54 protein-coding genes (2 of these 54 running past the window's edge) are annotated in these 56,040 nt (G+C 65.4%); 30 read left to right on the top strand and 24 right to left on the bottom strand.

All coding sequences use genetic code 11. From position 1 onward, the window contains the following. The 5 genes from ACNJYD_RS27135 to cnbZ form a co-directional block, all read left to right on the top strand. Nucleotides 1-354, top strand: partial view of a MexW/MexI family multidrug efflux RND transporter permease subunit gene (locus ACNJYD_RS27135; RefSeq protein ID WP_172784006.1) — the 3' portion only. The gene continues 2,742 nt to the left of window position 1, outside the view; the window shows 354 of its 3,096 coding nt (coding positions 2,743-3,096); the start codon falls outside the window, past its left edge; its stop codon occupies nt 352-354. A gap of 131 nt (nt 355-485) precedes the next feature. Continuing rightward, the gene (locus ACNJYD_RS27130) at nt 486-3,089 is read left to right on the top strand and encodes an ATP-binding protein (protein ID WP_212254827.1); all 2,604 of its coding nucleotides are present in this window, start codon (nt 486-488) and stop codon (nt 3,087-3,089) included. Next, entirely contained in the window at nt 3,086-3,475 is a 390-nt protein-coding gene (locus ACNJYD_RS27125) for a response regulator (RefSeq protein ID WP_025034870.1), read from the top strand. The genes ACNJYD_RS27130 and ACNJYD_RS27125 overlap by 4 nt, the downstream gene beginning before the upstream one ends. Further along, nucleotides 3,472-4,722 carry an adenylate/guanylate cyclase domain-containing protein gene (locus tag ACNJYD_RS27120; protein WP_172784008.1) on the top strand — a complete coding sequence of 417 codons (1,251 nt, stop codon included), beginning with the start codon at nt 3,472-3,474 and terminating at the stop codon, nt 4,720-4,722. Before ACNJYD_RS27125 ends, ACNJYD_RS27120 begins: the two co-directional genes overlap by 4 nt. A 9-nt stretch (nt 4,723-4,731) precedes the next feature. Next, entirely contained in the window at nt 4,732-5,478 is a 747-nt protein-coding gene (gene cnbZ / locus ACNJYD_RS27115; RefSeq protein ID WP_439363837.1) for a 2-amino-5-chloromuconate deaminase CnbZ, read from the top strand. Nucleotides 5,479-5,595: 117 nt separating this feature from the next. Here the strand turns inward: cnbZ and ACNJYD_RS27110 are convergent, their stop codons facing one another. From ACNJYD_RS27110 to ACNJYD_RS27055, 12 genes are all read right to left on the bottom strand, one after another. Beyond that, nucleotides 5,596-6,480, bottom strand: coding sequence for an ABC transporter permease (locus ACNJYD_RS27110; RefSeq protein WP_212254829.1), 885 nt, complete (start codon nt 6,478-6,480; stop codon nt 5,596-5,598). A gap of 3 nt (nt 6,481-6,483) precedes the next feature. Beyond that, on the bottom strand, nt 6,484-7,425 hold the full coding sequence (locus tag ACNJYD_RS27105) for an ABC transporter permease (protein ID WP_439363836.1): 942 nt from the start codon (nt 7,423-7,425) through the stop codon (nt 6,484-6,486). Nucleotides 7,426-7,582: 157 nt separating this feature from the next. Continuing rightward, nucleotides 7,583-9,091 carry an ABC transporter substrate-binding protein gene (locus ACNJYD_RS27100; protein WP_439363835.1) on the bottom strand — a complete coding sequence of 503 codons (1,509 nt, stop codon included), beginning with the start codon at nt 9,089-9,091 and terminating at the stop codon, nt 7,583-7,585. A gap of 22 nt (nt 9,092-9,113) precedes the next feature. Further along, a complete protein-coding gene (locus ACNJYD_RS27095) occupies nt 9,114-10,220 on the bottom strand; it encodes an ABC transporter ATP-binding protein (RefSeq protein WP_439363834.1) in 1,107 nt (368 codons plus the stop codon). After that, a complete protein-coding gene (locus ACNJYD_RS27090; RefSeq protein ID WP_439363833.1) occupies nt 10,220-11,209 on the bottom strand; it encodes an ABC transporter ATP-binding protein in 990 nt (329 codons plus the stop codon). The genes ACNJYD_RS27095 and ACNJYD_RS27090 overlap by 1 nt, the downstream gene beginning before the upstream one ends. After that, on the bottom strand, nt 11,206-11,916 hold the full coding sequence (locus ACNJYD_RS27085) for a DUF1028 domain-containing protein (RefSeq protein ID WP_439363832.1): 711 nt from the start codon (nt 11,914-11,916) through the stop codon (nt 11,206-11,208). The genes ACNJYD_RS27090 and ACNJYD_RS27085 overlap by 4 nt, the downstream gene beginning before the upstream one ends. A 9-nt stretch (nt 11,917-11,925) precedes the next feature. After that, complete coding sequence (locus ACNJYD_RS27080; RefSeq protein ID WP_439363831.1) at nt 11,926-13,728, bottom strand: gamma-glutamyltransferase family protein; 1,803 nt, start codon at nt 13,726-13,728, stop codon at nt 11,926-11,928. Nucleotides 13,729-13,815: 87 nt separating this feature from the next. Beyond that, complete coding sequence (locus ACNJYD_RS27075) at nt 13,816-14,805, bottom strand: ABC transporter ATP-binding protein (RefSeq protein WP_439363830.1); 990 nt, start codon at nt 14,803-14,805, stop codon at nt 13,816-13,818. Beyond that, nucleotides 14,802-15,788: an ABC transporter ATP-binding protein gene (locus ACNJYD_RS27070; RefSeq protein ID WP_172784018.1), complete on the bottom strand. Its 987-nt coding sequence runs from the start codon at nt 15,786-15,788 to the stop codon at nt 14,802-14,804. Before ACNJYD_RS27070 ends, ACNJYD_RS27075 begins: the two co-directional genes overlap by 4 nt. 13 nt (nt 15,789-15,801) lie before the next feature. Then, complete coding sequence (locus ACNJYD_RS27065) at nt 15,802-16,773, bottom strand: ABC transporter permease (protein ID WP_212254837.1); 972 nt, start codon at nt 16,771-16,773, stop codon at nt 15,802-15,804. A 10-nt stretch (nt 16,774-16,783) separates the two neighbouring features. Continuing rightward, complete coding sequence (locus ACNJYD_RS27060; protein WP_212254838.1) at nt 16,784-17,764, bottom strand: ABC transporter permease; 981 nt, start codon at nt 17,762-17,764, stop codon at nt 16,784-16,786. Nucleotides 17,765-17,868: 104 nt separating this feature from the next. Then, the gene (locus ACNJYD_RS27055) at nt 17,869-19,464 is read right to left on the bottom strand and encodes an ABC transporter substrate-binding protein (RefSeq protein ID WP_212254839.1); all 1,596 of its coding nucleotides are present in this window, start codon (nt 19,462-19,464) and stop codon (nt 17,869-17,871) included. Between the two features lie 323 nt (nt 19,465-19,787). Here ACNJYD_RS27055 and ACNJYD_RS27050 point away from each other — a divergent pair, with 323 nt between their 5' ends. The 6 genes from ACNJYD_RS27050 (at nt 19,788) to ACNJYD_RS27025 (ending at nt 27,521) form a co-directional block, all read left to right on the top strand. Then, nucleotides 19,788-20,045 carry a DUF6489 family protein gene (locus ACNJYD_RS27050; RefSeq protein WP_172784021.1) on the top strand — a complete coding sequence of 86 codons (258 nt, stop codon included), beginning with the start codon at nt 19,788-19,790 and terminating at the stop codon, nt 20,043-20,045. Continuing rightward, on the top strand, nt 20,045-20,845 hold the full coding sequence (locus tag ACNJYD_RS27045) for an esterase/lipase family protein (RefSeq protein ID WP_172784022.1): 801 nt from the start codon (nt 20,045-20,047) through the stop codon (nt 20,843-20,845). The genes ACNJYD_RS27050 and ACNJYD_RS27045 overlap by 1 nt, the downstream gene beginning before the upstream one ends. A gap of 45 nt (nt 20,846-20,890) precedes the next feature. Further along, nucleotides 20,891-22,441 carry a WS/DGAT/MGAT family O-acyltransferase gene (locus ACNJYD_RS27040; protein ID WP_439363829.1) on the top strand — a complete coding sequence of 517 codons (1,551 nt, stop codon included), beginning with the start codon at nt 20,891-20,893 and terminating at the stop codon, nt 22,439-22,441. 10 nt (nt 22,442-22,451) lie between these two features. Further along, a complete protein-coding gene (locus tag ACNJYD_RS27035; RefSeq protein WP_172784024.1) occupies nt 22,452-23,447 on the top strand; it encodes an alpha/beta fold hydrolase in 996 nt (331 codons plus the stop codon). 132 nt (nt 23,448-23,579) lie between these two features. After that, the gene (locus ACNJYD_RS27030; RefSeq protein ID WP_212254841.1) at nt 23,580-26,816 is read left to right on the top strand and encodes a bifunctional cytochrome P450/NADPH--P450 reductase; all 3,237 of its coding nucleotides are present in this window, start codon (nt 23,580-23,582) and stop codon (nt 26,814-26,816) included. A 30-nt stretch (nt 26,817-26,846) separates the two neighbouring features. Then, nucleotides 26,847-27,521: a spermidine synthase gene (locus ACNJYD_RS27025; protein WP_439363828.1), complete on the top strand. Its 675-nt coding sequence runs from the start codon at nt 26,847-26,849 to the stop codon at nt 27,519-27,521. Between the two features lie 14 nt (nt 27,522-27,535). On the opposite strand, the gene ACNJYD_RS27020 is transcribed toward ACNJYD_RS27025, so the two are convergent. Both ACNJYD_RS27020 and ACNJYD_RS27015 read right to left on the bottom strand, forming a co-directional pair. Next, on the bottom strand, nt 27,536-28,000 hold the full coding sequence (locus ACNJYD_RS27020) for a nuclear transport factor 2 family protein (RefSeq protein WP_172784027.1): 465 nt from the start codon (nt 27,998-28,000) through the stop codon (nt 27,536-27,538). A 122-nt stretch (nt 28,001-28,122) separates the two neighbouring features. Beyond that, nucleotides 28,123-29,037, bottom strand: coding sequence for an alpha/beta fold hydrolase (locus ACNJYD_RS27015; RefSeq protein ID WP_439363827.1), 915 nt, complete (start codon nt 29,035-29,037; stop codon nt 28,123-28,125). 162 nt (nt 29,038-29,199) lie between these two features. On the opposite strand from ACNJYD_RS27015, the gene ACNJYD_RS27010 reads away from it, so the two are divergent. The 16 genes from ACNJYD_RS27010 (at nt 29,200) to ACNJYD_RS26935 (ending at nt 43,426) form a co-directional block, all read left to right on the top strand. Beyond that, nucleotides 29,200-29,580: a hypothetical protein gene (locus tag ACNJYD_RS27010; RefSeq protein WP_439363826.1), complete on the top strand. Its 381-nt coding sequence runs from the start codon at nt 29,200-29,202 to the stop codon at nt 29,578-29,580. Then, complete coding sequence (locus tag ACNJYD_RS27005) at nt 29,577-30,659, top strand: PHA/PHB synthase family protein (RefSeq protein ID WP_260382797.1); 1,083 nt, start codon at nt 29,577-29,579, stop codon at nt 30,657-30,659. Before ACNJYD_RS27010 ends, ACNJYD_RS27005 begins: the two co-directional genes overlap by 4 nt. Beyond that, complete coding sequence (locus ACNJYD_RS27000; RefSeq protein ID WP_172784031.1) at nt 30,656-31,249, top strand: GNAT family N-acetyltransferase; 594 nt, start codon at nt 30,656-30,658, stop codon at nt 31,247-31,249. The genes ACNJYD_RS27005 and ACNJYD_RS27000 overlap by 4 nt, the downstream gene beginning before the upstream one ends. 219 nt (nt 31,250-31,468) lie before the next feature. Further along, nucleotides 31,469-31,924: a phasin gene (locus tag ACNJYD_RS26995; protein ID WP_212254845.1), complete on the top strand. Its 456-nt coding sequence runs from the start codon at nt 31,469-31,471 to the stop codon at nt 31,922-31,924. Between the two features lie 160 nt (nt 31,925-32,084). Then, complete coding sequence (locus ACNJYD_RS26990) at nt 32,085-33,371, top strand: DUF445 domain-containing protein (RefSeq protein WP_439363825.1); 1,287 nt, start codon at nt 32,085-32,087, stop codon at nt 33,369-33,371. Between the two features lie 201 nt (nt 33,372-33,572). Beyond that, nucleotides 33,573-34,343 carry an esterase/lipase family protein gene (locus tag ACNJYD_RS26985; RefSeq protein WP_439363824.1) on the top strand — a complete coding sequence of 257 codons (771 nt, stop codon included), beginning with the start codon at nt 33,573-33,575 and terminating at the stop codon, nt 34,341-34,343. 226 nt (nt 34,344-34,569) lie between these two features. Further along, nucleotides 34,570-35,436, top strand: a complete 867-nt coding sequence (paaX, locus tag ACNJYD_RS26980; RefSeq protein ID WP_271510713.1) for a phenylacetic acid degradation operon negative regulatory protein PaaX — start codon at nt 34,570-34,572, stop codon at nt 35,434-35,436. A 76-nt stretch (nt 35,437-35,512) separates the two neighbouring features. Beyond that, nucleotides 35,513-36,505: a 1,2-phenylacetyl-CoA epoxidase subunit PaaA gene (paaA, locus tag ACNJYD_RS26975; protein WP_172784035.1), complete on the top strand. Its 993-nt coding sequence runs from the start codon at nt 35,513-35,515 to the stop codon at nt 36,503-36,505. Between the two features lie 9 nt (nt 36,506-36,514). Further along, a complete protein-coding gene (gene paaB / locus ACNJYD_RS26970) occupies nt 36,515-36,802 on the top strand; it encodes a 1,2-phenylacetyl-CoA epoxidase subunit PaaB (RefSeq protein ID WP_439363823.1) in 288 nt (95 codons plus the stop codon). Next, nucleotides 36,802-37,578, top strand: a complete 777-nt coding sequence (gene paaC / locus ACNJYD_RS26965; RefSeq protein ID WP_439363822.1) for a 1,2-phenylacetyl-CoA epoxidase subunit PaaC — start codon at nt 36,802-36,804, stop codon at nt 37,576-37,578. Before paaB ends, paaC begins: the two co-directional genes overlap by 1 nt. Further along, nucleotides 37,572-38,075 (top strand): 1,2-phenylacetyl-CoA epoxidase subunit PaaD, encoded by a 504-nt coding sequence (paaD, locus tag ACNJYD_RS26960; protein ID WP_260382803.1) that lies wholly within the window; start codon nt 37,572-37,574, stop codon nt 38,073-38,075. Before paaC ends, paaD begins: the two co-directional genes overlap by 7 nt. 136 nt (nt 38,076-38,211) lie before the next feature. Further along, the gene (gene paaE, locus ACNJYD_RS26955) at nt 38,212-39,294 is read left to right on the top strand and encodes a 1,2-phenylacetyl-CoA epoxidase subunit PaaE (RefSeq protein WP_439363821.1); all 1,083 of its coding nucleotides are present in this window, start codon (nt 38,212-38,214) and stop codon (nt 39,292-39,294) included. 51 nt (nt 39,295-39,345) lie between these two features. After that, on the top strand, nt 39,346-39,795 hold the full coding sequence (gene paaI / locus ACNJYD_RS26950) for a hydroxyphenylacetyl-CoA thioesterase PaaI (RefSeq protein ID WP_172784039.1): 450 nt from the start codon (nt 39,346-39,348) through the stop codon (nt 39,793-39,795). Nucleotides 39,796-39,835: 40 nt separating this feature from the next. Further along, nucleotides 39,836-41,167, top strand: a complete 1,332-nt coding sequence (paaK, locus tag ACNJYD_RS26945) for a phenylacetate--CoA ligase PaaK (RefSeq protein ID WP_439363820.1) — start codon at nt 39,836-39,838, stop codon at nt 41,165-41,167. Nucleotides 41,168-41,231: 64 nt separating this feature from the next. Further along, on the top strand, nt 41,232-42,233 hold the full coding sequence (locus ACNJYD_RS26940; RefSeq protein WP_439363819.1) for a quinone oxidoreductase family protein: 1,002 nt from the start codon (nt 41,232-41,234) through the stop codon (nt 42,231-42,233). A gap of 116 nt (nt 42,234-42,349) precedes the next feature. Continuing rightward, complete coding sequence (locus ACNJYD_RS26935) at nt 42,350-43,426, top strand: YeeE/YedE family protein (RefSeq protein ID WP_439363818.1); 1,077 nt, start codon at nt 42,350-42,352, stop codon at nt 43,424-43,426. A 1-nt stretch (nt 43,427) separates the two neighbouring features. Here the strand turns inward: ACNJYD_RS26935 and ACNJYD_RS26930 are convergent, their stop codons facing one another. The 4 genes from ACNJYD_RS26930 to ACNJYD_RS26915 form a co-directional block, all read right to left on the bottom strand. Next, complete coding sequence (locus ACNJYD_RS26930) at nt 43,428-44,651, bottom strand: bifunctional alpha/beta hydrolase/OsmC family protein (protein WP_439363817.1); 1,224 nt, start codon at nt 44,649-44,651, stop codon at nt 43,428-43,430. A gap of 25 nt (nt 44,652-44,676) precedes the next feature. Then, nucleotides 44,677-45,336, bottom strand: coding sequence for a sulfite oxidase-like oxidoreductase (locus tag ACNJYD_RS26925; RefSeq protein WP_439367517.1), 660 nt, complete (start codon nt 45,334-45,336; stop codon nt 44,677-44,679). Nucleotides 45,337-45,424: 88 nt separating this feature from the next. After that, entirely contained in the window at nt 45,425-46,648 is a 1,224-nt protein-coding gene (locus ACNJYD_RS26920) for a cytochrome P450 (RefSeq protein WP_212254856.1), read from the bottom strand. 57 nt (nt 46,649-46,705) lie between these two features. Continuing rightward, nucleotides 46,706-46,915: a ferredoxin gene (locus tag ACNJYD_RS26915; RefSeq protein WP_018648108.1), complete on the bottom strand. Its 210-nt coding sequence runs from the start codon at nt 46,913-46,915 to the stop codon at nt 46,706-46,708. Between the two features lie 139 nt (nt 46,916-47,054). On the opposite strand from ACNJYD_RS26915, the gene ACNJYD_RS26910 reads away from it, so the two are divergent. Further along, on the top strand, nt 47,055-47,702 hold the full coding sequence (locus tag ACNJYD_RS26910; protein ID WP_439363816.1) for a TetR/AcrR family transcriptional regulator: 648 nt from the start codon (nt 47,055-47,057) through the stop codon (nt 47,700-47,702). Here the strand turns inward: ACNJYD_RS26910 and ACNJYD_RS26905 are convergent. From ACNJYD_RS26905 to ACNJYD_RS26890, 4 genes are all read right to left on the bottom strand, one after another. Further along, a complete protein-coding gene (locus ACNJYD_RS26905; protein WP_439363815.1) occupies nt 47,699-48,349 on the bottom strand; it encodes an aspartate/glutamate racemase family protein in 651 nt (216 codons plus the stop codon). The genes ACNJYD_RS26910 and ACNJYD_RS26905 overlap by 4 nt on opposite strands. A gap of 148 nt (nt 48,350-48,497) precedes the next feature. Then, on the bottom strand, nt 48,498-49,508 hold the full coding sequence (locus tag ACNJYD_RS26900) for an amino acid ABC transporter substrate-binding protein (RefSeq protein ID WP_212254859.1): 1,011 nt from the start codon (nt 49,506-49,508) through the stop codon (nt 48,498-48,500). A 12-nt stretch (nt 49,509-49,520) separates the two neighbouring features. After that, complete coding sequence (locus tag ACNJYD_RS26895; RefSeq protein ID WP_212254860.1) at nt 49,521-50,870, bottom strand: aspartate aminotransferase family protein; 1,350 nt, start codon at nt 50,868-50,870, stop codon at nt 49,521-49,523. A 3-nt stretch (nt 50,871-50,873) separates the two neighbouring features. Continuing rightward, on the bottom strand, nt 50,874-51,746 hold the full coding sequence (locus ACNJYD_RS26890) for a MurR/RpiR family transcriptional regulator (RefSeq protein ID WP_212254861.1): 873 nt from the start codon (nt 51,744-51,746) through the stop codon (nt 50,874-50,876). 88 nt (nt 51,747-51,834) lie between these two features. Between ACNJYD_RS26890 and ACNJYD_RS26885 the strand changes: the two genes are divergently transcribed. Then, nucleotides 51,835-53,016: an amino acid ABC transporter permease gene (locus ACNJYD_RS26885; RefSeq protein WP_212254921.1), complete on the top strand. Its 1,182-nt coding sequence runs from the start codon at nt 51,835-51,837 to the stop codon at nt 53,014-53,016. A gap of 2 nt (nt 53,017-53,018) precedes the next feature. Beyond that, nucleotides 53,019-54,125, top strand: a complete 1,107-nt coding sequence (locus tag ACNJYD_RS26880) for an amino acid ABC transporter permease (protein ID WP_439363814.1) — start codon at nt 53,019-53,021, stop codon at nt 54,123-54,125. 149 nt (nt 54,126-54,274) lie between these two features. Here ACNJYD_RS26880 and ACNJYD_RS26875 read toward each other — a convergent pair whose 3' ends face one another. Then, nucleotides 54,275-55,693, bottom strand: coding sequence for an amidase (locus ACNJYD_RS26875; RefSeq protein WP_439363813.1), 1,419 nt, complete (start codon nt 55,691-55,693; stop codon nt 54,275-54,277). Nucleotides 55,694-55,819: 126 nt separating this feature from the next. Continuing rightward, nucleotides 55,820-56,040, bottom strand: partial view of an SDR family oxidoreductase gene (locus tag ACNJYD_RS26870; RefSeq protein WP_439363812.1) — the end only. 556 nt of this gene lie beyond the right edge of the window; 221 of the gene's 777 nt are visible here — the last part of the coding sequence; its start codon lies beyond the right edge, outside the window; its stop codon occupies nt 55,820-55,822.

The following is a 56,040-nucleotide window of genomic DNA, read 5'->3' as shown; positions in this document are numbered from 1 at the left end:
GGCATCCTGATGGTGGAGTTCGCCAACGAGCTCCAGGTCAACGAGCGGCTCGACCGCCGCTCGGCCATCGAGATGTCGGCCCGCATCCGCCTGCGGCCGATCCTGATGACCACGGCGGCGATGGTGACCGGCCTGATCCCGCTGCTGACCGCGACGGGCGCGGGCGCGGCCAGCCGCTTCTCGATCGGCCTCGTGGTCGTCGCCGGCATGTCGATCGGCACGCTGTTCACGCTGTTCGTGCTGCCGGCGGTCTATGTGGTGCTGGCGACCGACCATCGCGCGGCGGCCGATTCCGAGCGGAACAAGCAGGTCAACGAGCTCGACCTCGATGCAAAGGTGCTGCGGCCGACCTGAGGCCGCTGGCAAGGCAAGTCCCGAGGGGCGGCAGCGGTCATCCGCTGCCGCCCTTTTCGTTGCGCCCCGGGTGAGCCCTTTTCCCGCGCTTGCGAGAGACAAGGTCCGGGCTTCTTGCTAGGTTCCGCGGGATGAGCCTGTCCCTTCACCCCGACACCCGCCAAGCCGGGACACTGCCGAGCGCGGCCCGCGGCGAGGCCGGCTCCGGTGAGACGGCGGGCCGCGGAATCCGGACCCGGCTCTTTGCCAAATACGTCGCGCTGTTCGTGGCCGTCGTCGCCATCGCGCTGCTCGCCAATGGCTTGTTCGAGGTCTACTTCTATTATCGCGAGCACAAGGCCTCGCTGATCCGGGTCCAGCACGAGCAGGCGGAGGCGGCTGCGGCCAAGATCGGCCAGTTCGTCAAGGAGATCGAGAGTCAGCTCGGCTGGACCACGCAGCTGCCCTGGTCGAGCGGTTCGATCGAGCAGCGCCGGTTCGACGCGCTGCGCCTGTTGCGCCAGGTGCCTGCGGTCACCGAACTGGCCCAGGTGGATTCGACCGGCAAGGAGCGGCTGCGGGTCTCGCGGCTGGCGATGGACGCGCTCGATAGCGGGATCGACCTGTCGAGCGACCCGAAGTTCACCGAGGCGGTCGCGCGCAAGGTCTATTACGGACCTGTCTATTTCCGCCGGGAGTCCGAGCCTTACATGACACTGGCGCTGGCGGGCGCGCGCAAGGACGCCGGCGTCAGCATCGCCGAGGTCAACCTCAAGCTGATCTGGGACGTCGTGTCCCAGATCAAGGTCGGCGAGCACGGCCATGCCTACGTGGTCGGCCCGGAGGGCCGCCTGATCGCGCATCCCGACATCAGTCTCGTGCTGCGCAACACCGACATGTCCGGCCTTGCCCAGGTGAGGGGTGCCCGAGCTGGTGGCGGCACCATGCCGGACTCGTTGCAAGAGGCGAACAACATCCAGGGACAGACGGTCCTGACAGCCTCAGCCCCGATCCCGCCGCTGGGCTGGACCATGTTCGTGGAGCTTCCGGTCGAGGAGGCCTATGCTTCGCTCTACGCCTCGTTGCAGCGGCTCGCCATCGTGCTGCTCGCGGCCTCGATTTTCGCGGTGCTCGCCGGGGTATTCCTGGCGCGCCGCATGGTCGGGCCGATCCAGGCGCTGCGCAGCGGCGCCGAGCGGATCGGCGGCGGCGACTTCTCCCAACGCATCTCGATCAAGTCCGGCGACGAGCTCGAAGGCCTCGCCGATCAGTTCAACGAGATGGGCGCGCGGCTGCAGGAATCCTATGCCGACTTGGAAAGGAAGGTCGAGCAGCGCACGGCGGAATTGAGCGAATCGCTGCAACAGCAGACCGCAACTTCCGAGGTGCTCCAGGTTATCTCCATTTCCCCCGGACAATTGGGGCCGGTATTTCGCATCATGTTGGAGAACGCCACTCGCATCTGCCAGGCTGAGTTCGGGTCTCTTTATCTGCGGGAGGGAGACACGTTCCGCGCCATCGCGATGCACGGTGTTCCGGCCGAGCTGAAGGACGAGATCTACCAGAAGCCGACACGGCCCGCTCCGAACACCGTCATCGGCCGCATCGTTCGGACCAGGGAAACCGTGCATGTTGTCGATACGAGGACGGAGCCGGACTTCTTCGAAACACCTCAAGGATATGACGGACCAATTCTGGCGCTACGCGCCGGGGCGCGGACACTGGTTGGTGTTCCCATGCTCAAGGACGGCGACCTGATCGGCGCGCTTCTGATCTACCGTCAGCGGCCTGTTGCCTTCTCCAGCAAGCAAATCGAGTTGGTGACGAATTTTGCGGCGCAGGCTGTGATCGCGATGGAAAATGCGCGCCTGCTCAACGAATTGCGGGACCGCACGGATGAGCTGTCGCGCTCACTCGAGGACCTGCGCGCCGCTCAGGACCGTCTGATTCAGACCGAGAAGCTCGCCTCGCTCGGCCAGCTCACCGCCGGCATAGCCCATGAGATCAAGAACCCGCTTAATTTCGTCAATAATTTCTCCGCGGTCTCGACCGAGCTGATCGACGAGCTCAACGAGACCCTGCAATCCGCCGCGCTCGACGGCAAGACGAAGCAGGAGGTTGACGAGCTGACCGGCATGCTCAGGGCAAACCTCGAGAAGGTGGTGCAGCACGGCAAGCGCGCCGATTCCATCGTCAGGAACATGCTGCTGCATTCGCGTCAGGGTTCCGGCGAACATCGCGCCGTCGACATCAATGCGGTGGTGGAGGAGAGTCTCAATCTCGCCTATCACGGTGCGCGCGCCGAAAGGCCTGCCTTCAACGTTACGCTCCAGCGCGATTTCGACTCGGCTGCCGGCATGATCGACATCTATCCCCAGGAGATCACGCGCGTCTTTCTCAACCTGATCTCGAACGGCTTCTATGCCGCGAACAAGCGCAAGGAGAGCGACGGCGAGGCATTCGAGCCCACCTTGCGCGCGGCAACGAAGAATCTCGGCGACAGGGTCGAGATCCGGATCCGCGACAACGGCATGGGGATTCCGCCTGAGGTGAAGGAGAAGATGTTCAATCCTTTCTTCACCACCAAGCCGGCCGGCGAAGGCACGGGCCTAGGCCTTTCAATGAGCCACGACATCGTGGTGAAACAACACGGCGGCACGATCGACGTGAACACCACACAAGGTGTATTCACCGAATTCATCATCACGCTGCCGCGGACGATGGCAGCGGCCGACACTTCCGGAGGAAAGTCTTGAACGTTTACATCCTGGTCGTCGATGACGAGCCCGACGTCGAGGCATTGTTTCGGCAGCAGTTCCGGCGCGACCTGCGCGCCGGCCGCTTCCAGATGGAGTTTGCGCTCTCGGCCCCCGAGGCGCTCGAGCGCGCTGCCGAAGTTCGTGATCCCTCGCTGATCCTGATCCTGTCCGACATCAACATGCCCGGCATGAGCGGGCTCGACATGCTGCCGAAAGTGCGTGCCGCGCATCCGGACGTTCCCGTCATCATGATCACGGCCTATGGCGATGCCGAGACGCGCCGCAAGGCGATCGAGCGTGGCGCCGTCGGGCTCCTCACCAAGCCGATCGACTTTGCGCTGCTGCGCCAGGAGATCGATACGAGGCTCGAGCAAGCCGCATGACTGCGACCATCCTCTTCGTCGACGACGAGCCGGACCTCGAGGCGTTGATCCTGCAGAAATTCCGCAGGCAAATCCGCGATGGGCAGCTCGCGCTCATCTTCGCGCGCGACGGCCTGGAGGCGCTGGAATCGCTGGAGCAGAATCCGCATGTCGACATGGTGGTTTCCGACATCAACATGCCACGGATGGACGGTCTGTCGCTGCTGGCAAAGCTCCAGGAGGCCGAGGAGAAGAAGTCGACCATCATCGTCTCGGCCTACGGCGACATGAGCAACATCCGCACCGCCATGAACCGCGGTGCGTTCGACTTCCTGACCAAGCCGATCGACTTCGCCGACCTCGAAGCTACGATCGAGAAGACCATCCGCCATGTGGAGATGCTGCGCGAGGTGCGGCGGCGCCAGATGGAAGCCGAGCGCGCCCATGCCTCGCTGTCGCGCTTCTTCTCGCCGGAGATCGCAAGGCGGCTGGCCGGCGACGTCGATGGCGACGGCATGGAGGTGCAGTGGCGCGATGTCGCCACCCTCTTCACCGATATCACCGGCTTCACCTCGCTGGTCGAGACCGCGCCTCCGCAGACGCTGGGCGAGCTCCTCAACGAATATGTCGGCGGCATGACCGAGATCGTGTTTGCCCATGAGGGGACGGTCGCCAAGATCATCGGCGATGCGATCCAGGTGCTGTTCAACGCCCCCGGCGACCAGCCGGACTATGCAACGCGTGCGGTCGCCTGTGCCCATGCTCTCGACGCCTGGGCAGAGGACTTCTCGGCGAGCTGGAAGGCAAGAGGTGTGAATTTCGGAGCCACCCGCATCGGTGCCCATGCCGGCCCGGCGCTGGTCGGCAATTTCGGCGGCAACCGCTTCTTCGACTACACGGCCTATGGCGACACCGTCAATACGGCGGCCCGGCTGGAGACAGCGAACAAGCATCTGGGAACGCGCATTTGCGTCAGTGCCAGCGTGGCAAAGGGGGCCGAAAATTTTCGTGGCCGTCCCGTGGGCGACCTGATGCTGCGCGGACGCAGCGAGCCGCTGCGCGCCTTCGAACCGCTGCTGCAGGCGAAATTCGAAGCGCCGGCGACGGCGCAATATGCCGAAGCCTTTGCCAAGATGGAGGCCGGCGATGCCGCCGCCATGCCGGCCTTTGCCGCGCTGGTCGGCATGCACGCCGACGATCCCTTGGCCGGGTTTCACCTCAAGCGCCTGCTCAACGGCGCCAAGGGCACCCGCATGCAACTGGAATAGGAGTCCGTCATGACGCGCGAATTCTCGGCCGGCAACTACCGTTTCATTCCATCCGTATTCCAATATTCCGCAGGTGCCGCCGCGGATGCGGGCTATGAGATCGAGCGGGCCCGGTTCGACCGCCTGGTGCCGCTCGCGGAAGGATTTGCGCTGGCTGCAAAATTCATCCAGCAGGCGGGGCGTCCGCTGACGGCTTTCTGTGCCTGCGAGCTGCGCTCGCCGGCGGCCTTCAGCGAGGAAGGTTTTCGCGCGTTCAACCTGCACTATGTGAAGACGCTGTCGGAATGGGGCATCTTCGACGGCACCACCAACCCGGTGGCGCGCAGCAATGTCTGTCCGGAGATCGATCCGCCGTCCGAGCCGTCGTTCTATGCGTTCTCCTTCACGCGTCCGACGCGGTCAAACTTGCCGAGCTTCGTCATCGCCGGCGGCGCCGAGGCGCGCGAGGGCAGCGGCACCTATGTCGAGCGCACGGTGCGCTACCGCGACCTCAGCCCGGAGGGGTTGCGCGAGAAGGTGCGCTTCACCACCACATCGCAGATGGAAAACCGGATGGCGGCCTTCGGCTTCGGCTGGAAGGATACGACCGGCGTGCAGGCCTATTCCGTGCACGATTTTCACCACGCGCTGGTGGACGAGCTGGTCCGCCGCGGCGCGCTCCGCTCCGGCCTGACCTGGCATTTCGCCCGTCCGCCGGTGGTCGATCTGGAATTCGAGATGGATTGCCGCCGCGTGCTGCGGGAGGTGGTGATCTGAGGTCCTCATGCTGAGGAGCGGCCGTGAGGCCGCGTCTCGAAGGATGGCCGCGGGTTGCAGCGGGGCCATCATGGTTCGAGACGCACGTAATAACGCGCTCGTCACCATGAGAAATAATCAACGCTGCCTTGGGTCCAGCGCGTCGCGCAGGCCGTCGCCGAGCAGGTTCAGCGACAGCACGACGAGGAAGATCGCAAGACCCGGCCAGATCGCCATCCAGGGCGCCTGGGTCAGGAAGCGCTGCGCGGCGTTGAGCATGCTGCCCCAGGACGGCGCCGGCGGCTGCTGGCCAAGACCGAGGAAGGAGAGGGCGGCCTCGGCGATGATGGCCGCTGCGATCGAGAGCGTCGCCTGCACCAGCAGCGCCGGCAGGATGTTCGGCAGGATGTGCGAGAACGCGATCCGCCACGGCGGATTGCCGAGCGCGCGCGCGGCCTCGACATAGTCTTCGGCCTTGACGACGAGCACCTGGCCGCGGGTCAGGCGGATGAAGATCGGCGTCGCCGAGATGCCGATCGCGATCATGGCGTTGCCGAGGCTCGGGCCAAGGAACGCGGCGAGCGCGATCGCCAGGATCAGGAACGGGCAGGCCAGCATCGCATCGGTGATGCGGCTGATCAGTGCGTCGGTGAAGCCGCCGCGATAGCCGGCGAGCAGGCCGAGCGGCACGCCGATGCCGAGCGCGATCGCGACCGAGATCAGACCCGCGAGCAGGGAGGCGCGCGCGCCGTAGACGATGCGGCTCAGGATGTCGCGGCCGAGCTCGTCGGTGCCGAACCAGTGTGCCAAGGTCGGCGGTTTGCGCACCAGGCTCCAGCTCGTCGCGATGGGATCATAGGGCACGATGAGCGGGGCGAGCACGGCAAGGATGATGAACATCGTGAGCACGACGAGCCCAAACACCGCCGCCTTGCGCTTGAACAGCCGCCGACGCGCGCGGCGGGCCGGGCTATCCAGCTCGTCGGCTCGCGTGACAGGGCTCGGCAGCGCGGCGTCGGTCATGAATCAGCCCCGAAGCCGCGGATTGACGAGGATATAGGCGATGTCGGCCACGAGATTCAGCGTGATGTAGACCGTGGCCGTCACCAGGACCACGCCTTGCACCACGGCATAGTCGCGGTTGAATACGGCATCCACGATCAGCTTGCCGAAGCCGGGAATGGAGAAGATCTGCTCAGTCAGGACCGCGCCGGAGAGCAGCGTGCCGAGTTCGAGTGCGCCGAGCGTGATGACGGGGGTCAGCGCATTGCGCATGGCGTGCTTGAGGATCACCGTGCGCTCCAACAGTCCTTTGGCGCGCGCGGTGCGCACGTAGTCGCTTTCCAGCACCTGAAGCATGGCGCTGCGGGTATGCCGCATGAGGATCGCGGCGATCGCATTGCCGAGCACGAAGGCTGGCATGATGGTGACGGCGAGGCTCGCGCGCCAGTTCTCGCTGAGCGGCACGTAGCCGGAAGCCGGCAGCCATCCAAGCTGGATAGAGAACAGGAAGATCAGCATGATCCCGAGCCAGAAGTTCGGCGTCGAGATGCCCCACAGCGCAAATAGGTTGGCGCCGTAGTCCCAGGCCGAACCTTTCTTGACGGCGGCGACGATGCCGGCGGGAATACCGATCAGGAACGCGATCAGGATTGCCATCGAGCCGAGCTGCAGCGTCACCGGCAGCTTCTGCGCGATCAGCTCGCGCACCGGCATCTTGTTGCGCAGCGACTCGCCGAAATCGCCCGCGAGCACGCCCTTGATCCAGTAGGCGTATTGCACCGGGACGGGCTGATCGAGCCGGTACTGGCGACGGATCTGCTCGATCACGGCCGGGTCGCGCTCTTCCCCCGCCATCACCAGCGCGGGATCGCCCGGCAGCAATTGCTGCAGCGAGAAGATTAGCACCGAGACGAAGAACAGCGTCGGCACGATCTGCACAAGTCGACGGGCGAGGAAGTTCAGCATGGTCCCACTCGTGTCCCGGGCGAAGCGCAACATGCAATGTTGCGCTGCTGAACCGGGACCCAGCTGCCACGGTTCGTTGTTGCCATGGGTCCCGGCTCTGCGGAGCAGCGCTTCCGCGCTGCGCCGCATCCGGGACACGGACTAAATGTCAGGCCGATCACTTCAGCTTGAGTCCGATGACCCGGACGAGGCCGTCGGGCATCTGCCTGTAGCCTTCCAGCTTGGTCGTATGCGCGATGATGATGCGGCGGTGATAGAGGTACAGCAGCGGCTCTTCGTCCTGGACCAGCTTGGCCAGGATTTCATAGCTCGCCTTGCGCTTGGTGGGATCGGTGACGAGCCGCGCCTCCTCCAGCGCCTTGTCGGCTTGCGGATTGTTCCACCCGCCATAGTTCTGCGGCGCGCCATTGTGCAGGAACACGAAGGTGTTGCCGTCAGGGTCGACGCGGCCGCTCCAGGCGAGCATGTAGGCCTGGTAGTCACCGGCCTCCGCTTGCTTGAGTCCGGTCGCGAACTCGGTGACTCGGATCTTCATGTCGAACCCGGCTTCCGCCGCCATCGATTGGATCACCTGCGCGGGCGTCTCGGTTTCCGCGCCCTTGGGCACCAGGAAGTCGACGCTGACCGGCGGCGTCACGCCGGCCTCCTTCAGCAGCGCTTTGGCCTTGTCGACGTTGCGGGGACGGACCGGAAGCGATTTCTGATAATAGGGATGATCGGGATTGACCCATTGGTTGCCGACCTGGAACTCGCCGTTGAACACGACCTGATTGATCGCATCGCGGTCGATGGCGAGGTCGAGCGCCTGCCGCACCTTGGCGGATTGGCTGAGCGGGCCCTTGGCCTTGTCTTTGCCGATGTTGAGGGTGATGCCCTGATAGCCGAGCTCGATGGCGGTCGCGACCTTCAGCCGCGAGTCGGCGCGCACCTCCTTCAGATCGGTGGCGAGCACGCGCTCGATCAGGTCGAGGCCGCCGGATTTCAGGTTTGCGAGCCGCACCGTGGCATCGACGATCGGCTGGAACACGATCTTGTCGATGAAGACATTGTCCTTGTTCCAGTAGTCGGCGAACTTCTCGAATACCATGCGGTCCTGCTGCACGCGCTCGACGAACTTGTAGGGGCCGGCGCAGACCGGGCGCAGGCCGAACTTGTCGCCGGCCTCCTTCGCCGCCTTCGGCGACATCATCATCCCTGCGCGGTCGGTGAGCTGAGCGAGCAGCGGCGAGAACGGCGACTTCAGCACCAGCTTGATCGTGAGGGGATCGACGACCTCGACGTGATCGACCGAGGCGAGCTCCGGTTTCCGGAACGAGCCGGGGAACGTCAGATGCCGTTCCAGCGAGAACTTTGCGGCCTCGGCATCGAGCGGCTCGCCGTCGTGGAATTTCACGCCGGGCCGCAGCTTGATGACCAGCGCCTTGCCGTCGTCGGCGGTTTCGCTCGACAGGGCGAGCTGCGGCACGATGTTGAGCTTCTCGTCGATGTCGAACAGCTTGTCGCAGAAGGCGGAGAACACGATGCGGCCGACATAGGTGCGCGCCATCGTGGGATCGAGGATATCGGGATCTTCGGCAAGGCCGATGCGCAGCGTGGTCTGGGCCTGCACGGCTCCGAGCGACATCAGGACGGCGGCGGCCGTTGCGGCCAGGCGAGACATCTTCATCGGACAATCCCCATTGCTTCGGCTATTTCGTTGCGGACGCGGCGCCCTGTATACCAACCCCGGTGGGACTTCTGCCTTCCGTCTTTTGGCTGAAGGCCGCGACCAATTTTGCAAGCGCCGGCGAAAATCCGCCGGCGGTGGGCAGAATGGCGTCCGCGAACGGCAGCTCCGCGGTGCGATGACAGGCGGTGGCGTGGCCCGTGCCGTCGGCTAGAAGCGCAGGCGCCTCGTTGCGGCAGCGCTCGATCACGAACGGGCAGCGGGTGTGAAACCGGCAGCCGGCGGGCGGATTGAGCGCGCTCGGGATCTCGCCCTCCAGCAGCACCGTCGTTCGTTTCGCCTTCGGCTGTGGCAGCGGGATCGCCGACAGCAGCGCGCGGCTGTAAGGATGGCGCGGTGCGGCGAATAGCGCGTCGGCTTCCGCCGTCTCGACGATCTGGCCGAGATTCATCACCGCGACGTGGTCGGCGATGTGCTTGACGACGGCGAGGTCGTGCGAAACGAAGATGTAGGCGAGGCCGAGCCGGTCCTGCAGCTCGCGCAGCAGATTCAGGATCTGCGAGCGGATCGAGACGTCGAGCGCCGAGACCGGCTCGTCGCAGATGATGAGCTTCGGCTCGACCGCGAGCGCGCGGGCGATGGCGATGCGCTGGCGCTGACCGCCGGAGAATTCGTGCGGATAGCGCCGGGCGAGGCGCGGCTCCAGCCCGACCAGCCGCAGCAGCTCGGCGACGCGCTCTGCCCGCCGGGCCGGCGGCACCAGATCGTGCAGGGCCAGCGGCTCGGTCAGGATCTGGCCGACTGTCATGCGCGGATTGAGCGAGGCGTAGGGATCCTGGAAGATGATCTGCGCCTCGCGGCGGAAGGCGCGCAAGCCGCTGGCATCGAGCGCGAGCAGGTCGCGGCCGTCAAAGCGTACGGTGCCGGCATCCGGCTCGATCAGCCGTAGCACCAGTCGGCTGACGGTGGACTTGCCGCAGCCGGATTCGCCGACCAGGGCCAGCGTCTTGCCGGCCTCCAGCGAGAAGGACACGCCATCGACCGCCTTGACGTGCGCCAGCGGGCGGCCGAGCAGCGAGCGCTGGGCGACGAAATGCTTGACCAGGCCGTTGACTTCGAGCAGCGCCATCACGACACCAGCACTTCGAGCGGCGCGCGGATGCAGCGCGAGACATGGCCGACGCTGACTTCGACCAGCGGCGGCGGCACCTTGGTGCAGGCGTCGAGCACGAAGGGACAACGCGCGGCGAAGCGGCAACCGGCGGGCGGCTGCGCCATATTCGGCACCATGCCTTCGATCGTCGCAAGCTGCTCGGCGCGGTGGTCGAGCCGCGGGATCGAGCCGAGCAGGCCGACCGTGTAGGGATGCTGTGGCGCGGAGAACAATTCATCCACCGGCGCGCGCTCGACGATCTCGCCGGCATACATCACCGCGACCTCGTCGCAGACCTCGGCGACGACGCCGAGATCGTGGGTGATCAGGATGATCGCGGCGCCGCTTGCGGCCTTCAGCTCGCGCATCAGCTCCAGGATCTGGGCCTGCAGGGTGACGTCGAGTGCGGTGGTCGGCTCGTCCGCGATCAGCAGCCGCGGGTCGCAGGCAAGTGCCATCGCGATCATGACGCGCTGGCGCATGCCGCCGGAGAGCTTGTGCGGGTAGTCGTCGATGCGCCGCTCGGGCGAGGGGATATGGACGCGGCGCAACAGCTCGATCGCGCGCTCGCGGGCGCTCTTCCGCGAGCCGCCCCGGTGACGCAGGATCGTCTCGATGATCTGGTCGCCGATCGTAAAGCTCGGATTGAGCGAGGTCATCGGCTCCTGGAAGATCATCGCCAGCCGGTTGCCGCGCAGATCGCGCAACGTCTGGTCCGGCGTCGTCAGCAGGTCGAAACCGTCGAAGCGGATCGCGCCACTTATCTCCGCGCTCTGCTTCGGCAGCAGGCCCATGATCGCCAGCGACGTCACGCTCTTGCCGCAGCCGGATTCGCCGACGAGACCGAGCGTAGCGCCATTGGCGACGCTGAGATCGACGCTGTCGACCGCGTGGGTGATGCGGCCGTCGTCGCCGTGAAAGCGGATACGCAGATCCTTGATCTCGATGAGGGGGCTGGCACTCATGATCGTCTCGCGCGCGCCGCAGCGATGCTGGCGTCGATGACGCTGCGATCGGTGTTGCCGGCCGGGTTCTGCCGCGTCGGCATGGACGGCCGGAAGTGGACCCACAGCTCGTGGCTGACGCGCTCGAGGCGCTCGAGCTCTCCGAGCGGATCGGGATGGTCGTCGGCGCGAATGTCGAGGGCCGGCCATTCCTCTTGGCCGTGGATCACGAGGGCCGCCGACTGCTTGCCGCGCTTGTCGCCGCCGGCGGCTTCGCCGGCGCGCATTGCCGCGAGCAGGCGGCGCGGGAACGGCAGGCTGTCATTGGCGATGTAGGTCTTGGCGGTCTCGTCGAGCACGTCGGCCCCGGTGAGCATGTTGCCGGCGATCGAGAAGCCGCTGCCCGCGACGTGGCCGCACCAATCGACGCAGTCGCGCCCGGTATGCGCGGCGATTGCGCCGCTCGCATCCATGATGTGGATCTGGCGGCTCTCGCGGCCCTCGTCGGTCGCCAGCAGCGCGGCGAGCACGTCGTGCGCGTTGAGGCCCTCTCGCAACAGCTTGAGGCCGTCGATGCCGTAATAGGGATTGACGAAGGCCTGCGTTGCGATGGCGCCGAGGCCGGCCGCGATATAGGGCACGCGCGCGCCGACGGCGAAGAAGCGGGTTGCGACCGCGATGCCGAACTGGCCGGTGGCAGGATCGCGCGCGATGATCGACCAGGTCATGTGCTGCCTTCAGCGCCCCGCCGCGTAGCCCTGCATGCCGCGCGGATTGGCGGCGGCGCGGCGGCGGCGACCGACGCGTGAGGCCGCGGTGAGGCGGCCTTCCGACCAGTCGGGACCGACCTCGACGATATGCCCGCGCTCGCGCAGGTTCCCGATCGTCGCCTTCGGCACGCGGTTCTCGACCACGAGCACGCCGGGACGCGCGGTGCGCGGCCAGAACGAGATCGGGAAATGCTCGGAATGCCAGGCCGGCGCGTCGATCGCTTCCTGGAGATTGAGGTTGCAATGGACGTGACGCAGGAAGAATTGCGTGATCCACTGGTCCTGCTGGTCGCCGCCGGGCGAGCCCCAGGCGAGATAAGGCTCGCCGTCGCGCAGCGCCATGGTCGGAGAGAGCGTCGTGCGCGGCCGCTTGCCCGGCGCGAGCGAGCCCGGTTGGTTCTCCTCCAAATCGAACATTTGTGCGCGGCTGCCGAGGCAGAAGCCCAGTTCGGGAATGACCGGCGAGGATTGCAGCCAGCCCCCCGAAGGCGTCGAGGACACCATGTTGCCAGCCTTATCGATGATGTCGAAATGCACGGTGTCGCCGCGCACCTCGCCGAAGCGCCCCACGGTCGGCTCGCCGGCGCCGAGCGCGCCAACAGCCTCGCGTTGGCCCTCAGCGCGGCGCAGCTTGACTACGCCGCCGAAGCCCTCGACCGCGCCGGGCCGGAGATCGAGCGAAGCCTTGTCGGTGACCAGCTTGCGGCGCTCGTCGTTGTAGGCATCCGACAGCAGCGTCGCGATCGGGATCTCGCTGAACTTGGGATCGCCGTAGAATTTTTCACGGTCGGCGAAGGCGAGCTTGGCGCATTCGATCTGGAGATGGATGAACTCCGGCCCGGTCGGGTCGAGGCCGTCGAGCGCAAAGCCCTTCAGCAGCGCGAGCTGCTGCAGCGTCACCGGCCCCTGGCTCCAGACGCCGGCCTTGCAGACGGTGTAGCGGCCGTAGTCGTAGGTGAGTGGCGCCTCGACCGTCGGCTGCCAGCGCGCCATGTCGTCGGCGGAGAGCACGCCGCGATGCGGCGAGCCGCTGACGTCCATCACCTCCTGGGTCCGGCAGAACTTGTCGATGGCTTCCGCGACGAAGCCTTGCGACCAGGCTTTGCGCGCGCGCTCGATTTCGGCGTCGCGGCCGCCGCCGCCGCTCTCGGCCTCGCTGAGAATACGGGCGTAGGTCGCAGCCAGCGTCTTGTTGGTGAACAGCGTGCCCGGCTTGGGCACTTCGCCGTTCGGCAGGTAGACGGCGGCCGAGGTTGGCCAGTGCTTGCGGAACAATTGCTCGACGGTCTGGATCGTGGCGCAGGCGCGCTCCACCAACGGATAACCGTCGCGGGCATAGGAGATCGCGGGCTCCAGCACGTCGCGCACGCGCATCGTGCCGTAGTCGCGCAGCAGCATCATCCAGGATTCGAAGGTGCCGGGAACGCAGGCGGCAAGCAGGCCCGTGCCCGGCACCATGTCGAGGCCTTCGTTTCTGTAATGCGCGATGGTGGCGCGCGCCGGCGCCGGGCCCTGGCCGCAGATCACCTCGGTGCGGGCGCGCTTGACGTCATGGACGATGACAGGCACGTCGCCGCCGGGACCGTTCAGATGCGGCTCGACCACCTGAAGGGTGAAGGCGGTGGCGACGCCGGCATCGAAGGCATTGCCGCCCTTTTCCAGGATTCCCATGCCCGCGGCCGTCGCGATCCAGTGCGTCGAGGCGACGACCCCGAACGTGCCCTCGATCTCGGGCCTCGTCGTGAACGGATCGGGATTGATATTGCCCATGGGACTTCACCACCTTATTTTCGGCGCGCGCAATTGATCACAGGGCCACGCCGCCGCCAAATGCGCAGGCTGCATGGCACGGGCGCGTCACGCCGGGACCGGCGCGGTGTTGACGGCGTGGCAGGCGACGCCGTCAATCAGTTCCGGCGTCTCCCTGCGGCAGAGATCGAACGCCAGCGGGCAGCGCGGATTGAAGGCGCAGCCGGGAGGCGGATTGATCGGATTCGGGATCTCGCCCTTGACCGGAATGCGCTGGCGGCCGCTCATGGCGAGATCAGGCACGGCGCCCAGCAGCATCTTGGTGTAGGGCATGCGCGGATTGGCGAATAGCTCGCGTCCCTCCGCGATCTCGACGATACGGCCGAGATACATCACGCCGACGCGGCTCGCCATGTGGCGCACCACGGCGAGGTTGTGGCTGATGAACATGTAGGTCAGGCCGAACTTGTCCTGGAGGTCGCGCATCAGGTTGAGGATCTGCGCCTGCACGGAGACGTCGAGGGCCGAGGTCGGCTCGTCGCAGACGATGAATTCGGCGTCCGATGCGAGCGCCCGCGCGATCGCGATGCGCTGGCGCTGGCCGCCGGAGAATTCGTGCGGGTATTTCAACCGGTCGTCCGGATGCAGGCCGACGAGGCTGAGCAGCTCGCCGACGCGGGCCTGGATGTCGCGCTCGCCCTGGATCAGGTCGAAGGCGCGGATCGGCTCGGAGATGATGGCATCGACCCGGAAGCGCGGATTCAGGCTCGCATAGGGGTCCTGGAAGATCATCTGGATCCGGCGGCGCAGCTTTCGCCGCGCAGGCGCCTGCCGCGGGTCGGTCATGGAGACGCCGTCGATCAGCACGTCGCCGGCGCTTGGCGGCAGCAGGCCGACGACCATGCGTGCCACCGTGGTCTTGCCGGAGCCGGACTCGCCAACGAGAGCAAACGTCTCGCCCTTCCTGATGTCGAAGGTGACGTGATCGACCGCCTTGAGATATTCGAGGTGTCCGCCTTCGAGCACGCGGTTGAGCCAGGGTTTCGAGACGTCGAAGACGCGGCGCAGGTTTGTGGCCTGGACGAAGGGAGCGCTCATGCCACGCTCTCCGCAGGCACATCGTCATAGAGGTGGCAGGCGACGGATTGCGCGCCGCGCGGAAGCGGCTCCGGCCGATCGACCCGGCAGCGATCGAAGGCGAAGGCGCAGCGCGGATTGAACGAGCAGCCGCGCGGGATTGCCGACAGGCGCGGCATCGAGCCCGGGATCTGCACCAGGCGCTTGTCCTCGCCGGCAAGCGTCGGGATCGCGCCCATCAGGCCCTTGGCGTAAGGGTGCAGCGGATTCTTCACGACGTCTTGCACCGGACCGATCTCGGCGACACGGCCGGCATACATCACCGCCACGCGGTCCGACGTCTCCGCGATCACGCCCATGTCGTGGGTCACCAGCATCACCGCGGTGCCGTGGTCGCGGCCGAGCCGTTTGATCAGCGAGATGATCTGCGCCTGCACGGAGACGTCGAGCGCGGTGGTCGGCTCGTCCGCGATGATCAGCTCCGGCTCGGCGCAGATCGCGAGCGCAATCACGACGCGCTGGCGCATGCCGCCGGAAAACTCGTGGGGATAGCCGTCGATACGCTTTTCCGGCGCGGGAATGCCGACCTCGGCGAGCAGATCGATGGCGCGGCGGCGGGCGGCCGACTCCGACAGACTGAGATGGGTGCGGATCGTCTCCACGATCTGGTCGCCGACCTTGTACAGCGGGTTCAGCGATGTCAGGGGATCCTGGAAGATCATCCCGATGCGCTTGCCGCGCACGCGGCGCATCTCCTCCGGCGGCAGATTATCGATGCGCAGGCCCGCGAGATGAATCTCGCCGCCGGCGATGCGGCCGGGCGGATCGATCAGGCCGATTACCGCGAGGCCGGTGACGGACTTGCCGGCTCCGGACTCGCCGACGACCCCGAGCACCTCGCCCTTGGCGATGTCGAAGGAGACGCCGTCGATGGCGCGCAGCGTGCCGCGGCGGGAGGCGAACTCCACGTGAAGATCGCGTACGGAAAGGACGGGTTCGGTCATGGACGAGGCGTATTCATCGAAGCTTCGGATTGAGCGCATCGCGCAGCCAGTCGCCGAGCAGATTGATCGACAGGATCAGCGCCGCGAGCGCGAGCCCCGGGAAGGCGACGATCCACCATTCGCCGGCGAACAGATAATTGTTGCCGATGCGGATCAGCGTGCCGAGCGAGGGCATGGTGTCGGGCAGGCCGACGCCGAGGAAGGACAGCGTCGCCTCGGTGATGATGGCGAGCGCGAGATTGATGGTGGCGATGACCAGGATCGGGCCCATCGTGTTCGGCAGCACGTGCCGCAGCATGATCTTCGGGGCGGGCAGGCCGATCAGCTGCGCGGCGGCCACGTAGTCCTTGTTCTTCTCCACCATCACGGAGCTGCGCACGGTCCGGGCATAGCCCACCCAGAAGCTCAGGCCGATCGAGATCACCAGCACCGCCAGCATGCTGGTGGCGTCCAGCCGGTTGCCGAGGATCGACTTCGCGATGCCGTTGACCAGGAGCGCGATCAGGATGGCGGGGAAGGTGAGCTGCACGTCGGCGATCCGCATGATGACGCCGTCGACTGCGCCGCCGAAATAGCCGGCGATCAGGCCGAGCGCGATGCCGAGCGCGCCGGCGAAGATCACGCCGGCGACGCCCACGGCGAGCGAGATGCGCATGCCATAGAGAATGGCGGAGAACACGTCGCGGCCCTGCTCGTCGGTGCCGAGCAAAAACGGGCTCTGACCGTCCGCGGTCCACAGCGGTGAAATCCGCGAATTCATCAATTGCAATTGTGCCGGATCGAACGGGTTCTGCACCGCGAGCACGGAGGCAAAGATCGCAAGCAGGAAGAACAGGACCGTGATGGCCGCGGCCACCATGGTGAGCTTGGAGCGGCGGAACGAATAGAACAGGTCGCTGTCGAGCGTGCGGCTGAACCAGCCATGCGCGGCCTGCACCGGCTGTGCGCTTTGCTTGTCGGAATTGGAGACGACTGCGTCGGACATGCAGGCTGCCTTATGCGGCGCGACCGACGGTCGAGCGCAGGCGCGGATCGACCACCGTGTAGAGAATATCGACCACCAGATTGATGGTGACGAAGATCAGTGAAACCATCAGCAGGTAGGCGGCCATGATCGGAATATCGACGTTTTGCACGGCCTGGACGAACAGAAGCCCCATGCCGGGCCATTGGAACACGGTTTCGGTGATGATCGAAAATGCAATAACCGAGCCAAATTGAAGCCCGGCCACGGTGATCACCGGAATCAGCGTGTTCTTCAGCGCGTGGCCGAAATGGATCGCACGCGTGGTCAGTCCCCTCGCGCGGGCGAAACGGATATAGTCGGTCCGCAACACTTCCAGCATTTCCGCGCGCACCAGGCGCATGATCAGGGTCATCTGGAACAGGCCGAGCGTGATCGAAGGCATGATCAGCGCCTTCAGTCCCGACACCGTGAGCAGGCCCGTGGTCCACCAGCCGAGCTTGACCACCTCGCCGCGGCCGAACGAGGGCAACCAGCCCAATGTCACCGCGAACAGATAGATCAGGAGAATGCCGATCAGGAAGGTCGGCAGCGAGATGCCGATTAGCGAGACCGCCTGGAATAATTTGGCCAGCACGGTATCGCGCTTGAGCGCCGAATAGACGCCCATCAGGATGCCGCAAACCATTGCAAACACGGTCGCACAGATCGCAAGTTCCAGCGTCGCGGGCATGCGCTCCATCAACAGGGCCGCGACCGGCTGACGGAACTGGTAGGAGACGCCGAACTTGAACTGCGCCGCATCGGCGAAATAGCGCACGAACTGCACCGGCACGGGGTCGTCGAGGCCGAGCGACTTGCGCACGATCGCGCGTTCGGCTGCCGAGGTGTCGATCGAAACGATCTGATTGACGGGGTCGCCGGCGAAACGGAACATCGAGAACGCGATGATGCCGACGGCGAACATGACGCCGATGGCCTGAACGGCGCGGCGAAGCGTGAAAGCGAGCATGCCTTCCACTTTCCTTGAGTGAGCGTACGGCCGACGTCCTTGACGGCCGGAAAAGAAGAGGTCCCGGAAGGCAGATGCCGCCGGGACCTCGTGTTCAACCGATGCTATTCCTTCTTGGTCGACCAGTGGAACATGACGAGATTGTCGGCGCGCTGCGGCAGGTTGACCTTCTTCGAGACTCCCCAGGCCAGCGCCTGCTGGTGCAGCGGGATGTAGGACCAGTCCTTCATGCCGATCTCGTAGGCCTCCTTGATCAGCTGGTTGCGCTTCTCGGCGTCGGTTTCGACCAGCACCTTGTCGGTGATGGCGTCGAACGCCTTGTTGCAATAGCCGCCGAGATTGGCCTCGCCGCGGGAGGATTTCGCATCGTCGCGGCAGCCCATGATGTCGTAGAGCACGTTGTGGGAGTCCATCGTGCTCGGGGTCCAGCCCAGCAGGTAGAACGAGGTCTGGTAGCCGCCCTGCTTGAGCACCTTGGCGAAGTACTGCGCCTTCGGCTGGGCCAGGAGATTGATCTTGACGCCAATGCGGGCAAGCATGCCGACCACTGCCTGGCAGATCGCGGCGTCGTTGACGTAGCGGTCGTTCGGGCAGTCCATGGTGACCTCGAAGCCGTCGGGGTAGCCGGCTTCGGTCAGCAGCTTCTTGGCGCCGTCGGGATCGAATTTCGGCCGCGTGAAGCTCTTGGACAGTGCGAACAGCTCCGGCGCGATCATCAGCGCGGACGGCGTCGACAGGCCACGCATCACGCGCGTCTTGATCAGCTCGATGTCGATCGCCTTGTAGAAGGCCTCGCGGACGCGGGCGTCCTTGAACGGGTTCTTGCCCTTGATGTTGGAGTAGAGCAGCTCATCGCGCATCTGATCGAAGCCGATGAAGATGGTGCGCAGCTCCGGCCCCTTCAGCACCTGGGCATTCGGGCTGGAATCGACGCGGGAGATGTCCTGGATCGGAACCGGCTCGATGACGTCAACCTCGCCCGAGAGCAGCGCCGCGACGCGGGTGGCGTCGGAGGAGATCGGCGTGAAGATGATCTCCTTCAAATTGCCTTCGACCTTGCCCCAGTAATTGGGATTGGCCTTGAACACGGTCTTCACGCCGGGCTGGTGGCTTTCGATGATGAAGGGGCCGGTGCCGTTCTCATGGAGCGAGGCGTAGCTCGGCGTGGTCGCCGCTACCGGCGTCGGGTCGACGACGTTGTTCTCCTCGGCCCATTTCTTGTCCATGATGTACCAGACATCCCACGAATTATGCAGGATGGGATTGGGCGAGGGCAGGACGAAATCGACGGTGTAGTCGTCGACCTTGACGACCTTGACGTCGGGCGCAAGACGGGTCTGCATGTTGGACCCCTTCTTGCGGACGCGATCGGCCGAGAACACCACGTCGTCGGCGGTGAAGGGATCGCCGTTGTGGAATTTCACGCCCTTGCGCAGATGAAAGCGCCAGCGGGTCGGCTCCGGAGTTTCCCAGCTTTCCGCCAGTGCCGGAATGATCTTGAGGTCCTTGTCGCGCGCGGTGAGGCCCTGATAGACGTGGCCGAGATGGGCGTGGGTGGTGCTCTCGTTCAGGGTATAGGGATCGAGCGACTTCAGGTCACCCTGATTGGCATAACGTAGCGTCTGGCTGGCTGCTGGCGAGATCGCCAACGCAAGCGTACCGGCGAGCGTCGCCGCAAACAGACTTTGACCGACTGACATTCTTGACCCTCTCCACACTGCCGCGCCGGTGATTTTTGATTGTTCGGCGGGGCTTACTGATCCATGTTGCCCAGAGTTCTCGACCCGTGCAAGCGTCATTCCAGCAAGGAACGCGCCAAGTTGCACCGCTGTGCAGCAATGCTGCCCGGCAATCCCGGGCAGGCCGGCGAGCTTCTGCGCGGGGGCGCGGGCCGGACAATTTGATTGACCATATCGGTCGATCGGGGGAGCCGGTCCTAACGGCTTCCCCTCAGGTCGCTTGCGTTGCAGACCTTCTCGCGGTGATACTCCGACAGGCCGCTCGAATCTCATCTGGAGGGGACATGAAGGTTAACATCGAAATCGACTGCACCCCCCTCGAGGCCCGCCAGTTCTTCGGTCTGCCTGACGTGGGGCCGATGCAGACGGCGGTGATGGACAAGCTGCAGCAGCAGGTGCTCAGTAACATCGAGAAGGTCTCGCCGGAATCGCTGATCCAGAGCTGGTTCACCTTCGATCCCAAGATCGCCGAGCGGTTTCAGGACATGTTCGTCGCGATGGCCGGCCTCGGCGGCCCGCGCAGCGGCGACAAGAAAAAATAGTGTCGCCGGGGCCGGACGGGGCGCTGCAAGAAGGCCGGCTTCGTCCGCCGGGTCTCGGCCTGCTGCTCGCCGAGGCCCGTGGCCTATTCGAGTTGAATGCGAGCCTATTGCTGTCGCCGCTCCTGATGCGGGCGCCGCGCGGCGATGGCCATCCGGTGCTGGCGCTGCCGGGCTTTCTCGCCAGCGACCTCTCGATGGTGCCGCTGCGGCGCTATCTCAGCGAGCTCGGTTATGAGGCGCATGCCTGGCGGATGGGCCGCAATCTCGGCGGGCTCGGGCGCATGCGGGATTCGCTGCGCATGCGCCTGGCCGAAATCCATGCCGCCACGGGACGCAAGGTCAGCCTGGTCGGGTGGAGCCTCGGCGGCGTCTATGCCCGCGATCTCGCGCTTTGGGCACCGGACAAGGTCCGCTACGTCGTCACGCTCGGCAGCCCTTTTGCCAACGACGTACGGGCGACCAACGCGACGCGGCTCTACGAGACGCTGTCCGGCGAGCGGGTCGATGATTTTGTGGAAGCGCGCGAGGCTATCGCCGGCGATCTGCCGGTGCCGGCGACGTCGATCTATTCGCGCGCCGACGGTGTTGTGAACTGGCGGACCTGTCTGCTCCGCCCCTCCGAGCGTGCCGAGAACATCGAGGTGCTGCTGGCGAGCCATATCGGGCTCGGCGTGAACCCGGCGGTGCTGTGGGCCGTGGCGGACCGCCTGGCGCAACCGGAGGGAGACTTCTGGCCATTTGACCGGGCGGGGCCCTTTGCCATTGCATATGCCCCGCCGGAGCGGGCAGTATCGGCCTGACGAGAAGCGCCGCCAAGGCGCCCGTCGAATATACGGGAGGGAACCATGGCTGACGGTAAGAAGCTGTCGTCGCTTGACGCGTCGTTTCTCTATCTGGAAACACCGGAGATGCCGATGCATGTCGGCAGCATGGCGATCTTCCGCCTGCCTGACGACTACAAGGGCGACTTCTTCGAAGACTTCAAGGCGATGATCGTCTCGCGCTTGCACATCGCGCCGATTCTCAAGGCGCGGCTGGAGAAGGCGCCGCTCGACATCGATCATCCCTCCTGGGTCGAGGACGACCAGTTCGACATCGACCGCCACATCTTCCGCGCCAGCCTGCCGCAGCCGCGCGATCGCGCCACGCTCGAGCGCATCGTCGGCTGGATGCATGCCAAGCTGTTGAACCGCGCCCGCCCGCTCTGGGAGTTCTACGTATTCGAGGGCATGAAGGACAACGAGGTCGGGCTCTATTCCAAGATGCACCATGCTGCGATCGACGGCGGCGCCGGTGCGGCGCTGACCAACATGATCTACGACATCTCGCCGATCCCGCGGAAGGTCGATCCGCCGACCGCGGGCAGCAGGCCCGGACAGGAGCCGCGCGACATCGCGGCGAACCTGCTCGATTCCTATCAGCAGCTGTTCAGCCAGCCGCTGGAGGCTTCGCAAGCGGCGAAGAACCTGCAGCTGCCGCGCACCGGCAAGAGCGATATCGGCTCGATCCTGTTCGACAACGCGATGTACCAGATCGAGAGCGCGGTGCGCTTCGCCGGCAACATCCCGACCGTGCTCAAGAGCGTCTCCGACGTGCTCGGCAAGGTCGCCGATCCCAAATCGCGCGAGAGCCTCGCCAGCATGGTGTCGCCGCCGACCATGCTCAACAAGACGATCTCCTCGGAGCGGAGCTTTGCCGGCGTGTCGATCCCGCTGTCGCGGGCCAAGGCGCTGGCCAAGCAGGCCGGCGGCAAGCTCAACGACGTCGTGCTGGCGCTCGCCTCCGGCGTGGTTCGCCGCTATCTCCTGCAATATGGCACGCTGCCGGCGAAATCCCTGACCGCCGCCGTGCCGATCTCGCTGCGTGAGGAGGGCAACACCGAGGCCAACAACCAGGTGTTCGGCATGATCTGCTCGATCGCCACCAACATCGAGGATCCCAAGGCGCGCCTCGAGGCCATCATCGCGCAATCGACCAAGTCCAAGGAGATGTCGCATCCCTTGCGCGCCTTGATGCCGCAGGTCTCCAACATCTCGATGCTGGGCGCGCCGATCATGGTGCAGATCCTGGCGTTGCTCTACAGCCGCTCGAATCTTTCCGACGTGCTGCCGCCCGCGGCCAACATCACCGTGTCCAACGTGCCCGGGCCGCGCCAGACGCTCTATGCCGCCGGCGCCGAGCTCTTGCACATCTTCCCGGTGTCGATCTCGACCCACGGGCAGGCGCTCAACATCACCGTGCAGAGCTATCGCGACCAGCTCGATTTCGGCTTCATCGTCGGCGCCAACATCATTCCGCACGTCCAGGTGATGTGCGACATGCTGCCCGAGGAGTTCGCCGCGCTGGAGGCGGCCTACACGCCGCCGGCCACCGATATCAAGGGCGCTGCGGAGTAAGGAATTTGCAATGATTGAAATGCCCCCGCTCAAGTTCGCGACGACGAACGGAATCCGCATGGGCTATTACGAGGCAGGCCCCGCCGACGACAAGCCGCCGGTCGTGCTGTGCCACGGCTGGCCCGAGCTCGCCTTCTCCTGGCGCCATCAGATCAAGACGCTGAGCGAGGCCGGCATCCGCGTGATCGCGCCCGACCAGCGCGGCTACGGCGCGACCGACCGGCCAGAGCCGGTCGAAGCCTATGACATGGAGCACTTGACCGGCGATCTCGTCGGTTTGCTCGATCATCTCGGAATCGACAAGGCGATCTTTGTCGGTCACGACTGGGGCGGCTTCGTCGTCTGGCAGATGCCGCTGCGGCATCCCACGCGCGTCGCCGGCGTCGTTGGGGTCAACACCCCGCACTGGGACCGCGCGCCGATCGACCCGATCGCGCTGTTCCGCCAGCGCTTTGGCGACCAGATGTACATCGTCCAGTTCCAGGACCCCGCGCGCGGACCGGACAAGATCTTCAGCAGCCGTGTCGAGCAGACTTTTGACGCCTTCATGCGCAAACCGGCCGCGCGCCCTCCGGGTGCGCCCGAGGAACAGCCGATTGCCGGCATTGGTGCTTCGCCCCGCATCAACCTGGCGTTCCCGCAGATGATCGCGAATTACGACGCCAGACATGATCCGCGCACGCCGATCCTGTCGGCTGACGAGAAGAAAGTGTTCGTCGATACATTCACGAAGACCGGTTTTACCGGCGGCATCAACTGGTACCGCAATTTCACCCGTAACTGGGAGCGCGCGAATGGGCTGGACCATCACGTCCACGTGCCGTCGCTGATGATCATGGCCGAGAACGATGCGGTGCTGCCGCCATCGGCGGCCGACGGCATGGAGAAGCTGATCGATGACCTCGAGAAGTATCTGGTGAAGGACAGCGGCCATTGGACGCAGCAGGAGAAGCCGGAAGAGGTCAGCGCCAAGCTGATCGAATGGCGTAGAAGGCGGTTTGGCTAGCGCCCGTCATTGCGAACGCGTCATTGCGAGGAGCGGAGCGACGAAGCAATCCAGACTGCCTCCGCGGATATATTTCTGGATTGCTTCGCTTCGCTCGCAATGACGACATTGAGGCAGGGGGACTACATTTCGATGTCATCCAAGAACCGTCTGGACCCGATTCCGCAGCCGCCGACCAAACCGGTGGTCGGCAACATGCTGTCGCTGGACGCGGCCGCTCCCGTGCAGCACCTGACGCGGCTGGCCAAGGAGCTCGGTCCGATCTTCTGGCTCGACATGATGGGCTCGCCGATCGTCGTCGTCTCCGGCCACGATCTCGTCGACGAGCTCTCGGACGAGAAGCGGTTCGACAAGACGGTGCGCGGCGCGCTGCGGCGTGTGCGTGCGGTCGGCGGCGACGGCCTGTTCACCGCCGACACCCGCGAGCCGAACTGGAGCAAGGCGCACAACATCCTGCTGCAGCCCTTCGGCAACCGCGCCATGCAGTCCTATCACCCGAGCATGGTCGACATCGCCGAGCAGCTCGTCCAGAAATGGGAGCGGCTCAACGCCGACGACGAGATCGACGTCGTCCATGACATGACAGCGCTGACGCTGGATACGATCGGCCTGTGCGGCTTCGAGTACCGCTTCAATTCGTTCTACCGGCGCGACTACCATCCTTTCGTCGAGTCGCTGGTGCGCTCGCTCGAAACCATCATGATGACGCGCGGCCTGCCGTTCGAGCAGCTCTGGATGCAGAAGCGCCGCAAGACGCTGGCCGAAGACGTCGCCTTCATGAACAAGATGGTCGACGAGATCATCGCCGAGCGGCGCAAGAGCGCGGAGGCCATCGACGACAAGAAGGACATGCTCGCCGCGATGATGACCGGCGTCGACCGTTCCACCGGCGAGCAGCTCGACGACGTCAACATCCGCTACCAGATCAACACGTTTCTGATCGCAGGGCACGAGACCACCAGCGGCCTGTTGTCCTATACGCTCTATGCGCTGCTCAAGCATCCGGACATTCTCAAGAAGGCCTATGACGAGGTCGACCGCGTCTTCGGTCCCGACGTCAACGCCAAGCCGACCTATCAGCAGGTCACGCAGCTCACCTATATCACGCAGATCCTGAAAGAGTCGCTGCGGCTGTGGCCGCCGGCGCCGGCCTACGGCATCTCGCCGCTGAACGACGAAACCATCGGCGGCGGCAAGTACAAGCTCAGGAAGGGAACGTTCGTCACCATCCTGGTGACGGCGCTGCATCGTGATCCCAGCGTGTGGGGTCCCAACCCCGACGCGTTCGATCCCGAGAATTTCAGCCGCGAGGCGGAGGCGAAACGGCCGATCAATGCCTGGAAGCCGTTCGGCAACGGCCAGCGCGCCTGCATCGGCCGTGGCTTCGCCATGCACGAGGCCGCGCTCGCGCTCGGCATGATCCTGCAGCGCTTCAAGCTGATCGACCATCAGCGCTACCAGATGCATCTGAAGGAGACGCTGACGATCAAACCGGAAGGCTTCAAGATCAAGGTGCGGCCGCGTGCCGATCGCGAGCGCGGCGCCTATGGCGGGCCCATTGCAGCTGCGTCCGCGGCGCCAAAGGCGCAGCGCCAGCCCACCACGCGGCCCGGCCACAACACGCCGATGCTGGTGCTCTACGGCTCCAATCTCGGCACCGCCGAGGAGCTCGCAACGCGCATGGCCGATCTTGCCGAGATCAACGGCTTTGCCGTGCATCTCGGCGCGCTCGACGATTATGTCGGCAAGCTGCCGCGGGAGGGCGGCGTGCTGATCATCTGCGCCTCCTACAACGGCGCGCCGCCCGACAATGCCACGCAATTCGTCAAATGGCTCGGCAGCGATTTGCCGAAGGATGTCTTCGCCGGCGTGCGCTACGCCGTGTTCGGCTGCGGCAACAGCGACTGGGCTGCGACCTATCAATCGGTGCCGCGCTTCATCGACGAGCAATTGTCGAAGCACGGCGCGCGCGCGGTCTATCCGCGCGGCGAGGGCGATGCGCGCAGCGATCTCGACGGCCAGTTCCAGAAATGGTTCCCCGCAGCCGCGCAAGTCGCGACCAAGGAATTCGGCATCGACTGGAACTTCACCCGGACCGCCGAGGACGATCCGCTTTACGCGATCGAGCCTGTCGCGGTGACCGCGGTCAACACCATCGTCGCCCAGGGTGGCGCGGTGGCGATGAAGGTGCTGGTCAACGACGAGCTCCAGAACAAGGCCGGACCTTATCCATCGGAGCGCTCGACGCGCCACATCGAGGTGGAGCTGCCGGCCAACGTCGCCTATCGCGTCGGCGACCATTTGAGCGTCGTCCCGCGCAACGATCCGACGCTGGTGGATTCAGTTGCCCGCCGCTTCGGCTTCCTGCCGGCCGATCAGATCAGGCTCCAGGTGGCTGAAGGCCGGCGCGCGCAATTGCCGGTCGGCGCGGCCGTGTCGGTCGGCCGCCTGCTCAGCGAGTTCGTCGAGCTGCAGCAGGTGGCGAGCCGCAAGCAGATCCAGATCATGGCCGAGCACACCCGCTGCCCCGTCACCAAGCCGAAGCTGGTGGCCTTCGTCGGCGAGGAGGCGGAGCCGCTCGAGCGTTATCGCACCGAGATCCTCGCCAAGCGCAAATCGGTGTTCGACATGCTGCTCGAGTATCCGGCCTGCGAATTGCCGTTCCACGTCTATCTCGAAATGCTCTCGCTGCTGGCGCCGCGCTATTACTCGATCTCGTCCTCGCCGTCGGTCGACCCGGCGCGTTGCAGCGTCACGGTCGGCGTGGTCGAGGGGCCGGCGGCCTCCGGCCGCGGTACCTACAAGGGCATTTGCTCGAACTATCTCGCCAACCGGCGGCCGGGCGATACGATCTATGCCACCGTGCGCGAGACCAAGGCAGGCTTCCGCCTGCCGGATGATCCATCCGTGCCGATCATCATGATCGGTCCGGGCACGGGACTTGCGCCGTTCCGCGGCTTTATCCAGGAGCGCGCCGCGCGCAAGGCGAAAGGGACCACGCTCGGCCCGGCCGTGCTGTTCTTCGGCTGTCGCCATCCCGATCAGGATTTTCTCTATGCGGACGAGCTGAAAGCGCTGGCGGCTGCTGGCATCACCGAGCTGTTCACCGCATTCTCGCGCGCGGACGGGCCGAAGACCTATGTGCAGCACGTGCTCGCCGCGCAGAAGGACAAGGTCTGGCCGCTGATCGAGCAGGGCGCCATTATCTATGTTTGCGGCGATGGTGGAAAAATGGAGCCCGACGTGAAGGCGGCGCTCATCGCGATCCAGCGCGAGAAGAGCGGCAGCGATGCTGCCGCCGGCGCCCGGTGGATCGAGGAGATGGGCGCGAACAACCGCTATGTGCTGGACGTCTGGGCGGGCGGGTGATTGCTCGCGCTTTCGTGCTAAAGCACTCCCATGATTCCCTGGGAAAAGCTCGACACCGCCAAAATCCCCGGTTCCGACGAGGAGCTCCGCCTGATGCGGCGGGGCAAGGAGTTCTCCATCAAGCTCGGCACCAACGAGCTGATGAACAGCCGCCTGTCGGGGTCGGAAGCGGCGCTCGCCACGCTTGCCGCGAAGCAGATCGAGAAAGTCGCAAAACCCGTCGTTCTCATCGGCGGTCTCGGCATGGGTTTCACGCTACGTGCGGCGCTGGCCGTGCTCGGAGCCCAGGCGAAGATCGTCGTCTCCGAGTTGGTCCCGTCGGTCGTCGCCTGGGCGCGGGGTCCGATGGCGGAGGTGTTCGGCGACAGCCTCGATGATGCCAGGGTGAGCATTCGCGAGATCGACGTCGGCGAAGTCATCCGGGCGAAGCGTTCGGCTTTCGACGCCATCCTGCTCGACGTCGACAACGGGCCCGAGGGACTGACCCGGAAGGGCAATGACGCGCTCTACGATGCGAGCGGGCTGCAGGTCGCGAAGACGGCGCTGCGGCCGGGAGGCGTGCTGGCCGTCTGGTCGTCGGGACCCAATCCGGAGTTCACAGGGCGTCTCAAGCGCGCCGGCTTCGACGTCAACGAAGTCAACGTTCGCGCCACCGGCAGAGGCGGCGGCGCGCGCCACATGATCTGGATCGCGCGGAAGGGCTAGGCAACGACCCAAGGCTAGAACATCGTGTTGCCGTTCGCGGGGTTTTCAGGAATCTCCTGAACGACGTCCCAGTGCTCGACGATCTTGCCGTTCTCCAGCTTGAAGATGTCCACGATTGCGCGGCCCCTGGTGCCGGGCTCGCGAACGGAATGAACGTGCAAGATGACGAAGTCACCCTCCGCAAAACTGCGCTTGATCTCGCTGCGCGAGTTCGGAAACTTCTCGCGCAGGAAGCCGATGAACTTCCGGAAGCCGTCGGGCCCGTCGGGAGCGGTTGGATTGTGCTGGACGTAGCGGTTGCCGACATAGGCGAGGGCGGCGTCGGCGTCCTTCTGATTGAGGCCTTTCTCATAGAAGGCCAGCACGGTTTGGCGGTTGGCTTCTTCCTGCGCGCTGGCGGCCATCGCGTCGCCGCCGGCAAGAGACAATATGAGAATGGAAGCGGCCATCATTGCCGCGGATCGGATGATGAAATTCATGTGAGCTCCGAGAGGCCGCAGCCTCTGTTTGGCGTCTGAGACGGCCTGTATAGCCTTCATCGGAACCCACGTTAAGACAGGCACCGGCAGCTCACATGGTCACCGAGAGGAGACTGGCCGGCCTAGGCCGCCTGCGCCGCCGAGCCGTGCGCGTGCTTGTCGATAGCATCGATGATCTCCGGCCAGAAGCGCATGGGCAGCGCGTGGCCCATGCCCTCGATCATCAGCAGCTTTGCGTTCGAGATCGACGCGGCCGTGTCCTTGCCGCCTTCGGGGCGGACCAACGGATCGACGGTGCCGTGAATCACGAGCGTCGGAACCTTCACGGCGTGCAGCCGCTCCTTGCGGCTGCCGGAGGCAAGCACGGCGCGGAGCTGACGGCCGACGCCGGCCGGGTTGAGCCCGCGTGCGAACACGCGCTCGGCGCGGCCAGGGTCGAGCGCTTCCTCTTCCGGGAAGTGCCCGGCGCGCAACACGTTCCAGGTCTGGCCGTAGCGGACGATGAACTCCTCCTTGCTGCGCGGCGGCGGCGCCATCAGCATCGCGGCGGCCTCGCGGGTCGGGGGCGGCACGCGCGGATTGCCCGTCGTCGACATGATCGAGGTCAGCGAGCGCACGCGGTGCGGAAACGACAGCGTCACCTCCTGCGCGATCATGCCGCCCATGGACGCCCCGACGAGATGCGCCGACTTGATGCCGAGCGCATCCATCAGGCCGACCGTGTCCTTGGCCATGTCGATCAGCTTGTAGGTGGCGGCCACGGGGATCCGCAAGAAGCGCAGCTTCAGCAGCTCGAACGGCGTCAGGCGCTTGCCGCCGCTGAGATGGCTCGACTTGCCGATATCGCGGTTATCGAAACGGATCACGCGGAAGCCGCGGGCGGCGAGCTGCTCGCAGAACGCATCGTCCCAATGGATCATCTGTGCGCCAAGGCCCATGATCAGCAGCAACGGCTCGGCATTGTCGTTGCCGAAGATCTCGTAGCAGATGTCGATGCCGTTGGCGCGGACGGTCTGGGGCGGCTGATGGGCGGTCACGGGTCCCTCCTGCTGACCGATGCTGTATCGCACGGTTTCGTTCCGCGAAGAAGCGGCGTGTCCGACCCCGCGCCTGCTGCTTGCCGGTTGACCGGCACCGCGCAACGGTGTGGTATGGCGGGACAAGAAGGGTGCAAAGCCCTCCGCATTGGGAGGACGCTGATGACCGACAAGATCACCGATCCGGTCGCCTTGTGGCAGAAGATGGTTGGCGAAATGGAGAAGGGTTTCAACTCCTTCGCGACCAAGGCGATGGAGACGCCCGAATTCTCGCAGGCCATGAACCGCGCCGGCGGCGTTGCTGCAGGTGCTCAGAAGCAATTCGGCGATCTCATGGAGAAATACCTGCTCTCGATGAACCTTCCGAGCCGCGAGCAGATGACCGGCATCGCGGAACGGCTCCAGTCGATCGAAGGCCAGCTCGGCGAGATCAAGTCGATGCTGAGCCAGATGTCGGCCAATTCGGGCGCGCAGCAACCCGGCGCGGCGCCGCGGCCGCCGCGCACCAAGCGTCCGCCGTCCGAAGACGGAGACCAAAAATGAACGCGCCGGCGGGACTTGATCTTGCCTCGATCCCGGAGCGCATCCAGTCCGAGGTGCAGCGCGCGATTCAGCGCAGCATCAAGGGCGTCGAATATTTCTCGACCTCGGGCCCCACGCTCGGCTCGACGCCAAAGGATGTGCTGCATTCGCGCGGCACGATGAGCCTCTATCACTATCGGCCGATGTCGGATGAGATCTACCGCGTGCCGGTGCTGATCGTGATGGCCACGACCAACCGCGGCTACATCCTCGATCTCGTGCCCGGCCAGAGCTTCATCGAGTTCCTGCTGAGGCGCGGCTACGACGTCTACATGCTGGACTGGAGCGCGCCGCGGCCGGAGGAGAAGAGCCTGCGCATGGAGGACTATGTCCTCGACTTCATCCCCGATTGCGTCCGCCGCGTGCAGGCCGATTCCGGCGAGCAGGACGTCTCCGTCATCGGCTATTGCTTCGGCGGCGTGCTGTCGCTGCTCTACGGCTCGATCCACCAGGACGGGCCGATGAAGAACCTGATCTGCTTCACCACGCCGATCGATTTCCGCGAGATGAAGCTGTTCTCGAATTTCTCCGACCGCCGCTATTTCGACGTCGACCACCTCGTCGACAGCGTCGGCAACGTGCCGCCGGAGATGATCCTGTCCTCATTCGAGATGCTGCGCCCGGCCTCGCGCACGGTGAGCCAGATCCAGCTCTGGGAAAACATCTGGAACGACGAGTTCGTGAAGTCGTACCGCATGTTCGACCGCTGGGCGACCGACACGCTGCCGCTGGCCGGCGAATATTTCCGCACCATCACCAAGGACCTGATGTGGGACAACAAGCTGTTCAACGACACCATGTCGGTCGGAGGTCGCGCGGCGAAGCTCGAGAACATCACAGTGCCGATCCTGCATGCGGTCGCCGAGCACGACCACATCGTGCCCTATGACGCCGCCAAGCACCTGATCGCCAAGATCGGCTCGACTGACAAGGAAGAGGTGATGCTGAAGGGCGGTCACGTCTCGCTCGTTGCCGGCGCCAATGCGGTGAAGCGGCTGTGGCCGAAACTGGATTCCTGGCTGGGAAAGAGATCGACATGAGCGAGCAGCGTTCCTATCCGCGCCACGTCAAGACCGACGCCGGCGATATCGAGATCCGCCTGATGTCGCCCGCGGACGAGGCCGCCGTGCTGGCCTTCGGCAAGGGCCTGCCGACCCATGATCTGCTGTTCCTCCCCCGCAACATCAGCGAGCCGAAGGTGCTCTCCGCCTGGGTCAAGGAGATCGAGCGGGGTGCGATCACGAGCCTGCTCGCGGTCAGGGATGACAAGGTCGTCGGCTGCGGCACGCTGGTGCGTGATCCCCATTCCTGGTCGCCTCATGTCGGCGAGATCCGCATGGTGGTTTCGCCCGAGGTCCGCGGCAAGGGCGTGGGCAAGGCGTTGTCGCAGGAGACCTTTGCCCTCGCGCTCGGGGCAGGCCTGGAAAAGCTCTCGGTCCAGATGACGGTGGATCAGCAGGCAGCGATCGCCTTGTTCGAGAGCCTCGGCTTCAAGGCCGAGGCCCTGCTGCGGGACCATGTGCGGGACGTCGACGGCAAGACCCATGACATCGTCGTGCTCGGCCATAACATTGCGCAGGTCCAGGCTCAGATGGAGGCCTATGGGCTGCCAGGCGCCGTCCAGCACTAGCAGCGCCGTCCGGCATTAGGGCCGGATCGGGCCGATTCTGAGCCCAATGGCTAGGGAGGCACCACGATGCCTCCGGCTAAGGCTCTTCACGATTTCGTGATATCGCAGTGCAATACGAATATTGCATCGCACAATTAACCGTGCCATATAAGCCGTGCCCCGGGCCAATGCGGACGGGGTGAGCCCATAGCTCAGACCTTTGAGGATGGAGAGAACCCCATGACCACTGAAACCAACACCGCTTTCGAGGGCTTCAAGGACGCTTTCAAGAACATCCAGAACCTGGAAGTTCCCGAGGCCGCCCGCGAATTCGTCAAGAAGACCGCCAACACCGCCAAGGACCGTGCTGCCGAGGTGTTCGCTGGCTCCGAGCGCGTGACCGCCGCCGTCGAGAACGCGGTGACCGAGTCCGTCACCGAGGCCGGCAAGATCAGCCGCAACATCCAGCAGGCGATCTATGAGGACGCCGAGGCGTTCTTCTCGGGCATCGACAAGCTCGCGTCCGCCAAGTCGGTCAGCGAAGCCGTCGAGATCCAGTCGAGCATGCTCCGCGCCCGCGGTGAAGTGTTCGTCTCGCGCGCCAAGGCGACCGCCGACTATCTCGGCAAGCTCGCCGCCAACGGTGCGAAGTCCGCTCAGGACAACTTTGCCAAGGTCTACAACAAGACCGCCTGATCTGGTGCCTGAGCACAAACTGAATTTGAGGCCCGCTTCGGCGGGCCTTTTGTTTGGCGCCGCCGTCATTGCGAGCGAAGCTAAGCAATCCAGAGTCTTTCCGCGGAGGCAGACTGGATTGCTTCGCTTCGCTCGCAATGACGAGTACTGTGATGCAGTCATGGACTCATCTGCCACCTTCTCCTTCGACACTCCGGGCGATGCCGAACGAGCGGCCGAGCTGCGCCGCGTGAAAGCGCTGGCGACGTTGGTGCTGGCCTCGACGCTGGCACTGTTCGTCTTCGCAAAGTGGCTGCTGCCCGTGCATCCCGTGTTCGGCTTCATTGCCGCCTTCGCCGAAGCTGCGACCATCGGCGGGCTCGCCGATTGGTATGCGGTGGTAGCGCTGTTCAAGCGGCCGCTCGGCCTGCCGATCCCGCACACCGCGATCATCCAGAGCAACCAGGCCCGCATCGCCGACAAGCTCGGCGAATTCATCCAGGTGCATTTCCTGGAGGCGGGTCCCGTCGAGGCCAAGCTGAAAGAGATCGATTTCGGCTCCTTCGTTGCCGACTGGCTGCGCGACCGCAAACGCAGTGACGACCTTGCGCGCTTCGCACTGCGTCTGTTGCCGGAGGCGGTGTCGGCAACCGAAAGCTCCGGCCTGATGACCTTCATCATCCGCCGCATGTCCTCACAGCTCCAGGCGATCGACCTCGCGCCGCTCGCGGCCGGCACGCTGCGGGGCTTCGTCGCGGAGGGACGGCACCAGATCCTGTTCGACGATCTCCTGCGCGTGATGCACGAGACCTTGAACCAGACAGAGACGATGGCGATGATCCGCGAGAAGGTGCGCGCGGAATTGCCGACCCTGCTCAAGCTCTATCGCGCCGACAAGTTTCTGGTGAACAAGATCGTGGCCTCCGCGACGGCCTTCTTCAACGAAGTGCGCAGCGATCCCAAGCATCCGTTCCGCGGCGAGTTCGACCGCATGGTGCTGGGCTTCGTCGACCGGCTCGGCACCGACCAGGCCTATATCGACCGCATTGACGGCTTGAAGCGCGATCTTCTGGCGCGGCCGGAGCTTGCCGACCTCGCCCGCACCGTCTGGGCCAATACGCGCTCCTTCATCGAGCGCAGCGCGAGCGGCGAGACGCAGGTGCTGCAACATCATCTCGCCGGGATGTTCGTCTCCGCCGGCGAGGCGCTCGCCAGCGACGCCGAGCTGCGCGGCGAGATCAACAAGGGTCTCGTGACCGTGCTGCGCAGCTTCGTCGCGGACCAGAAGAGCGGCGTCTCGACCTTCATCTCCGATCAGGTCAAGGCGTGGAATATGACGCAGCTGATTTCGCTGATCGAAATCAACATCGGCCGCGACCTGCAATACATCCGCTTCAACGGCTCGTTGATCGGTGGGCTCGCCGGGCTCGTGCTCTACACCGTAGAATCCCTGCTCCGATTGTTGTGACTTTTGCGTCACGGCCGTTAGCATTAACGCGCGGGCCTATTGTCGCCTCGCGTCTGTCCCGCTTGAATATCGGGAACCGGCCGCCTAGCTGATTCCTGTTGCGCTGCGGAACGATCAAGAAGCCGGTGCATTGGAATTCACGCCGATTTGCCGGTCTCGCTGCCGGCGGCCTTTCCAGGATTCTTCCCAGGGGAAACATTGATGACCGCAACTGCCCAGATGCTGCGCCCGCCGTCCCGCACCTTGATGTTTCTGGAGGGGCGCGCGATCCACGAATTCGGCGCATTCCTTGGCGCGCTGCCGCTGTTGAGCCTTGCGCCGCGCGGCGATGGGCATCCGGTGCTGGTGCTTCCGGGCCTCGTGGCGTCCGATGTCTCGACACGCGCGCTGCGCGCGTTTCTGGCCAGCAAGGGCTATGCGGTCAGCGGCTGGCGCCAGGGGCGCAACTATGGCCTGCGCGAGGGCGTTCAGGACGCCATGGTCGATCTGGTCCATGAGCTCAGCGACACGCACAGCCGCAAGATCAGCCTGGTCGGCTGGAGCCTCGGCGGCCTCTATGCGCGCCAGCTCGCCAAGATGATGCCCGAGCGCGTGCGCCAGGTGATCACGCTCGGCAGCCCCTTTGCCGGCGATCCGCGCTCGACCAATGCCTGGCGCGTCTATGAATGGGCGAGCGGACGCAAGGCCGACGAGGTCGATCCGCGTTTTGGCGGCGAGCTCGCCGTGCCGCCGCCGGTGCCGACCACCGCCATCTTCAGCCGCTCCGACGGCGTCTGCGCCTGGCAGGGCTGCATGGAGAAGTCGGGCGCGCAGACCGAGAGCATCGAGGTCGAAAGCAGCCATTGCGGCATGGGCCATCATCCCGCCGCCGTCTATGCCGTGGCCGATCGCCTCGCGCAGAAGGAAGGCCAGTGGCGCCCGTTCGATCGCAGCGGCTGGCGCAGCCTGGCCTATCCCGACCCGCATCGGTGATGTCTTGCCTCTCCCCGCCTGCGGGGAGAGGCCGGATTGCATCGGAGATGCAATCCGGGTGAGGGGGACTCTCCGCGAGTCTGTCTGTCACTGAGTTTGCGGATGCTGCCCCTCACCCCAGCCCTCTCCCCGTAAGAACGGGGAGAGGGAGAAGATCGAAAGCTCTCGGGAAAGCATCGCTCCCCCTCCATTGTCGCAGCCGCACCAAACGCGCTATGGCTCGTGCATGGCGCATCCGCTCTCCCGCATCATCGACCAGCTCAAGCGCGAGCCCTCGCGCACCGGCTCCATCGTCATCACCGTATTCGGCGACGCCATCGTGCCGCGCGGTGGTTCGGTGTGGCTCGGCACGCTGCTGGAATTCTTCGAAAGCCTGGATATCGACAGCGGCGTGGTGCGCACCGCGATGTCGCGGCTTGCGGCCGACGGCTGGCTGGCGCGCGAGAAGGTCGGCCGCAACAGTTTCTATCGCCTGGCGGACAAGGGCCGCCAGACGTTCGAGGCCGCGACGCGCCACATCTACGATCCGCCGCCGTCCGACTGGAGCGGGCGCTTCGAGCTGCTACTGATCGGCAATGGCGAGGACCGCGACGCCTCGCGCGAAGCGCTGCGCAATGCTGGCTTCGGCAGCCCGCTGCCGGGCGTGTGGGTGGCGCCGTCAGGTGTGCCGATGCCGGAGGAGGCAGCGGGCGCGATCCGCCTCGAGGTCTCCGCGGAGGATGACAGCGGCCGCCGTCTGCTCAGCGCGAGCTGGCCGCTCGATCGCACCGCCGATGCCTACCTGAAATTCATGAAGACCTTCGAGCCGCTGCGCGCCGCGATCGCGCGCGGCACCGATTTGTCCGACGCCGACGCCTTCACCGCGCGGATCCTCTTGATCCACTATTACCGCCGCGTCGTGCTGCGCGATCCGCTGCTGCCCGACAGCCTGCTGCCGCCGGATTGGCCGGGCAGGGCTGCCCGCGAACTCTGCGGCGCGATCTACCGTGCGCTGCTTGCTCCGTCCGAACAATGGCTCGACGGCCATGGAACCAATGAAAAAGGGGCGTTGCCGGCGGCGCGAAAGCTGCTGGAACGGAGGTTCGGCGCCTGAGCGTTATGTTACAGAAATATCTTGCATGACGTAAATCTTGTTATATATTATCTCCCAATAAAACGGGAGGATGCGCATGTACACCCAGGCGCTGAACACGGCCGAGACCGCTGACCGCGATCTGGAGGACGCCGGCAAGGCTGCGCAATTCCAGGCCCGCATCGATGCCGAGGAGCGCATCGAGCCGAACGACTGGATGCCGGCGGCTTATCGCAAGACGCTCACCCGCCAGATCTCCCAGCACGCCCATTCCGAAATCGTCGGCATGCTGCCCGAAGGCAACTGGATCACGCGCGCGCCGACCTTGCGCCGCAAGGCCGCGCTGCTCGCCAAGGTGCAGGATGAATGCGGCCACGGCCTCTATCTCTACGCCGCCGCCGAGACGCTCGGCTCCTCGCGTGAGGAGCTGGTCGACGCCATGCTCGCGGGGAAAGCAAAGTACTCCTCGATCTTCAACTATCCGACGCTGACTTGGGCGGACATCGGCACGATCGGCTGGCTGGTCGACGGCGCCGCGATCATGAACCAGATCCCGCTGTGCCGCTGCTCCTACGGACCCTATGCGCGTGCGATGATCCGCGTCTGCAAGGAGGAGTCGTTCCACCAGCGCCAGGGCTATGAGATCATGGTGACGCTGTGCCGCGGCTCGGAGGAGCAGAAGGCGATGGCGCAGGATGCACTGAACCGCTGGTGGTGGCCGGTGCTGATGATGTTCGGTCCCCCGGATGCGACGAGCCAGCACAGCGACACCTCGACGAAGTGGAAGATCAAGCGCTTCTCCAATGACGAACTGCGCCAGAAGTTCGTCGACGCCACCGTGCCCCAGGCGCAATATCTCGGCCTCACCATTCCCGATCCCGGCATGATTCAGGATGCCGACGGGCACTGGCGCTACAGCGAGATCGACTGGAGCGAGTTCAAGCAGGTGCTCGCCGGCAACGGCCCCTGCAACCGCGAGCGCATCGCCGCGCGCCGCAAGGCGCATGAGGAGGGCGCCTGGGTGCGCGAGGCGGCCGCCGTCTATGTCGCCAAGCGCGCCCAGCGTCAGACCGCCCAAGCTGCAGAATAGGAGATCGAAATGGCCACGCCGAACACGCCGCTGTGGGAAGTCTTCATTCGCGGCCGCAACGGGCTCGCGCACAAGCATGTGGGATCGCTGCATGCGAACGACGCGACGATGGCGCTGCAGGCCGCCCGCGATATCTACACCCGCCGCGGCGAGGGCCTGTCGATCTGGGTCGTGCCGTCCAGCGCGATCACCGCGAGCGATCCCGCCGAGAAGGGCATGATGTTCGAGCCGGCGGAATCCAAGATCTACCGGCACCCGACGTTCTACGAAGTGCCGGAAGAAGTGGGGCACATGTGATGGCGGTCGCCAACATCCAGGTCTCGGAAACGCCGCTGGTGCTCTACGCGCTGCGCCGCGCCGACGATGCGCTGATCCTTGGTCATCGGCTGTCGGAATGGTGCGGGCATGCGCCGATGCTGGAAGAGGACATGGCGCTCTCCAACATCGCGCTCGACCTCATCGGCCAGGCGCGGGAGCTCTACAGCTTTGCCGCCAAGGCCGAAGGCAGGGATAACGACGAGGACAAGCTGGCCTATTTGCGCGACGTACGGCAGTACCGCAATCTGCTCCTGGTCGAGCAGCCCAACGGCGATTTTGCCCAGACCCTGGTGCGGCAGTTCTTCTATTCCGCCTTCGCCGATCTCTATTGGCGCACGATGATGAGCTCGCGCGATGCGACGCTGGCGGCGATCGCTGCGAAATCGGAGAAGGAGAGCGCCTACCATCTGCGCCATGCCTCGGAATGGATCATCCGGCTCGGCGACGGCACTGAGGAGAGTCACCGGCGCGCGCAGGCTGCGATCGAAAATCTCTGGGCTTTTACCGGCGAGATGTTTGCCGTCGATGACGGCGAGCGCGCCCTGATCGATGCCGGCATTGCTGTCGATCCCGGGAGCTTGCGCGGGCGCTGGTTGACGACGCTCACCGATGTCGCCCGCGAGGCAACGCTCGCGCTGCCGCAGAACGATTGGATGCAGCAGGGCGGCCGCTCCGGCCGCCACAGCGAGCATCTCGGCCATCTGCTGTCGGAGCTGCAATCGATGCAGCGAACGTTTCCGGGGCTGACATGGTGACGGTGCTGGAGCGTGATGGCGAGCTGCGCCAGCGTGCCTGGAACGCTGCGGCTAGCGTGGTCGATCCCGAAATCCCGGTGTTGACCATCGCCGATCTCGGCGTTCTCCGCGACGTCGTTCTCGACGGCGATCATGTCGAGGTCGCGATCACGCCGACATATTCAGGCTGCCCGGCCATGAACATGATCGCGCTCGAAATCGAGGTCGCGCTGGAGAGCGCCGGCTTCCATCAGCCCAAGGTCCGCACCGTGCTGTCGCCGGCCTGGACCACGGACTGGATGAGCGAGGAGGGGCGCGAGAAGCTGCGCGCCTACGGCATCGCGCCGCCGCAAGCCTCGAGCTCGCGCCGCGCGCTGTTCGGCGCGCAGACGGTGGCGTGCCCGCAATGCGGCTCGGACAAGACCGAGCTGCTGTCCGAGTTCGGCTCGACCTCCTGCAAGGCGCTCTGGCGCTGTAAGGCCTGCCGCGAACCCTTCGACTATTTCAAATGTCATTGAGGCGCACGATGCCAGCCCCGCCGTCATTGCGAGGAGCGCTTGCGACGAAGCAATCCAGACTGCTTCCGCGGAAAGACTCTGGATTGCTTCGCTTCGCTCGCAATGACGACTTAGAGACCGAACGAGGGTGCCCGTGATGTCCGCAGCCGCACCGCGCTTCCATCGCCTCGCCGTCAGCGACCTCCGCCGCGAGGCCACGGACGCCGTGTCGATGACCTTCGCAATCCCCAACGAACTCGCCGGCGATTACGCCTTCACGCCCGGCCAGTACCTGACGCTGCGCACCATGCTCGACGGCGAAGAGGTGCGCCGCTCCTATTCGATCTGTTCCGGTCCCGATGACGGCGAGATCCGTATCGCCGTGAAGAAGGTCGATGGCGGCGCGTTTTCGAGCTGGGCAGCCGACGATCTCAAATGCGGCGACGAGCTCGACGTGATGACGCCAACCGGCCGCTTTGGCGTGGTCCCGCCGGCAGATGGGGCGTGCATTCACGTCGGTTTCGCTGCCGGCTCCGGCATCACGCCGATCCTGTCGATCGTGAAAGGCGTGCTGGCGCGCGAGCCGGACAGCCGCTTCTTCCTGTTCTACGGCAACCGCACCACCGACAACATCATGTTCCTCGAAGCGCTCGAGGAACTCAAGGACCGGTTCATCGATCGTCTCTCGATCTTTCACGTCATCTCCGGCGAGGAGCAGGACATCCCGATCCTGCATGGCCGGCTCGACGGCGAGAAGGTGAGGGTGCTGCTCCGCTCGCTGGTGCCGGCGGAAAGCGTCGATCATGTCTTCATCTGCGGTCCCCTTGGCATGAGCGAGGACATCGAGGCGACCTGCCGCGATCTCGGCATCGCGGACGAACGCATCCATGTCGAGCGCTTCGTGTCCGAATTCGGCGGCAAGCCGCGGCCGAGAAGGGCGGTTGCGCCCGACGCGCCGCCGAAGGCGATCGCCTCGTTGATCATCGATGGCAAGCGCCGCGACGTGCCCGTCGCCGAGGACGAGGCGATCCTCGATGCCGCCCTGCGCGCCGGCGTCGATCTGCCCTTCGCCTGCAAGGGCGGCATGTGCTCGACCTGCCGCGCCAAGCTGGTCGAGGGTGATGCGCCGATGGACATCAACTATTCGCTGGAACCGTGGGAGCTGAAGGCCGGTTTTGTTCTCACCTGCCAGGCCAAGCCTTCTACGGAGCGGGTCGTCGTCGATTACGACCATGTTTGACAGTGTTGTCCAACAAGCAGAACATTGCGTGCAAACAGCCGGGAGAAGCGCGTGAACGTCAAAGCCGCCCTGTCGCCTGAGGATATCGCCCGCGCCTGCGCCGATGCGATGTGGGCCGAGGACGATGCCTCCAAGGGTCTCGGCATGGAGATCGTCGAGATCGGCCCGGGCTTTGCGACGCTCGCAATGATGGTGCGGCCGGACATGGTCAACGGCCAGCGCATTGCCCATGGCGGCTTCATCTTCACGCTCGCCGATTCCGCCTTCGCGTTCGCGTGCAATTCGCACAATGAGCGCGTCGTGGCGGCGCAGGGCCAGATCACCTTCATCAAGCCCGGCAAGCTTGGCGATCGTCTCATCGCCAAGGGACGGGAAATCACCCGCGGCGGCCGTTCCGGCATCTACGACGTGCGTGTCACGGCGGGCGAGGTCGTCATCGCGGAATTCCGCGGACATTCGCGCGTCATTCCCGGCGCGTGGCTGCCGCCGCAAGATCAATAAGACCAACGAAGAAAAGAACAGACAATGTGGGGAAACGAGGATGGCTCTGACGAGGCTCAAGGAAGGTGGCAGCGCCTATAATGCGGAGATGGATGCGCATGAGCGCGCCTCGCGCGACGAGATCATGGCGCTGCAGAAGCAGCGGCTGGCCTGGTCGCTAAAGCACGCCTACGACAACGTCGCGCATTACCGCAAGGCGTTCGATAAAGCGGGCGTGCATCCGTCCGACTTTCGCGAGCTCTCCGATCTCGCCAAATTTCCGTTCACGGTGAAGACGGACCTGCGCGACAATTATCCCTTCAACATGTTCGCCGTGCCGCGCGAGAAGCTGGTCCGGGTGCATGCCTCATCCGGAACGACCGGCAAGCCGATCGTGGTGGGCTATACGCAGCGCGACATCGACACCTGGTCCGAGGTCATGGCGCGCTCGATCCGCGCCGCCGGCGGACGCACCGGCATGATCATCCACAATGCCTACGGCTATGGCCTGTTCACCGGCGGTCTCGGCGTGCACTACGGCGCCGAAAAGCTCGGCTGCACCGTGGTCCCGATCTCTGGCGGCATGACCGAGCGGCAGGTGCAGCTCATCAACGATTTCCGGCCCGACATCATCACGGTAACGCCGAGCTACATGCTCGCGATCCTCGACGAGTTCAAGCGCCAGAAGCTCGATCCGCGCCAGTGCTCGCTCAAGATCGGCATCTTCGGCGCCGAGCCCTGGACCAACGCGATGCGCGCCGAGATCGAGGACGCCTTCGACATGGACGCGACCGACATCTACGGCCTGTCCGAGGTGATCGGCCCCGGCGTCGCGCAGGAGTGCATCGAGACCAAGGATGGCCTGCACATCTGGGAGGATCATTTCTACCCGGAAGTGATCGACCCCGAGACCGGCGCTGTGCTGCCGGACGGCGAGAAGGGCGAGCTGGTCTTCACCTCGCTCACCAAGGAAGCCTTTCCGGTTATCCGCTATCGCACCCGCGACCTGACGCGGCTGCTGCCGGGCACGGCGCGGCCGGGCATGCGGCGCATGGAGAAGGTGACGGGCCGCTCCGACGACATGATCATCCTGCGGGGCGTCAACCTGTTCCCGACCCAGATCGAGGAGGTGCTGCTCGCGACCGACTGGTGCGGCGGCCACTTCATCCTGGAACTCACCCGCGAGGGCCGCATGGACGAGCTGACCATCATCGCCGAGGCACGGCCCGAGAGCTGGGACGGCCGCGGGCTCGTCGATCATGCGGACCGGATTTCGACCCACATCAAGAACACGATCGGCGTCAGCTCCAGGGTGCAGGTGGTTGCGCCCGCGACGCTGGAGCGCTCGCTCGGCAAGGCCAAGCGGCTCTACGACAAGCGGCCCAAGGACTGACGGGACGGATTGACTCGACTGGCTCCAGAGGCGACAAGGCCCGCGAGAAATCGCGGGTCTTTTCATGTCAGCCGATGCCAAAACCGTCGAAGCGCGCTGCGTGCGCCTCAACGCCAAAGCTGAAAATGCCGCTGCGCTTGCACCGATCGTTGAGCGCCGGATGCTCGCGCGCGGGCCGAACGATCTGCTGATCGAAGTGAAGGCGGCCGCCGTCAATCCGTCCGACGTCAAGGCTGCGACCGGGCTGATGCCCTATGCCGTGTTCCCCCGGACCCCCGGCCGCGATTACGCCGGCGTGGTGATCGATGGGCCCACCGGCACAATCGGGCGCGAAGTGTTCGGCTCCTCCGGCGATCTCGGCATCCGTCGTGACGGCACCCATGCGAGCCATCTCGTGGTCGAAGCCGATGCGGTCGTGGAGAAGCCGAAGACGGTGTCCTGGGAGGAGGCCGCCGGCATCGGCGTGCCCTTCGTCACCGCGATGGAAGGCTTTCGCCGCGCCGGCGTGCCGAAGAGCGGCGAGACTGTCCTGGTGTTCGGCGTCAACGGCAAGGTCGGCCAGGCCGCGGTGCAGATCGCGACCTGGCAGGGCGCGCGCGTCATCGGCGTGGTGCGCAAGGCGGAAGCCTATGAAGGCCACGCCAACGCGCCCATCGAGGTGATCGACGCCTCCGTCGCCGACGTTGCCACGCGCGTGCGCGAACTGACCGGCGGCAAGGGCGCCGACATCGTCTTCAACACGGTCGGCGACCCCTATTTCCAGGCCGCGCACAAGTCGCTCGCACTTCGCGGCCGCCAGATCCTGATCGCCGCGATCGATCGCATCGTGCAGTTCAACATCCTCGAGTTCTACCGCGGCCAGCACACCTATGTCGGCATCGACACGCTGGGTCTATCCTCGGCCGCAACGGGCGCGGTGCTGCGCGACCTTGGGCCGGGTTTTGCGAGCGGCCATCTGAAGCCGTTTCCGATCAAGGCGAACGCGATCTATCCGCTGGAGCGCGCGAAGGAGGCGTACGTCGCCGTCGCCGGTTCGTCGCGCGACAGGGTGATACTGAAGCCGTAATCCACCATCATTGCGAGCGCAGCGAAGCAACCCAGAAAATGCATCCGCGAAGACAGACTGGATTGCTTCGCTGCGCTCGCAATGACGGAGAAGGGCGAGAGGTCTGAGAACAACCGATGGAATCCACGCAACTCGTCATCCTCGCTGGTCTCGTCATCGGCCTCGTCTACGGCGCGGTCGGCCTGCTCAGCGGCTTCTGCCTGATGAGCAGCATGCGCGGGTGGCTGGCGGAGGGTGATGGGCGACTGGTGCGGAGCTATGCGCTGGCGATTGCGGTTGCGATCGCCGCCAGCCAGCTCCTTGCCGGCAGCGGCACGGTCGATCTCGGCAAGTCGATCTATCTGCAGCCGTCGTTTTCGCCGGCGGTGCTGTTCCTCGGCGGCCTGCTGTTCGGTTACGGCATGGTGCTGTCGAACGGCTGCGGCTCGCGGGCGCTGGTGCTGCTCGGCCGCGGCAATCTCCGCTCTTTCGTGGTCGTAATCGTGCTGGCGATCGCCGCGCAGATGACGCTGAAGGGCTTGATCGCGCCGGGGCGTCTCGCGCTGGTCCAGGCTTCGCAAACTACGGTCAACGCGAATTCGCTGCCGTCCTTGCTCGCGACGCTCGGACTCACCGAGGCGGCTGCGCGCGCACTGGCAGCCGCGACGATCGTCGTCGCGCTGATCCTGTTTGCTTTCGCGCATCCGGCGTTCCGCCGCTCGCCCGGTCAGATCGTGGCGGGCATCATCGTGGGCCTTCTCGTCGCCGGTGGCTGGTTGGTCACCGGCCATCTCGGTGCCGACGACTTCAATCCGGTCCCCGTGACCTCCCTTACGTTCGTCGCGCCAATCGCCGATGCCCTGCAATACGCCATGCTCTCGACCGGGCTGACGCTCAACTTCGGCATCGCGACGGTCGTCGGCGTCTTCACTGGCAGTCTGGTGACGGCAGTCGCAACTCGCCGATTCAAGCTCGAGGGCTATTCGTCGCCACGCCACATGCTGCGCTCAGGGGCCGGCGCTGCGCTGATGGGGGTCGGCGGCGTGATGGCATTCGGCTGCTCGATCGGGCAGGGGCTCACGGGCGTGTCTACGCTCGCGCTTGGCTCGTTCGTCGCGGTTGCTGGCATCCTGCTCGGCACCGCGGCAGGGCTGCGCGGTGCGCTGCGGGTTCAACCGCTCCAGGCCGCCGAAGCCGACTCGCGGGCCGCTTGAGCTACTCCACCGCCTTGGTCACGATGCGGATCTCCGATGTCAGGGTGCGGTGCACCGGGCACTTGTCGGCGATCTCCATCAGCTTCTTGCGCTGCTCGGCATCGAGGGCGCCGTCGATCGCGATGTCGCGCTCGATCTGGTCGAGCATGCCCTCGCGGGTCTCGCATTCCGCACAATCCTTGGCGTAGATCTTGGAATGCTTCAGCGTGACCGTGACGCGGTCGAGCGGCAGCGACTTGCGGTCGGCATAAAGGCGCATGGTCATGGAGGTGCAGGCACCCAAGCCGGCGAGCAGGAAATCGTACGGGCCGGGTCCGGCATCGGCGCCGCCGGCCGCGAGCGGCTCGTCCGCCACCAGATGATGTGGGCCGACCGTGATGGCCTGGTTGAATTTGCTCTTGCGGGTCTCCTGCACCACGACCTTCCGCGGCTCCTCCGGTAGATCCATCGCCTTCGCGGGCTTCGCTGCATCGACATAACGGCTCGCCCAGGCCACAATCACGTCGGCCGCATAGAGCGCGTCGGCAGGCTTGGTCAGAAGATGATCGGCATAGTCGAGCGAGACGAAGCTCTTGGGGTGTCTTGCCGCAACGAAGATCTTCGTCGCGTTGTCGATGCCGACGGTGTCGTCGACGGGCGAATGCATCACCAGCAGCGCCTTGTGCAGGCCGGTGGCGTCCTTCATCAGCGCTTGCTCGGCGATGTCGTCGAGGAATTCGCGCTTGATCCGGAACGGCCGTCCCGCGAGCGAGACTTCGACCTCGCCCTGCGCGCGGATGTCGTCGAGATGCTCCCTGAACAGGCCGGTGACGTGGGCGGGATCCGAGGGCGCCGCGATGGTGGCCACCGCTCTCGCCTCCGGAATCTGTCCCGCGGCGGCGAGGATCGCGGCGCCACCGAGGCTATGGCCGATCAGGATCGAGGGTGCCTTGCGGATGTCACGCAGATGATCGGCTGCGCGCACGAGGTCGGCAACGTTGGAGGAGAACGTCGAATTGGCGAAATCGCCTTCGCTCGAGCCGAGCCCGGTAAAGTCGAAGCGCAGCACAGCGATGCCCCTGGCCGCCAGTGCCACGGAAATCCGCTTTGCTGCCAGCGTGTCCTTGCCGCAGGTGAAGCAGTGCGCGAACAGCGCGAAAGCCGCGGGCTCGCCGTCGGGCAGCTCCAGCGCGGCCGCGAGCTGATGGCCGCCTTCGCCGGTGAATTGAAAGCGTTCCGTCGGCATGGGCTTCCCCCGTTCTTGCTCGAATTTAATCGCCCGAATAGCGCTGCTCGGCCCAGGGATCGCCGCGGTTATGGTAGCCGCGGACTTCCCAGAAGCCCGGCGCGTCCTCGGTCAGGAATTCGATGGCCTGGAGCCATTTCGAGCTCTTCCAGAAATAGAGGTGCGGCACCACCAGCCGCACCGGGCCACCATGCTCCTCCGTCAGCGGCTGGCCGGACCAGCTGTGGGCGAGCAGCGCGTCCTCGGCGGCAAAATCCTCCAGCGCGAGGTTGGTGGTGTAACCGTCGTAGGAATGCAGCACGACGAAGCGGGCATCCTCGCGCGGCTGGCAGGCCGCCAGCAGCTCACGCGTGGCGAGCCCTTCCCACTCGTTGTCATAGCGCGACCAGGTCGTGACGCAATGGATGTCCGAGGTGAACCGGGACTGCTTCTGCGCGGCGAACTCGGCAAATGTCCAGAACACGGGCACCTCGACCGCGCCATAGACGTCGAGCCGCCAGCGCTCGCGCGAGACCGGCGGGGTGACCCCGAGATCGAGCACCGGCCAGTCCTTGGTGAGGTGCTGCCCGGGTGGAAGCCGTTGATCCTCCGGCCGTGTGATCTTGCCGGTGAGAAAGCGGCCCTCGCGCGCCCATTTCTCCTTGGTGCGCGTCAGCTTGCTGTCGGATGGCGTCTGGTCGGTCATGGCCTGCTCGTGGCGATGCATGGCGGAGGCGTGCTTGGTGTCGCGCATGCCATGACAGGCCTGTCCGCTTCCTTCGCTTCGGGAAGGCTTACATCGCCTTTCCGAGCAAAAATGGCAACTGGCGTGGGCCTCGCACCGTTCCCTGTGACCAGGTCACGGTGCCTGCCGGATCGAGCCGGAAGTCCGGAATCCGCTTCAGCCATTCCTCCAGCGCCACCTGCATTTCCATGCGCGCGAGGTTGGAACCGACACAGCGGTGGATGCCGAGACCGAAGGCGGCGTGGCGATTCTCACGCCGGTCGATCACGACTTTGTCAGCGTCCGGAAACATCTTGGGGTCGCGGTTGGCGGCCGGGAAGGACAGCAGCACCATGTTGCCCGGCTTGACCGGACAGCCGGACACCGTGGTCTCCTTGACCACCTCGCGCGCCATCGTCACCGGTGAATAGGCGCGCAGCAGCTCCTCCACGGCGGTCGGGATCAGCCCGGGCTCGACGATCAGCCGCTCGCGGTCGGCCGGCGTCTTCGCAAGATGCCAGAGCGAGGAGCCGATCGCGCTCCAGGTGGTGTCGATGCCGGCGATCAGCAGCAGGCGCAGCGAGCCCATCACATGGCTGTCCTCGAGCGGATTGCCGTTCTTGTCCTTGGCGTTCATCAGGTAGGAGATCAGGTCGTCGGTGGGCTTGTTCTTGCGCGCTTCGATGTGGCCGCCGAAATAGGCCGTCATCTCCTGCACGGCCTGGAGCAGCTTGCTCTCGTCCCTGATGCCGAGCTCGAGGATCATGTGGATCCAATTGATGAAAAGGTCGCTGTCGCTCTCGGGAATGCCGAGCATGTGCGCGATCGCCCGAACCGGAATGTGCTTGGTGTAGCGCGCCGCAGCGTCCACTCGCCGCTCGGCGATGAAGTCGTCGATCAGCTCGTTGCAGATGGCGCGGACCCGCGGCTCGAGCTTCTTCATCGCGTCCGGCGTGAAGGGCGGCAGCAACAATTGCTTGGCCGGCTTGTGCTCGGGCGGATCGGAGGTGATCGGCGGGGCCGCGTTCCGGCTGGTGATTTCCGGCCGCACGTCACGGACGATGATGCGGCGTGAGGAGAAGTGCTCGGAGTCGTTGGCGATCTCGCGCACGGCCTCATAGGTCGTCGGAAGGTAGCAGCCGAGGAAGCGTTTCGTGTGCACCACGGGGCTTGCGGCTCGCAGCTCGTCCCAGATCGGGAAGGGGTCCTCCGTCCATTGCGGATCGGTGTGGTCGAAATCATGGACCCAGTCGGTCACGGGCGGATGGGCGGCGGGCTGGTCGACATCGGACATGGCAGGGAATCCCTTGGCTCGTGTTCGCTGAAAGCACGCGGGGCGGCCGCGGCCGCGTTATTCCTCGATCACATCGATTGCGATTTCCGGACAGTTGGACTTCGCAAGCCAGGCCTTGTCCTCGAGCCCCGGCGGGACGGTGCCGTCGCCGGCTTCGTGCGCGTTGCCGTATTCGTCGAGCTCGAAAAGCTCCGGCGCGAGCGCCTTGCAGCGGGCATGGCCCTGGCATTTGTCCGGATCGACGTGAACCTTCAGTCGCTCTGCCATTTTCGGCTTCCTTGGTCGTGTGCGCGCGAGGGCCCGAAGGGCGGCGCGTTTCCTCATCCCGGTTTTGTTTAAGTTATATGCTATTACATTCGCGGCGGGCTTCCCCTGTCAAGCGCAAACTTATAGGCTTCGCCCCGACATGCGTTCACGACCAGCCCGCAAGCCCGAGAAGACCTACCACCATGGCGATCTCCGCGATGCGCTGATCGAGGCCGCGCTGCACGAGGCGGAGCAGGGCGGCGCCGAGGCGATCAGCATCAAGGCGCTTGCCAAGAAGCTCGGCGTCTCGCAGCCGGCGCCGTACCGGCATTTTGCCGACCGCGAGGCGCTGCTCGCCGCCGTCACCGCGGAAGCATTCCGGCAGCTCTCAGCGCTGTTGCGCGAAGCGATGGCAAAGCAATCGAAGCAATCGAAGCTCTCGCGGCTCGCACAGGCGACGCTCGATTTCGGTCTGCGCCGGAATGGCATCTACCGCTTGATGTTCGCCTCGCGCACGGTGTCCTGCGCGGCCAAGGGCAGCGAGTTGCACGCAGCGACGCGGGAGACCTTTGCGCTCGTCATCGAAGCTTTGGAAGCGCCCGCCGTGGGTTATTTGCGCGAGCGGCAGGCGCTCAAGATCTGGGCGGCGCTGCACGGGGTGGTCATGCTGGCCGAGCAGGGCCTGTTCACCGGCGAGGCGGCGCACGCCACGCGCGAGGAGCTGGTCGAGGATTTCGTCAACGAGACCAAGGCTGCGCTTGCGGTCGCGATCAAGGATGCGCGGCGTCGGACCAAGGCCGGCGCTTAAGCCTTCACCTTCAACAGCCTCATCAGCTTCTCGACCGCGCTGTCCGGCGTGGTCACGACGGGGCGGCCCGTGGCCTCCGCGACCAGCGGCGCGGTCGCGGCGATGCTGAATTGCGCCAGAGCGATGACGTCGCAATCGCGCAAGCTCCTTGAGGCGTCTGCGATCAGCCGGTCATGCGTGGCGCGGTCGCCGCGGTCGAGCGCGGCCAGTGCGCCTTCGGCAAGTTTCGGCACGACCTCGACCGAAGCGGGAAACTCGGGCGGCATCGATGCCAGCGTCGGCGGAAAGGTCGAGAGCAGGCCGATGCGCTGGCCCATGGTCACCGCCCTCTCGATCATGGCCTCGTTCGGCTTGAGCACCGGCATCGGCGCATGCGCGCGCGCGACGGCCTCGATGCAGGGGCCGAAGGCGGAGCAGGTGAACAGGATGCCATCCGCTCCCGTCGCCGCCGCGTAGTCGCCGAGCGCCAGGAAGCGTTCGGTCATTTCATCAGTGAGTGTGCCGTCGCGGGCCAGGTCTGCAGACAGGCTGTCGTCGAGCAGGTTCATCAGCCGCGCCTCGGGCCACGCCTGCGCAAACGCCGCCTCGATCGGGGCGATGGAATGCTTGAGGGCGTGGATCAGGGCGATGCGAGGGGGCGTCGTCATTGAAGTTGACTACCTCGGAGGTCTCGTGCCCCGGACGCAGCGCAATGCGCAGTATTGCGCTGCAGAGCCGGGGCCCATTGTCGTTGCTGGGTCGCGGCTCTGCGCAGCAGCGTTGCACGCTGCAGCGCGTCCGGGACACGGAGCACCTTTACTTGAACGGAATGGCGTACATCAAGCCGCCCTTGCTCCAGAGGCCGTTGAGGCCGCGATCGAGCTTGAGCGGGCTCGCCTTGCCGACATTGCGCTCGAAAATCTCGCCGTAATTGCCGCCGGCCTTGATCGCCGTGACCAGCCATTTGTTGTCGAGCCCGAGTCGCGAGCCGAGATCGCCGCTGGCGCCCAGCAGCCGCTGGATCGCGGGCGTCTGCGACTTCGTCATCTCATCGACATTGGCCTGCGTGACGCCGAGCTCCTCGGCCTCGATCAGGCCGTAATGCAGCCAGGTGATGATGTCGCTCCAGACCTCGTCGCCGTTGCGGGTGAAGGGGCCGAGCGGCTCCTTGCTGATGGTCTGCGGCAGCACGATGTAGTCGGCCGCGTTCGGCGCCGCGGTGGTCACCGCGCCGGCGAGGGCGGAAGCGTCCTGGGTCATGGCATCACAGCGGCCGCCGAAGAAGGTCTGGTACATGGTGTCGATGCGGTCGAACACCAGCGGCTTCCAGTCGATGCCGTTGGCGCGGCCGTAATCGCCGAGCGTGACCTCGTGCGTGGTGCCCTGCGCGACGCAGACGGTGGCACCCTTGAGGTCCTTCAGCTCCTTCACGCCGAGGTCCTTCTTCACGACAAAACCCTGGCCGTCGTAGAAGTTGATCGGGCCCTGCCGCAGGCCGAGCGTTACGCCGCGCAAATAGGTCTGCGTCGAGTTGCGGTAGAGCACGTCGATCTCGCCCGATTGCAAGGCGGTGAAGCGGTTCTGTGCCGTCAACGAGACGTAGCGCACCTTGGTGGGGTCGCCGAGCACGCTGGCCGCCAGCGCGCGGCAATAATCGACGTCGAGACCCTTGTAATTGCCCTGCGAGTCCGGTGCCGAGAAGCCGGCAAAGCCGGCGCTGACGCCGCACACCAGGGTGCCGCGGCTCTTCACCGTATCGAGCGTCGCCGCCGGCGCCATCACCGTCGATGCCGCGAGCAGGCCCGCTGCGATAACCACTTTCCTCATACTACTCTCCCCTCAGTGATTGACACTACGCAACACGTTGTCGACGGCCGTGCCGAGCTTGTCGACGATCAGGTCGATTTCGTCCGCCGAGGCGATATAGGGCGGCGCCAGCAGCACGTGGTCGCCGCGCACACCATCGAGGGTGCCGCCGCCCGGATAGCAGCCGAGCCCGTTCGCGAAGGCTTCGGCCTTGATCTTCTGGTGCAGCTTGAGCGCCGGATCGAACGCGGCGCGGCTAGCGCGATCGGCGACGAGCTCGATTGCCCAGAACAGGCCGCGGCCCCTGATGTCGCCGACATGGCGGTGATTGCCGAAACGCTCCGTCAGGCGCTGCTCGAGCTGCTTGCCGCGCTCCTTCACGCGGTCGAGCAGGCCGTCCTCGCGGATCACGTCCTGCACCGCGAGCGCGGCGGCGCAGGCGAGGGGGTGTGCCAGATAAGTGTGGCCGTGCTGGAAGGCGCCCGTGCCCGAACGGATGGTGTCGATGATCTTGCCGCTTGCGAGCATGGCCCCGATCGGCTGGTAGCCGCCGCCAAGCCCCTTTGCGATCGCCTGGATGTCGGGTGCGACACCTTCCTGCTCCCAGGCATGCGTCGTGCCGGTGCGGCCCATGCCGCACATGACCTCGTCGAGAATGAGCAGCGCACCGTGCCGGTCGCAGATCTCGCGCACCGCTTTGAAGTAGCCGTCCGGGGCGGTCACGGCGCCGGCGGTGGCGCCGACGACGGGCTCGGCGAGGAAGGCCGCCACGGTGTCGGAGCCGAGCCGCTGGAACTCGGCGTCGAGCTCGGCGGCGAGGCGCGCGACGAACTGCGCATCCGACTCGCCCTCGCGCTTCTCGTGATAGGCGAACGCCGGCGTGACGTGGCTGAAAGCGCTCGACAGCAGCGGCGCATAGGGCGCGCGACGCCAGGCATTGCCGCCGGCGGCGAGCGCGCCGAGCGTGTTGCCGTGATAGCTCTGCCGCCGCGCGATGAAATGCTGCCGCTGCGGCTGGCCGCGCTCGATGAAATATTGCCGTGCCAGCTTGATGCTGGCTTCGATCGCCTCCGATCCGCCGCTGACGAAATAGGCGTAGGCGAGACCGCCGGGCTCATGCCCGACCAGCCGCTCGGCCAGCGCTTCGGCCGGCTCGGAAGAGAAGAAGGCGGTGTGGGCATAGGCCAGGGTCGAGGCCTGCCTGGCCATCGCCGCGATCACGCGCGGGTGCTGGTGGCCGAGGCAGGAGACCGCCGCGCCGCCGGAGGCATCGATGATGCGACGCCCATCCTCGGCGAAGAGATAGACGCCTTCGCCGCCGATCGCCTTGGGCGGCGTTTCGCGCAGCGAGCGATGCAGCACGCGGCTGGTGCGGGTGCTCATGGATCAACCTTTCTCCGAGACGTAGGTGGAGGCAGCACTGAGCCGCACCTCGGTATTTTCCAGACGCTTCTTCGCGGCGGCGCCGCCGAGCGAGAACGTGACCGCCGCGAGCGACTGCGCGATCGCGATCGCGCCGGTGAGGCTGGGGAAAAAGCCGGGCGAGGACGCTGCCTCGAACAGCAGCACGTGATCGGCGCCCTCGGCCATCGGTGCCGCGAGGCTGTCCGCGATCGCGACCAGCGTTGCGCCGCTGCGATGAGCGGCCTGCGCGACGCGGACGCTGGCATGGGTGTAGGGCAGGAAGCCGATGACGATGACGGCTTCGTCGGGCCGGAACGCGCCGAGATCGAGATCATCAGGCCCGGACGTGCCGACGAGCTGCACCTGTTCGGGCCGGAACAGGCGCAGCTCGTAATTCAGGAGCTCCGCGACGCTGCGGCAGCTGCGGTAGCCCGCGATCCAGATCCGCTTGGCCTCGTGCAGCGCGCGCGCCGCTTCCGCGATCGGCTGGGCCGGGATGCGTGGAAGGCCCGCGGCCTCGGCCTCGAGCTTGTCGATGACGAGCGTAACATCGGCGTTCGGCCCGTGACGGCGGCCTCTTGTGCGGCCGGAGAAGGGCGCGGTCTGCGATGGCCGGCGCGCCTCGGTCAGCGCCGCGCGCAGCTCGTCCCATCCGGAATAGCCAATCGCCTTCGCAAGTCGCGTGAACGCGGCGGGATCGGCGCCGGCTTCCGCCGCGAGATCGCGCATCGAACGTGTGGTGGCGTCGTAATCATTGGCGGCGACGAAACGGCCGACCTCCTGCAAGCGCAGGGGGAGCGATGGCAATGCGATGCGCAGTTCGCTCAGGGGCGAGGATTTCGCGGGCTCGGCCATGAAACATTTGTTGCATGAATTTCAGTTCGGTGCAACACTTGACGTGCGTCGCCGGAAATCGCTGCATTTGAAGAAGGATTTTTGTGCTGTGACCGCCGATCATCCCAGAGCACCGCCGCGTCGTCGCTTCGTGCTCGGGCGCAACGAATTGAAGGGGCTGTTCTGGCAGGCCTTGGTGGTCGGCATCGCGGTCGGGGTGATCGCCTTCCTCTGGTCCAACACCGTCACCAATCTCTCGGCCCGGCGCATCACCACCGGCTTCGCCTTTCTCGGTCGCGAGGCCGGCATGCCGATTGCCGACAGCCTGCTCGCCTACAATCCGAGGGATAGTTATCTCTGGGCCTTCGTCGTCGGCGTCGCCAACACCTTGCGCGTCGCCGTGATCGGCATCGTGCTCGCGACGATCCTGGGCACGCTGATCGGGATCTCGCGGCTGTCGGCCAACTGGCTGTTGTCGCGGCTTGCGGCGGTCTATGTCGAAACGCTCCGCGACATCCCGCTGCTGCTGCAGCTGCTGTTCTGGTACGTGATGATGCAGGCGCTGCCGGCTGCACGCGCCGCCTGGCGGCCCGTCGAGGGCGTGTTCCTGTCCAATCGCGGCCTGATCCTGCCGGCGATGCCGTTCGGGCCGCCGCAGCTCACGGTGCTCGGCACCGCGCTGCTGGGCTGCGCGGTGTTCTTCCTCTTCCGTCGGTGGCTGGTCGCGCAGCAGATGCGCGACGGCAAGCCGCGGCCCGTCTGGCCGTCTGCGCTCGGCCTCATCGTCGCGGTGCCGGCCGCGGTCTCGCTGGTGCTCGGCGTGTCCTGGACGATCGAGTGGCCGCAGCTGCGCGGCTTCAATTTCGTCGGCGGGCTGACGCTCGCGCCGGAATATTTCGCGCTGCTGATCGCACTGGTGACCTACACCTCGGCCTTCATCGCAGAGATCGTGCGCAGCGGCATCCAGTCCGTGCCGCGCGGCCAGTGGGATGCCGCCAACGCGCTCGGCCTGCGCCGCAGCTTCATGCTGCGGCAGATCATCTTGCCGCAGGCGCTGCGCGTCATCGTGCCGCCGATGACGAGCCAGTATCTCAACCTGACCAAGAACTCCTCGCTCGCGGTCGCGATCGGCTACCAGGACGTCGTCTCGATCGCCAACACCACGCTGAACCAGACCGGGCAGGCGATCGAAGCAATCGCGCTGATCATGGCGGTGTTCCTGACCATCAGCCTGTCCATCAGCTTCTTCATGAACTGGTACAATTCGCGTATCGCGCTGGTGGAGCGCTGATCATGACGGCCATCACCGACATGCCGGAGGCGCCCCGAGCTGCCCGCCGTCCGCAGCCTGGCAATCCGGTGCTGCACTGGCTGCGCAAGAACCTGTTCTCCTCGATCCCGAATGGGATCCTCACCGTCCTGCTGCTGGCGCTGCTCGCCAAGGGTATTTTCAGCTTCGTGCAATGGGGTATCGCCAACGCGGTCTGGCTGACGCCCACAAACGATTCCAGCGCCTGTCGCGCCGCGCGCGGCCTCGGCGCCTGCTGGGCCATCATCCCCGAAAAGTACCGCTTCATCCTGTTCGGCACCTATCCGTTCGACGAGCAGTGGCGGCCGGCGCTATCGGTCGTGCTGTTCATTGCGCTGTACACCCTCTCGACCCGCCGCGCGCTGTGGCGGCGCGAGCTGGTCTATCTCTGGATCGGTGCACTGGCGCTGATCAGCCTGCTGATGTGGGGCGGCGTGTTCGGCCTGTCCTTCGTCTCGCAGGATCGCTGGGGCGGCTTGCCGGTGACGCTGATCCTGGCGACGTTCGGCCTCGCCTTCGGCTTTCCGCTCGGCATCCTGGTCGCGCTCGGACGGCGCTCGAAACTGCCGGCGATACGTTCGCTCAGCGTGCTCTATGTCGAGCTGATCCGTGGCGTGCCGCTGGTGAGCCTGCTGTTCATGGCCAGCGTGATGTTTCCGCTGTTCATGCCGGCCGGATTCAACATCGACAAGCTGCTGCGCGCACAGATCGCGATCATCCTGTTCGCCGGCGCCTACCTCGCCGAAGTGATCCGCGGCGGGCTTCAGGCGGTGCCGCGCGGGCAATATGAAGCCGCCGATGCGCTCGGCGTGTCCTACTGGCGCAAGCACCGGCTGATCATCCTGCCGCAGGCGATCCGCCACGTCATCCCGCCGCTGGTCAACACCTTCATCGCCTTCTTCAAGGACACCAGCCTGGTGCTGATCATCGGCATTTTCGACCTGCTGACGACGGCCAAGACCGCGATCATCGATCCCGCCTGGCAGCAGTTTTCCGTCGAAGTCTATATCTTCGTTGCCGCGATCTACTTTGTCTTTTGCTTTGCGATGTCGCGCTACAGCCGGGGCCTGGAGGCGACGGGAGGGAGGTGAGGCCTCGTGTCCCGGACAAGGTGCAGCGCTTCAGCGCTGCGCCGCAGAGCCGGGACCCAGGGCTGCAGGGGAGGTCGCGGAGAGATGGGCCCGCTCTGCAGCGCAACGCTGAAGAAGCGCTGCGCTGCGTCCGGGGCACGAGAGCGCGGCTAGTTCTTCACCTTCGGATCGATCGGCGTCGTCGCGCGCAGGCCCAGAATATCCTCCAGCACCTTCGCCCCGGCAATCACCTGCGCATCGGCACGCGGCGCGCCGACCACCTGGACGCCGACTGGCAGGCCCGACGCCGTGAAGCCGCAGGGCAGCGAGAGGGACGGGCAGCAGGCCAGCGTGATGGCATAGACGATGCCGAGCCATTCAATGTAGTTCTCGAACCTCTTGCCGGCACATTCGGCGACATAGCGATGCTCGATCGGGAAGGGCGGAACGATCGTGGTCGGCGTCAGCAACAGATCGTAGCTCTTGAAGAACTCGACCGCCCGCGCCGTCATACCGACGCGCTGCGCCTCGGCACGCGCGAGCTGCTCGACCGTGAGCTTGAGGCCTTCCTCGATGTTCCAGATCACTTCGGGCTTGAGCAGGTCGCGCTTGGTGCGCAGCAGATTGGCCTTGGTGATTGCAAAATCGAAGGCGCGCAGCACGTGGAAGCATTCATGCGCCTCGCGCCAGTCCGGATGCGCCTCCTCGACGATGGCGCCCGCCTCCGCGAAACGTTCGGCGGCCCTGCGCGTGATCGCCTTCACTTCGGGGTCGACCGGGGTAATGCCGAGATCGGGCGAATAGGCGATGCGCTTCGGCCTCTTGCCCGCCTGGGCCGCCGACAGGAACGAGGTTGCCGGAGCCGGCAGCGACAGCGGATCGTCGGCATAGTCGCCGCTCATGGCATCCAACAGCAGCGCGAGGTCCTCGACGTTGCGCGCCATCGGGCCGACCACGCCGAGATTGCGATCGATGCCGGACTTCGGAGTATGTGCGACGCGGCCGATGCTCGGCCGCATGCCGACGACGCCGCAGAAGGCCGCCGGGCTGCGCAAGGACCCGCCCATGTCGGAACCCTGGGCGAGCCAGGCCATGCCGGTCGCCAGTGCCACCGCCGCGCCGCCGGAGGAGCCTGCGGCCGATTTCGTCGTATCCCAGGGATTGAGCGTCGCGCCGAACACCTCGTTGAACGTGTTGGCGCCGGCGCCGAATTCCGGCGTGTTCGACTTGGCGTAGACGACCGCGCCGTTGGCCTCGAGGTTTTCGACCATGAGGTCGGACTTCGCGGGGATGTTGTCCTTGAAGATCGGCGAGCCCTGCGTGTTCAACACGCCCGCAACATCGGTTAAATCCTTGATCGGCACCGGCAGCCCGGCGAGCAGTCCGCGCGCACCGGCCGGCTTCTGCATCAGTGTCTTCGCGCTCTCCCGCGCGCGGTCGAAGCACAGCGTCGGTAGCGCGTTGACCTTGCCGTCGACCTGCTTGATGCGCTTCTCCAGCACGTCCAAGAGCTCGAGCGGCGAGACGTCGCCGGAGCGCAGCTTGTCGACGACGGTGCAGGCGGTTTCGCGGATCAGATCTTGGGACAATTAGCTTACTCCTGTGCTTATTCGAAGCTCGTCATTGCGAGGAGCGAAGCGACGAAGCAATCCAGACTGGTTGCTACAGAGGCATTCCTGGATTGCTTCGCTGCGCTCGCAATGACGAGGATAGAGTTAACCCCACCCCGCGCTGATGCCGCCGTCGACCGTGTAGATCACGCCCGAGGTATAGCCGGCGCGATCCGAGGCGAGGAACGCCATGAGGTCGCCGATCTCGCGCGCGTGCGCGGGCCTGCCGAGCGGCAGGCTCTTCTGGAATTCCTTGTAGCGGCTCTCGTCGCCGAACTGGTGCCTGGCCCGCGTCTTCAGCAGGGTGACGTGTCGGTCGGTGCCGA

Origin of the sequence: Bradyrhizobium sp. SPXBL-02, assembly GCF_051853065.1 — a bacterium.
GTDB lineage: Bacteria > Pseudomonadota > Alphaproteobacteria > Rhizobiales > Xanthobacteraceae > Bradyrhizobium.
Note: the sequence above shows the minus strand (reverse complement) of the source record. Positions and strands in the feature narration are given on the sequence as shown.

Excerpts from the sequence above, each read along its gene's own strand:
- ACNJYD_RS27130 (WP_212254827.1), top strand. The coding sequence starts at position 486 with ATGAGCCTGTCCCTTCACCCCGACACCCGCCAAGCCGGGACACTGCCG.
- ACNJYD_RS27120 (WP_172784008.1), top strand. The coding sequence starts at position 3,472 with ATGACTGCGACCATCCTCTTCGTCGACGACGAGCCGGACCTCGAGGCG.
- cnbZ (WP_439363837.1), top strand. The coding sequence starts at position 4,732 with ATGACGCGCGAATTCTCGGCCGGCAACTACCGTTTCATTCCATCCGTA.
- ACNJYD_RS27110 (WP_212254829.1), bottom strand. The coding sequence starts at position 6,480 with ATGACCGACGCCGCGCTGCCGAGCCCTGTCACGCGAGCCGACGAGCTG.
- ACNJYD_RS27105 (WP_439363836.1), bottom strand. The coding sequence starts at position 7,425 with ATGCTGAACTTCCTCGCCCGTCGACTTGTGCAGATCGTGCCGACGCTG.
- ACNJYD_RS27100 (WP_439363835.1), bottom strand. The coding sequence starts at position 9,091 with ATGAAGATGTCTCGCCTGGCCGCAACGGCCGCCGCCGTCCTGATGTCG.
- ACNJYD_RS27095 (WP_439363834.1), bottom strand. The coding sequence starts at position 10,220 with ATGGCGCTGCTCGAAGTCAACGGCCTGGTCAAGCATTTCGTCGCCCAG.
- ACNJYD_RS27090 (WP_439363833.1), bottom strand. The coding sequence starts at position 11,209 with ATGAGTGCCAGCCCCCTCATCGAGATCAAGGATCTGCGTATCCGCTTT.
- ACNJYD_RS27085 (WP_439363832.1), bottom strand. The coding sequence starts at position 11,916 with ATGACCTGGTCGATCATCGCGCGCGATCCTGCCACCGGCCAGTTCGGC.
- ACNJYD_RS27080 (WP_439363831.1), bottom strand. The coding sequence starts at position 13,728 with ATGGGCAATATCAATCCCGATCCGTTCACGACGAGGCCCGAGATCGAG.
- ACNJYD_RS27075 (WP_439363830.1), bottom strand. The coding sequence starts at position 14,805 with ATGAGCGCTCCCTTCGTCCAGGCCACAAACCTGCGCCGCGTCTTCGAC.
- ACNJYD_RS27070 (WP_172784018.1), bottom strand. The coding sequence starts at position 15,788 with ATGACCGAACCCGTCCTTTCCGTACGCGATCTTCACGTGGAGTTCGCC.
- ACNJYD_RS27065 (WP_212254837.1), bottom strand. The coding sequence starts at position 16,773 with ATGTCCGACGCAGTCGTCTCCAATTCCGACAAGCAAAGCGCACAGCCG.
- ACNJYD_RS27060 (WP_212254838.1), bottom strand. The coding sequence starts at position 17,764 with ATGCTCGCTTTCACGCTTCGCCGCGCCGTTCAGGCCATCGGCGTCATG.
- ACNJYD_RS27055 (WP_212254839.1), bottom strand. The coding sequence starts at position 19,464 with ATGTCAGTCGGTCAAAGTCTGTTTGCGGCGACGCTCGCCGGTACGCTT.
- ACNJYD_RS27050 (WP_172784021.1), top strand. The coding sequence starts at position 19,788 with ATGAAGGTTAACATCGAAATCGACTGCACCCCCCTCGAGGCCCGCCAG.
- ACNJYD_RS27040 (WP_439363829.1), top strand. The coding sequence starts at position 20,891 with ATGGCTGACGGTAAGAAGCTGTCGTCGCTTGACGCGTCGTTTCTCTAT.
- ACNJYD_RS27035 (WP_172784024.1), top strand. The coding sequence starts at position 22,452 with ATGATTGAAATGCCCCCGCTCAAGTTCGCGACGACGAACGGAATCCGC.
- ACNJYD_RS27030 (WP_212254841.1), top strand. The coding sequence starts at position 23,580 with ATGTCATCCAAGAACCGTCTGGACCCGATTCCGCAGCCGCCGACCAAA.
- ACNJYD_RS27025 (WP_439363828.1), top strand. The coding sequence starts at position 26,847 with ATGATTCCCTGGGAAAAGCTCGACACCGCCAAAATCCCCGGTTCCGAC.
- ACNJYD_RS27020 (WP_172784027.1), bottom strand. The coding sequence starts at position 28,000 with ATGAATTTCATCATCCGATCCGCGGCAATGATGGCCGCTTCCATTCTC.
- ACNJYD_RS27010 (WP_439363826.1), top strand. The coding sequence starts at position 29,200 with ATGACCGACAAGATCACCGATCCGGTCGCCTTGTGGCAGAAGATGGTT.
- ACNJYD_RS27005 (WP_260382797.1), top strand. The coding sequence starts at position 29,577 with ATGAACGCGCCGGCGGGACTTGATCTTGCCTCGATCCCGGAGCGCATC.
- ACNJYD_RS27000 (WP_172784031.1), top strand. The coding sequence starts at position 30,656 with ATGAGCGAGCAGCGTTCCTATCCGCGCCACGTCAAGACCGACGCCGGC.
- ACNJYD_RS26995 (WP_212254845.1), top strand. The coding sequence starts at position 31,469 with ATGACCACTGAAACCAACACCGCTTTCGAGGGCTTCAAGGACGCTTTC.
- ACNJYD_RS26990 (WP_439363825.1), top strand. The coding sequence starts at position 32,085 with ATGGACTCATCTGCCACCTTCTCCTTCGACACTCCGGGCGATGCCGAA.
- ACNJYD_RS26985 (WP_439363824.1), top strand. The coding sequence starts at position 33,573 with ATGACCGCAACTGCCCAGATGCTGCGCCCGCCGTCCCGCACCTTGATG.
- paaX (WP_271510713.1), top strand. The coding sequence starts at position 34,570 with ATGGCGCATCCGCTCTCCCGCATCATCGACCAGCTCAAGCGCGAGCCC.
- paaA (WP_172784035.1), top strand. The coding sequence starts at position 35,513 with ATGTACACCCAGGCGCTGAACACGGCCGAGACCGCTGACCGCGATCTG.
- paaB (WP_439363823.1), top strand. The coding sequence starts at position 36,515 with ATGGCCACGCCGAACACGCCGCTGTGGGAAGTCTTCATTCGCGGCCGC.
- paaC (WP_439363822.1), top strand. The coding sequence starts at position 36,802 with ATGGCGGTCGCCAACATCCAGGTCTCGGAAACGCCGCTGGTGCTCTAC.
- paaD (WP_260382803.1), top strand. The coding sequence starts at position 37,572 with ATGGTGACGGTGCTGGAGCGTGATGGCGAGCTGCGCCAGCGTGCCTGG.
- paaE (WP_439363821.1), top strand. The coding sequence starts at position 38,212 with ATGTCCGCAGCCGCACCGCGCTTCCATCGCCTCGCCGTCAGCGACCTC.
- paaK (WP_439363820.1), top strand. The coding sequence starts at position 39,836 with ATGGCTCTGACGAGGCTCAAGGAAGGTGGCAGCGCCTATAATGCGGAG.
- ACNJYD_RS26940 (WP_439363819.1), top strand. The coding sequence starts at position 41,232 with ATGTCAGCCGATGCCAAAACCGTCGAAGCGCGCTGCGTGCGCCTCAAC.
- ACNJYD_RS26935 (WP_439363818.1), top strand. The coding sequence starts at position 42,350 with ATGGAATCCACGCAACTCGTCATCCTCGCTGGTCTCGTCATCGGCCTC.
- ACNJYD_RS26930 (WP_439363817.1), bottom strand. The coding sequence starts at position 44,651 with ATGCCGACGGAACGCTTTCAATTCACCGGCGAAGGCGGCCATCAGCTC.
- ACNJYD_RS26925 (WP_439367517.1), bottom strand. The coding sequence starts at position 45,336 with ATGACCGACCAGACGCCATCCGACAGCAAGCTGACGCGCACCAAGGAG.
- ACNJYD_RS26920 (WP_212254856.1), bottom strand. The coding sequence starts at position 46,648 with ATGTCCGATGTCGACCAGCCCGCCGCCCATCCGCCCGTGACCGACTGG.
- ACNJYD_RS26915 (WP_018648108.1), bottom strand. The coding sequence starts at position 46,915 with ATGGCAGAGCGACTGAAGGTTCACGTCGATCCGGACAAATGCCAGGGC.
- ACNJYD_RS26910 (WP_439363816.1), top strand. The coding sequence starts at position 47,055 with ATGCGTTCACGACCAGCCCGCAAGCCCGAGAAGACCTACCACCATGGC.
- ACNJYD_RS26905 (WP_439363815.1), bottom strand. The coding sequence starts at position 48,349 with ATGACGACGCCCCCTCGCATCGCCCTGATCCACGCCCTCAAGCATTCC.
- ACNJYD_RS26900 (WP_212254859.1), bottom strand. The coding sequence starts at position 49,508 with ATGAGGAAAGTGGTTATCGCAGCGGGCCTGCTCGCGGCATCGACGGTG.
- ACNJYD_RS26895 (WP_212254860.1), bottom strand. The coding sequence starts at position 50,870 with ATGAGCACCCGCACCAGCCGCGTGCTGCATCGCTCGCTGCGCGAAACG.
- ACNJYD_RS26890 (WP_212254861.1), bottom strand. The coding sequence starts at position 51,746 with ATGGCCGAGCCCGCGAAATCCTCGCCCCTGAGCGAACTGCGCATCGCA.
- ACNJYD_RS26880 (WP_439363814.1), top strand. The coding sequence starts at position 53,019 with ATGACGGCCATCACCGACATGCCGGAGGCGCCCCGAGCTGCCCGCCGT.